Source organism: Levilactobacillus wangkuiensis (assembly GCF_016861605.1).
Lineage (GTDB): Bacteria > Bacillota > Bacilli > Lactobacillales > Lactobacillaceae > Levilactobacillus > Levilactobacillus wangkuiensis.
This window is the reverse complement of the sequence record NZ_BOLM01000018.1, coordinates 1-54,931: the sequence shown is the minus strand read 5'-3', so window position 1 is coordinate 54,931 and position 54,931 is coordinate 1. Positions and strand designations below refer to the sequence as shown.

Annotated in this window: 45 protein-coding genes and 1 pseudogene; 23 read left to right on the top strand and 23 right to left on the bottom strand. The window is 52.0% G+C overall.

The features are described from left to right. Nucleotides 1–70: 70 nt before the first annotated feature. Genes JUF13_RS11460 through JUF13_RS11450 form a run of 3 tightly spaced genes read left to right on the top strand, consistent with a single transcriptional unit; the run spans nucleotide 71 to nucleotide 2,869 of the window. On the top strand, nucleotides 71–859 hold the full coding sequence (locus tag JUF13_RS11460; RefSeq protein ID WP_268890201.1) for a TIGR03111 family XrtG-associated glycosyltransferase: 789 nt from the start codon (nucleotides 71–73) through the stop codon (nucleotides 857–859). After that, entirely contained in the window at nucleotides 856–1,287 is a 432-nt protein-coding gene (locus JUF13_RS11455) for a 6-carboxytetrahydropterin synthase (protein WP_203639784.1), read from the top strand. The genes JUF13_RS11460 and JUF13_RS11455 overlap by 4 nt, the downstream gene beginning before the upstream one ends. Then, nucleotides 1,280–2,869, top strand: a complete 1,590-nt coding sequence (locus tag JUF13_RS11450) for a TIGR03766 family XrtG-associated glycosyltransferase (RefSeq protein WP_203639783.1) — start codon at nucleotides 1,280–1,282, stop codon at nucleotides 2,867–2,869. The genes JUF13_RS11455 and JUF13_RS11450 overlap by 8 nt, the downstream gene beginning before the upstream one ends. 121 nt (nucleotides 2,870–2,990) lie before the next feature. Here the strand turns inward: JUF13_RS11450 and JUF13_RS11445 are convergent, their stop codons facing one another. Then, nucleotides 2,991–4,835 (bottom strand): DUF5776 domain-containing protein, encoded by a 1,845-nt coding sequence (locus tag JUF13_RS11445; protein WP_203639782.1) that lies wholly within the window; start codon nucleotides 4,833–4,835, stop codon nucleotides 2,991–2,993. Nucleotides 4,836–5,614: 779 nt separating this feature from the next. On the opposite strand from JUF13_RS11445, the gene JUF13_RS11440 reads away from it, so the two are divergent. Next, nucleotides 5,615–8,074 (top strand): phosphoketolase family protein, encoded by a 2,460-nt coding sequence (locus tag JUF13_RS11440; protein WP_203639781.1) that lies wholly within the window; start codon nucleotides 5,615–5,617, stop codon nucleotides 8,072–8,074. A gap of 205 nt (nucleotides 8,075–8,279) precedes the next feature. After that, nucleotides 8,280–8,705 carry a hypothetical protein gene (locus JUF13_RS11435; protein WP_203639780.1) on the top strand — a complete coding sequence of 142 codons (426 nt, stop codon included), beginning with the start codon at nucleotides 8,280–8,282 and terminating at the stop codon, nucleotides 8,703–8,705. Between the two features lie 72 nt (nucleotides 8,706–8,777). Here the strand turns inward: JUF13_RS11435 and JUF13_RS11430 are convergent, their stop codons facing one another. Next, nucleotides 8,778–9,320, bottom strand: a complete 543-nt coding sequence (locus tag JUF13_RS11430; RefSeq protein ID WP_203639779.1) for a TetR/AcrR family transcriptional regulator — start codon at nucleotides 9,318–9,320, stop codon at nucleotides 8,778–8,780. Nucleotides 9,321–9,846: 526 nt separating this feature from the next. On the opposite strand from JUF13_RS11430, the gene JUF13_RS11425 reads away from it, so the two are divergent. The 3 genes from JUF13_RS11425 to JUF13_RS11415 all read left to right on the top strand — a co-directional run bounded on the left by JUF13_RS11425 (nucleotide 9,847) and on the right by JUF13_RS11415 (nucleotide 13,337). Continuing rightward, nucleotides 9,847–10,854, top strand: coding sequence for an NADP-dependent oxidoreductase (locus JUF13_RS11425; RefSeq protein WP_203639778.1), 1,008 nt, complete (start codon nucleotides 9,847–9,849; stop codon nucleotides 10,852–10,854). A gap of 112 nt (nucleotides 10,855–10,966) precedes the next feature. After that, a complete protein-coding gene (locus JUF13_RS11420; protein ID WP_225893689.1) occupies nucleotides 10,967–11,911 on the top strand; it encodes a helix-turn-helix transcriptional regulator in 945 nt (314 codons plus the stop codon). 745 nt (nucleotides 11,912–12,656) lie between these two features. Then, the gene (locus JUF13_RS11415) at nucleotides 12,657–13,337 is read left to right on the top strand and encodes a hypothetical protein (protein WP_203639777.1); all 681 of its coding nucleotides are present in this window, start codon (nucleotides 12,657–12,659) and stop codon (nucleotides 13,335–13,337) included. A 459-nt stretch (nucleotides 13,338–13,796) separates the two neighbouring features. On the opposite strand, the pseudogene JUF13_RS14630 reads toward JUF13_RS11415, so the two are convergent. From JUF13_RS14630 to JUF13_RS11390, 5 genes and pseudogenes are all read right to left on the bottom strand, one after another. After that, nucleotides 13,797–14,216 (bottom strand): annotated as a pseudogene (locus JUF13_RS14630) (extracellular solute-binding protein); the annotation flags it as partial. 27 nt (nucleotides 14,217–14,243) lie between these two features. Then, nucleotides 14,244–15,056 (bottom strand): ABC transporter substrate-binding protein, encoded by an 813-nt coding sequence (locus tag JUF13_RS14625; protein ID WP_203639776.1) that lies wholly within the window; start codon nucleotides 15,054–15,056, stop codon nucleotides 14,244–14,246. Nucleotides 15,057–15,060: 4 nt separating this feature from the next. Next, on the bottom strand, nucleotides 15,061–15,882 hold the full coding sequence (locus JUF13_RS11400; protein WP_373300835.1) for a carbohydrate ABC transporter permease: 822 nt from the start codon (nucleotides 15,880–15,882) through the stop codon (nucleotides 15,061–15,063). A gap of 1 nt (nucleotide 15,883) precedes the next feature. Then, the gene (locus tag JUF13_RS11395) at nucleotides 15,884–16,789 is read right to left on the bottom strand and encodes a carbohydrate ABC transporter permease (protein WP_203639775.1); all 906 of its coding nucleotides are present in this window, start codon (nucleotides 16,787–16,789) and stop codon (nucleotides 15,884–15,886) included. Further along, nucleotides 16,782–17,819 (bottom strand): ABC transporter ATP-binding protein, encoded by a 1,038-nt coding sequence (locus tag JUF13_RS11390; RefSeq protein WP_203639774.1) that lies wholly within the window; start codon nucleotides 17,817–17,819, stop codon nucleotides 16,782–16,784. Before JUF13_RS11390 ends, JUF13_RS11395 begins: the two co-directional genes overlap by 8 nt. Nucleotides 17,820–18,468: 649 nt before the next feature. Here JUF13_RS11390 and JUF13_RS11385 point away from each other — a divergent pair. The 4 genes from JUF13_RS11385 (at nucleotide 18,469) to JUF13_RS11370 (ending at nucleotide 23,422) form a co-directional block, all read left to right on the top strand. Next, nucleotides 18,469–19,173, top strand: coding sequence for a response regulator transcription factor (locus JUF13_RS11385; RefSeq protein ID WP_203639773.1), 705 nt, complete (start codon nucleotides 18,469–18,471; stop codon nucleotides 19,171–19,173). Then, the gene (locus JUF13_RS11380; RefSeq protein WP_203639772.1) at nucleotides 19,154–20,539 is read left to right on the top strand and encodes a sensor histidine kinase; all 1,386 of its coding nucleotides are present in this window, start codon (nucleotides 19,154–19,156) and stop codon (nucleotides 20,537–20,539) included. The genes JUF13_RS11385 and JUF13_RS11380 overlap by 20 nt, the downstream gene beginning before the upstream one ends. Nucleotides 20,540–20,815: 276 nt before the next feature. Beyond that, nucleotides 20,816–21,484 carry a GNAT family N-acetyltransferase gene (locus JUF13_RS11375; protein ID WP_203639771.1) on the top strand — a complete coding sequence of 223 codons (669 nt, stop codon included), beginning with the start codon at nucleotides 20,816–20,818 and terminating at the stop codon, nucleotides 21,482–21,484. A gap of 807 nt (nucleotides 21,485–22,291) precedes the next feature. After that, entirely contained in the window at nucleotides 22,292–23,422 is a 1,131-nt protein-coding gene (locus JUF13_RS11370; RefSeq protein WP_203639770.1) for a GGDEF domain-containing protein, read from the top strand. Nucleotides 23,423–25,252: 1,830 nt separating this feature from the next. Here the strand turns inward: JUF13_RS11370 and JUF13_RS11365 are convergent. The 4 genes from JUF13_RS11365 to JUF13_RS11350 form a co-directional block, all read right to left on the bottom strand. Beyond that, nucleotides 25,253–26,716 (bottom strand): Ig-like domain-containing protein, encoded by a 1,464-nt coding sequence (locus JUF13_RS11365; protein ID WP_203639769.1) that lies wholly within the window; start codon nucleotides 26,714–26,716, stop codon nucleotides 25,253–25,255. A gap of 18 nt (nucleotides 26,717–26,734) precedes the next feature. After that, nucleotides 26,735–27,823 carry a WxLIP family cell surface protein gene (locus JUF13_RS11360; protein WP_203639768.1) on the bottom strand — a complete coding sequence of 363 codons (1,089 nt, stop codon included), beginning with the start codon at nucleotides 27,821–27,823 and terminating at the stop codon, nucleotides 26,735–26,737. A 305-nt stretch (nucleotides 27,824–28,128) separates the two neighbouring features. Next, nucleotides 28,129–28,854, bottom strand: coding sequence for a WxL domain-containing protein (locus JUF13_RS11355; protein WP_203639767.1), 726 nt, complete (start codon nucleotides 28,852–28,854; stop codon nucleotides 28,129–28,131). Nucleotides 28,855–29,225: 371 nt separating this feature from the next. Continuing rightward, nucleotides 29,226–29,657, bottom strand: a complete 432-nt coding sequence (locus JUF13_RS11350) for an Rrf2 family transcriptional regulator (RefSeq protein ID WP_203639766.1) — start codon at nucleotides 29,655–29,657, stop codon at nucleotides 29,226–29,228. Nucleotides 29,658–30,690: 1,033 nt separating this feature from the next. Here JUF13_RS11350 and JUF13_RS11345 point away from each other — a divergent pair. After that, nucleotides 30,691–31,266: an NADPH-dependent F420 reductase gene (locus JUF13_RS11345; RefSeq protein ID WP_203639765.1), complete on the top strand. Its 576-nt coding sequence runs from the start codon at nucleotides 30,691–30,693 to the stop codon at nucleotides 31,264–31,266. A 410-nt stretch (nucleotides 31,267–31,676) separates the two neighbouring features. Here JUF13_RS11345 and JUF13_RS11340 read toward each other — a convergent pair whose 3' ends face one another. Next, nucleotides 31,677–32,717 (bottom strand): alcohol dehydrogenase catalytic domain-containing protein, encoded by a 1,041-nt coding sequence (locus tag JUF13_RS11340; RefSeq protein ID WP_203639764.1) that lies wholly within the window; start codon nucleotides 32,715–32,717, stop codon nucleotides 31,677–31,679. A 109-nt stretch (nucleotides 32,718–32,826) separates the two neighbouring features. Continuing rightward, the gene (locus JUF13_RS11335) at nucleotides 32,827–33,702 is read right to left on the bottom strand and encodes a LysR family transcriptional regulator (RefSeq protein ID WP_203639763.1); all 876 of its coding nucleotides are present in this window, start codon (nucleotides 33,700–33,702) and stop codon (nucleotides 32,827–32,829) included. A gap of 563 nt (nucleotides 33,703–34,265) precedes the next feature. On the opposite strand from JUF13_RS11335, the gene JUF13_RS11330 reads away from it, so the two are divergent. The 4 genes from JUF13_RS11330 (at nucleotide 34,266) to JUF13_RS11315 (ending at nucleotide 37,946) form a co-directional block, all read left to right on the top strand. Then, nucleotides 34,266–35,135, top strand: a complete 870-nt coding sequence (locus JUF13_RS11330) for an aldo/keto reductase (RefSeq protein WP_203639762.1) — start codon at nucleotides 34,266–34,268, stop codon at nucleotides 35,133–35,135. 6 nt (nucleotides 35,136–35,141) lie between these two features. Next, nucleotides 35,142–36,005 (top strand): aldo/keto reductase, encoded by an 864-nt coding sequence (locus JUF13_RS11325; RefSeq protein ID WP_203639761.1) that lies wholly within the window; start codon nucleotides 35,142–35,144, stop codon nucleotides 36,003–36,005. A 151-nt stretch (nucleotides 36,006–36,156) separates the two neighbouring features. Next, a complete protein-coding gene (locus tag JUF13_RS11320; protein ID WP_203639760.1) occupies nucleotides 36,157–37,335 on the top strand; it encodes an AbrB/MazE/SpoVT family DNA-binding domain-containing protein in 1,179 nt (392 codons plus the stop codon). A gap of 122 nt (nucleotides 37,336–37,457) precedes the next feature. Then, nucleotides 37,458–37,946 carry a hypothetical protein gene (locus tag JUF13_RS11315; protein WP_203639759.1) on the top strand — a complete coding sequence of 163 codons (489 nt, stop codon included), beginning with the start codon at nucleotides 37,458–37,460 and terminating at the stop codon, nucleotides 37,944–37,946. 41 nt (nucleotides 37,947–37,987) lie between these two features. Here JUF13_RS11315 and JUF13_RS11310 read toward each other — a convergent pair whose 3' ends face one another. The 4 genes from JUF13_RS11310 to JUF13_RS11295 form a co-directional block, all read right to left on the bottom strand. Next, complete coding sequence (locus JUF13_RS11310; protein WP_203639758.1) at nucleotides 37,988–38,527, bottom strand: hypothetical protein; 540 nt, start codon at nucleotides 38,525–38,527, stop codon at nucleotides 37,988–37,990. Between the two features lie 126 nt (nucleotides 38,528–38,653). Further along, nucleotides 38,654–39,052, bottom strand: a complete 399-nt coding sequence (locus tag JUF13_RS11305) for an aggregation-promoting factor C-terminal-like domain-containing protein (RefSeq protein WP_203639757.1) — start codon at nucleotides 39,050–39,052, stop codon at nucleotides 38,654–38,656. Between the two features lie 239 nt (nucleotides 39,053–39,291). Beyond that, nucleotides 39,292–40,119, bottom strand: a complete 828-nt coding sequence (locus JUF13_RS11300; RefSeq protein ID WP_203639756.1) for an undecaprenyl-diphosphate phosphatase — start codon at nucleotides 40,117–40,119, stop codon at nucleotides 39,292–39,294. 132 nt (nucleotides 40,120–40,251) lie between these two features. Next, nucleotides 40,252–41,163 carry a hypothetical protein gene (locus tag JUF13_RS11295; protein ID WP_203639755.1) on the bottom strand — a complete coding sequence of 304 codons (912 nt, stop codon included), beginning with the start codon at nucleotides 41,161–41,163 and terminating at the stop codon, nucleotides 40,252–40,254. 376 nt (nucleotides 41,164–41,539) lie between these two features. Here JUF13_RS11295 and JUF13_RS11290 point away from each other — a divergent pair, with 376 nt between their 5' ends. Beyond that, nucleotides 41,540–43,732: a hypothetical protein gene (locus tag JUF13_RS11290; RefSeq protein WP_203639754.1), complete on the top strand. Its 2,193-nt coding sequence runs from the start codon at nucleotides 41,540–41,542 to the stop codon at nucleotides 43,730–43,732. Between the two features lie 96 nt (nucleotides 43,733–43,828). Continuing rightward, nucleotides 43,829–44,617, top strand: a complete 789-nt coding sequence (map, locus tag JUF13_RS11285) for a type I methionyl aminopeptidase (RefSeq protein ID WP_125763677.1) — start codon at nucleotides 43,829–43,831, stop codon at nucleotides 44,615–44,617. A gap of 59 nt (nucleotides 44,618–44,676) precedes the next feature. Here the strand turns inward: map and JUF13_RS11280 are convergent, their stop codons facing one another. After that, nucleotides 44,677–45,420: a glucose 1-dehydrogenase gene (locus JUF13_RS11280; protein ID WP_203639753.1), complete on the bottom strand. Its 744-nt coding sequence runs from the start codon at nucleotides 45,418–45,420 to the stop codon at nucleotides 44,677–44,679. A 131-nt stretch (nucleotides 45,421–45,551) separates the two neighbouring features. Continuing rightward, entirely contained in the window at nucleotides 45,552–48,746 is a 3,195-nt protein-coding gene (locus JUF13_RS11275; RefSeq protein ID WP_203639752.1) for a bacterial Ig-like domain-containing protein, read from the bottom strand. 458 nt (nucleotides 48,747–49,204) lie between these two features. Between JUF13_RS11275 and JUF13_RS11270 the strand changes: the two genes are divergently transcribed. Further along, nucleotides 49,205–50,089, top strand: a complete 885-nt coding sequence (locus JUF13_RS11270) for a tyrosine-protein phosphatase (protein ID WP_203639751.1) — start codon at nucleotides 49,205–49,207, stop codon at nucleotides 50,087–50,089. A 113-nt stretch (nucleotides 50,090–50,202) separates the two neighbouring features. Here JUF13_RS11270 and JUF13_RS11265 read toward each other — a convergent pair whose 3' ends face one another. From JUF13_RS11265 to JUF13_RS14525, 4 genes are all read right to left on the bottom strand, one after another. Further along, a complete protein-coding gene (locus JUF13_RS11265) occupies nucleotides 50,203–50,526 on the bottom strand; it encodes a nuclear transport factor 2 family protein (protein ID WP_203639750.1) in 324 nt (107 codons plus the stop codon). A gap of 177 nt (nucleotides 50,527–50,703) precedes the next feature. Beyond that, on the bottom strand, nucleotides 50,704–51,387 hold the full coding sequence (locus JUF13_RS11260; RefSeq protein ID WP_203639749.1) for a DUF1828 domain-containing protein: 684 nt from the start codon (nucleotides 51,385–51,387) through the stop codon (nucleotides 50,704–50,706). Beyond that, complete coding sequence (locus tag JUF13_RS14615; protein ID WP_373301409.1) at nucleotides 51,387–51,581, bottom strand: DUF6978 family protein; 195 nt, start codon at nucleotides 51,579–51,581, stop codon at nucleotides 51,387–51,389. Before JUF13_RS14615 ends, JUF13_RS11260 begins: the two co-directional genes overlap by 1 nt. Before the next feature lie 22 nt (nucleotides 51,582–51,603). Then, complete coding sequence (locus JUF13_RS14525; protein WP_263972811.1) at nucleotides 51,604–51,735, bottom strand: hypothetical protein; 132 nt, start codon at nucleotides 51,733–51,735, stop codon at nucleotides 51,604–51,606. 197 nt (nucleotides 51,736–51,932) lie between these two features. Here JUF13_RS14525 and JUF13_RS11255 point away from each other — a divergent pair, with 197 nt between their 5' ends. The 3 genes from JUF13_RS11255 to JUF13_RS11245 all read left to right on the top strand — a co-directional run bounded on the left by JUF13_RS11255 (nucleotide 51,933) and on the right by JUF13_RS11245 (nucleotide 54,814). After that, the gene (locus tag JUF13_RS11255; RefSeq protein ID WP_203639748.1) at nucleotides 51,933–52,739 is read left to right on the top strand and encodes a Cof-type HAD-IIB family hydrolase; all 807 of its coding nucleotides are present in this window, start codon (nucleotides 51,933–51,935) and stop codon (nucleotides 52,737–52,739) included. 559 nt (nucleotides 52,740–53,298) lie between these two features. Next, complete coding sequence (locus tag JUF13_RS11250; RefSeq protein ID WP_203639747.1) at nucleotides 53,299–54,495, top strand: multidrug effflux MFS transporter; 1,197 nt, start codon at nucleotides 53,299–53,301, stop codon at nucleotides 54,493–54,495. Nucleotides 54,496–54,631: 136 nt separating this feature from the next. After that, entirely contained in the window at nucleotides 54,632–54,814 is a 183-nt protein-coding gene (locus JUF13_RS11245) for a hypothetical protein (RefSeq protein ID WP_203639746.1), read from the top strand. The last annotated feature ends 117 nt before the right edge of the window (nucleotides 54,815–54,931 follow it).

Below are 54,931 nucleotides of genomic sequence, written 5' to 3'. Positions count from 1 at the left end.
AAAAGTATAGGTCTCCATGGCCTATTTGTTTACCCTTAATGTCTTAAGGGGTGTTGCACTTCAATTTTAAATCGGGCCCAAAAATGAATATTACGAGTACGCCCAGGCCTTTCTCTCTGGACGGACCATTGAGTCGTCCAAGGATCAGTTGTTTACCATGTCAGGCGCGTTCTCTGCGTTTCGGCGGGAAGTCCTGATGGAAACCTTCCTCTATGATATTGATAGCATTGGGGAGGATACCGACATGACCTTCCAGATTCGGACCCGGCTGGGCAAGAAGGTGGTCATCTGTGCCGACGCCATTTTCTACGTCGAGCCCATCTCCGGGTTTTCTGAACTTTACACCCAACGCCAGCGATGGCAGCGGGGAGAGCTCGAGGTTACCGAGAATTACATGACCCAATCTTCTAGTTTGAAACGTTTCTTTAACAACTTCTTAGTTCGGCGAATGATCATTGATCACACGTTTGTGTTTCCCCGGATGATCTGGACCTTCGCGAGTATCGTGTTGATTGCCTTTGGGTACTCCACCCTGGTCGTGGGGATGTCTTACCTACTGATTTACTCGCTGTACGTCTTTGTGGCGCTCATCAATTTTGCCAGTGTGGCGATCCTGCTACGAAAATATCCCAGCGAGCAACATTACTACCTACACCTCTGGTGGGTGACGCTGACCCTGCCAGTTTATCAGTTCGTCAACTCATGGATCCGGTTGGTCGGCATCATTAATGCCATGACCACCAAGGCCACGTGGCGGATGCGGGGGATTAATGAAGAAACGAGTCGATTAATGGCGGTCCTGCGGGATGATGGTAAAACCCTTCGCGAGCAGTACCGGCGGCGTAGGAAAGGAAAATGAGTATGAAACAACGGTCCTATAAAATTAAATCATACGTTAATGCGAGTCACGCGGTCCGGTGGAAGTCCGGGACGGGTAAGAAGCATAATCATACTTGGGAAATCGTCTGTGAGCTTCACGTGTTTGAAGGGATGGTCTCCTTCTTTGATATCGAGAAATCGCTGGGGAAGGCCATCGATGCCTTGTCCGGTCAGTATTTAAATGATTTGCCCGAATTTAAGGCCATCAATCCGACCGTAGAAAACGTCACGGAATACTTGTTTAATGAAATTGATGGCATTTTGCGGCAGAACAACGCGGTTTTACTGCGAATCGAAGTCAGTGACTCGCCAACCCGGTCATTCTGTATTGATGTGACGGAACGGAAATTCCCGACGGAAGACGAAGTAGCCGCTGAGGTGGCGAAACAGGTAAACGACGATGCGTAGGTTCTATAAGTTCAGTCAAGCAGTGATCAACCTCTTTTGGCGCGTCCTGTTTTTTCTGACACTTTTTTTTGCGGTGACGTCGCCAAACATTATCTTAGGGGATAACAATACCTTTGGGACGAGTACCACAATGTTGACGACGGGCTTGGTGATTGGGTTGGTGGCCGTGGCGGTCGGCATCTATGCCTATCCGCGGTTTCGTGCGTGGCTGTACCGCATCTTCATCACGGAACGGTTGCGGACGGGGATAATTCTCTTATTGATGGTGTTGGTGGGTCAACTGTTCTTCGTCTACTTTGTGCACCCCAATAGTGGGTTTGACTCGGGGATGTTGCTCCATACGGCGACGGACCCGACCAGTGTGACGGATCCAGACATCACGTCTTATTTCAGTTTGAACCAAAATAACATGCCCATCATGTTGTTCATGCACTGGATCTCAACGACCTTCAATCAGACCACGTGGGAGTTCTTTGATTTTGTCACGCTGTTTTTCGTTGATTTGTCTGCGGTCTTTAACCTGGTAAGTGTCTGGGTCGTTAAGAAAAAGGCCCTGGGTGCGGCCATGTACATTCACGTCGGCTGGCTCGCCGTCTTTCCCAGTATCATCATGCCCTATACGGATGCCTGGGGACTGCCACTGGTATCGTTCTACCTGCTGTGTTATTTTGTCATGCGCAAATCGTCCATTCATTCGCTGATTCGGGCGGCGGCGGCCAATGGCTTTGGGATTAGCGTCATGCTGACGTACTTCATGAAGCCATCGTCCATCATTCCCGTGATTGCGATTGTGATTATTGAGGTCTTAATGGCGATGGCCAATCATAAACATTTACACCTGGAGGCGTTGTTCATTGCCTTTGCCATGGTCCTATTCATTGGCCGGAGTGGGTACGAAACCTATCAATACGTGAATCATAAGGTTGAAAATCAAACGTACATTCAGATTGATAAGTCGCGGGGAATTCCCGCGATTCACTTCATGGCCATGGGGGTCTACGGCCAGGGTGGCTACAGTTGGTGGCAAGCCGTTGAAATGACGTTCCTCCCAACTAAGAAGCAGAAGACGGATTACTCCGTGATGATGCTGAAGAAGCGACTGAAGCAATTGGGCCCAGTCGGTTATCTGAAATTTTTGGTAATGAAACAGCGCAATAACACCGCTGACGGGACCTTTGGGTGGCTAAAGGAAGGGCACTTCTTCCTGGAAAATCAAAAGCCTAATAATAAAGGCATTACCAATAAGCTTAAGAACTTTATTTACCTGTACGGGAGGCACATCGCGGACTTCCGGTTTGCAGCCCAGTTGTGGTGGATCACGCTTCTCACAATCATCGCACTGGGCTTTGGGCCGGAGCAGCGGGTTATTCAGATTTTAAAGGTGGCCATGATTGGTGGTTTTGCGTTCCTTCTATTGTTTGAAGGTGGGCGGAGCCGGTATATCATTCAGTACCTGCCATGTCTGCTATTGCTAGCGACGATTTCCTTCGACCGAGCGGTGGCCAACGTGAACCGGTTACTGAACTGGTACAAAACGAAGCTGGCCGCGGCCATTGCGGCGGATGCAGTCGGTCATGATTAGTGTTTTATCCTATTAGAATAGTTTGCGTGGGCGCTTGGTCGATTGCGACTGAGTGCCACAATAAAAGGGATACGCCGGACGACGTATCCCTTTCGCATTATCAACTTCTAGGCGTGATCGACTACTTCACGGCCCTAACCAATCGTGGATTAGCGGTAATGTACCCACCGGCAACCCGGTAACGTAACGTTCCGGCGGTTGTCGTATCCTGGCCTTGGGAGTAATCCCAGCCGAGTACTTTGAAGGTGTGGTGTGTCTTCTGTGGGTAATGCTGTTTCCGTTGGGTGAGGTTCACGTTAGCATAGCGGTTGACGGCAGTCTTGGCACGGACTTGGGCAGGCACACGATATTTTCCGGCAACGACAAAGTGGCGATTTCCCGAAATATATTTGCCGTTGGTGAGAAGTAAGCGGGTCGTCTGCCCGTGTGTGACAACCTTTTTAACAGCTAGTTGTTTGCCTTGGGCGTAGGCAACCTGGGGTTGAGACAATGTCGCGGAATCATAGCCGTTGATGCCACCAGGGTTGATGACGGTCACCGTCTGCGGGGCGTTTTGGTAGTAGCTAGCCGTGACGTAGTCGGCCTTAGCGGTGACGTAGCCGGTCTCACCATACGTCTGGGAATGCGGGTTGGTGTCGCTAACCTGATAGCGGTGATTACCAGCCTTAGAAGTCGTGACCCCAGTTACTAAGAAGGTCGGCTGCTTCATCTGTGGCTTTTTGGTAAACCAGGCCAGTCGGTTGGCGGCACTGAAGTCCTTATCGCTATACAGACCGATTTTTTGGGTCGCTGAGATATAAAATTGTTGGAAGTCTGCTGTGTCATCTTCCGTTGGTGTGGCTGGTGAGGGTGTCGGTGTCGGTGCCGGGACATCGGGTTCCTTGATGGCCATGCCTGGTTGGGGCTCACGCACGTACGTTTGATTGCCAGTGATTCCGTGATCTTGACCATCATAGAGATTCAGTAATTGCTGGGTACTGTCATTCACCGTTGTGTCTGAATCACCCAGAACGGGGCCCTGCGGATCATAGACCTGATAGTTCTGTAGAAAGTCGTCGTAGCCCGCAAATGGCGGTTGGTGGTTTAAGTTGAAGCTGACTTTGCCGCTACCGACTTCCTGCCAACGATTAGTGACCATTGAATTACTGCTCGTTAGATTGTAGAGGCCACTGTCGTTGAGAATGAGAGCGGGACTGACGGTGAGACAGTTGAGTTGGGCGGTGGAATCAATATAGTTTTTGTAATTATCAGAGACTTTGTTGGACGAAGAGAAGTTGCCTAAATTGAGGACCTGTAATGCTGTGCAGCCCAACGCTAGCCCATTCAGGTTGGCAATGTTATCTGTCTGCATTTTGGAGAGGTCCAAGTAAACAAGCGAACTATCATTTTGAAACATATTTGCGATGGAGTGGGGATTGTTGGCTGTGAAGCTTGGCGCAGTAAAAGTTGTTAAGGATTGGTTGCCGGCAAACATGCCCATGAGACCCGAACCGCCGACAATATTTGTGCTGTCTAAGTTAGTAAGGTCTAAATTAGCTAATCCACTGTAATCGGTTACATTCGTAAAATTAGCAAATAGGTAAGCAGCGTTGTCGCCAACGTTAAGTTTCCCCGTGATGGCAATCTTCGTCACCATGTCTTGGAAATCGGTTCTGGTGAGGCTATCTTGGTTATCTTCAGCAAGATCAGTCAAAATTTGGCCACTGGGAAGCGTCATCCAGTTACCAGAAGACTTGCGCAACGTGCCACCCTGTAGCGTTAACGTACCGTTATTTAGGGTCCAGGGAATACTGGTCTCATCGGAGCCGATGGTGCCCGAATAGCTAGTTTCATCGACAGTAGCTGCCCGGGCACTTGGTAAGGAGGGTGTCACGGGCAGATTGCCCTGAGGAGGAACGGGAGCTAACGGACGCAAACCAATGAGTAATCCTAATCCTAATGCGAGTAAGCCTACTTTCCATTTCATTAGATAAACCTCCCCGAAACGAATGCGTGCTAACCGAGTCAAACCAATTAGTTGTTCTCACCGCTAGTGTACCATTGAGCAACCTTAATCATGAACGATATTGACTCGTTTAGGGACAAGTATTTAGAAACGTTAGCTGAAAATGAAATTTCGGTAGTTCTATCCTATAGAATGGGTTGCGTGGGTGCTTGGTCGATTGCGGCTGAGTGCCTTTTCGTTTGCGCTGCCGTCCAGAACCTAAAGGATTTCCTAAGCCCCACCAATTCCTAACAGATTACCGGCAATCCGGAATGGCCTTTGCTATACTCGACTCACGTTAAGCGATTGCCTTCCAGTGAGGAGGCGAGTTAACGTTTCATCGGCGACCCGTGTGGGCAGATTTAAAACGGGAGTTCGCCGATGACAAGTCGACACCGAATCCAGTCATTTTCAACAGAAATGCCAATGAAAATTGCGTTTGCTGAGCAAACCAATGCGAATTTTTTTAAAAGTCTGCTATACTTTAAGCGCAAATGTGATTTTTAGTTTCAGCGCGCGGGAAAGCTTGTTAGGTCAGCAAAGAGAAAGGGTGACCAGCAGTTGAATGCGGGTGAATCGGCGGGGCTTTTTCCAAGGATTCACGCATGAAAATCAATTTATTTTATAATTGGGACGAACCAATTTATAAAAAGGTTGACTTTTTGTGAAAGTTTAGTATGATAAGAGAATAGAAATTAACCTCGATCATTGATGTTGATTTAGATGATGTAACTCAACGACACGAAGGAGTGTATGAATTCATGGCAGTAGATTACGATTCCAAGTCATACTTGGAAAAAGTTGACGCATGGTGGCGTGCCACTACGTACCTTTCCGGTGGTATGATCTTCCTGAAGAGCAACCCATTGTTCTCAGTTACGAACACACCAATCCAAAAGGACGACGTTAAGGTTAAGCCTATCGGACACTGGGGTACTATCTCAGGACAAACTTTCCTGTACGCCCACGCCAACCGTTTAATCAACAAGTACGGCTTGAACATGTTCTATATCGGTGGTCCAGGTCACGGTGGCCAAGTTATGGTAACGAACTCTTACTTGGACGGCACCTACACGGATGCTTATCCTGAAATTACTCAGGACCTCGAAGGGATGTCACGTCTGTACAAGCGGTTCTCATTCCCTGGTGGAATTGGTTCCCACATGACTGCCCAAACGCCAGGTTCCCTTCACGAAGGTGGAGAACTTGGTTACTCACTTTCCCACGCAACTGGTGCTGTCTTAGACAACCCAGACCAAATCGCCTTCACTGTTGTTGGTGATGGGGAAGTTGAAACCGGCCCTGCTATGACTGCATGGAACTCCATCAAATTCTTGAACCCTAAGAACGATGGTGCCGTATTACCAATCCTTGACTTAAACGGGTTTAAGATCTCTAACCCAACCCTGTTCTCACGGATGAGCGATGACAAGATTGCTAAGTTCTTCGAAGGCTTAGGCTGGTCACCACGTTTCCTTGAAAACGAAGATATCCATGATTACATGACTTACCACGAAAAAGCTGCTAAGTTATTTGATCAAGCTATCGCTGATATCCAACAAATCCAAAAGGATGCCCGCGAAAACGGCAAGTACGAAGATGGGACTATCCCAGCTTGGCCAGTTGTTATCGCTCGTTTGCCTAAAGGTTGGGGCGGTCCTACGCACAACCCAGCTGGCGAACCAATCGAAGGCTCCTTCCGTGCTCACCAAGTTCCACTTGGCTTAGCACAAGGTAAGCTTGATGAATTACCAGAATTCGAAGCTTGGATGAACTCATACAAGCCTACTGAATTATTCAATGCTGATGGTTCATTGAAGGCAGAAGTCGCTGACTTCGCTCCTAAGGGCGACAAGCGGATGGCTGCTAACCCAGTTGCCAATGGTGGCCGTGCTCGCGGTGCCAAGGCCGACACGCTCGACCTGCCTAACTGGAAAGACTTCGCTAACGACATCAACGAAAATAACCGTGGGACTCAGTTGCCAGATGGTAACAAGAACATGGATATGAACGTTCTGTCAACCTTCTTCGCCGGCGTTGCTACGAAGAACCCAACGTCATTCCGGATCTTCGGACCTGACGAAACGATGTCTAACCGTCTTTGGGAAATGTTCAAGATCACGAACCGTCAATGGATGAGTAAGGTCAAGGAACCAAATGACCAATACGAAGCCCCAGAAGGCCGTATCTTGGATGCCCAATTATCAGAACACCAAGCTGAAGGTTGGCTTGAAGGTTACACCTTAACTGGTCGTACCGGTGTGTTCACGTCTTACGAATCATTCTTGCGGGTTGTCGACTCAATGACGACGCAACACTTCAAGTGGATCCGTCAGGCTGCTGCTGAACCATGGCGTAATGATTACCCATCATTGAACCTGGTTTCAACTTCAACTGTCTTCCAACAAGACCATAACGGTTACACCCACCAAGACCCTGGTATGCTGACCCACTTGGCTGAAAAGAAGTCCGACTTCATTCGCCAATACCTGCCAGCTGATGGGAACACGTTGTTGGCTGTCTTTGACCGTGCCTTCAAGGACCGTCAAAAGGTTAACCACATCGTTGCTTCCAAGCAACCTCGTCAACAATGGTTCTCCGTTGCCGAAGCCGAAGAACTGGCTAACACCGGTTTGAAGACTATCGACTGGGCTTCCACTGTTGCTGAAGGCGAAGATGCTGATATCGTCTTTGCTTCTGCTGGTGTTGAACCAACCATCGAAACGTTGGCTGCCATTGACTTGCTCAATGCTGCATTCCCAGCTGTTAAGATGCGTTACGTCAACGTGGTTGAATTAGAACGTCTGCAAAAGAAGAACGGGCCTCTTAACGACGAACGTGCTTTGAGCGATGCTGAATTCAGTTCATTCTTCGGCGAATCCGGGACTCCTGTTGTCTTTGGTTTCCACGGTTACGAAGACTTGATCGAATCATTCTTCTACGAACGTCAACACTTAGGCTTACACGTTCACGGTTACCGTGAAGACGGTGATATCACGACTGCTTACGACATGCGTGTATACTCCGAACTTGACCGTTTCCACCAAGCCAAGGATGCTGTTAACACCTTGATTGCCAAGGGTGTTATTGACGAAGCTGCCGGTAAGGCCTTCGACAAGAAGATGGATGACATCTTAGCTAAGCATTTCAAGGTTACCCGTGACGAAGGTCGCGATATTGAAGAATTCACTAAGTGGGCATGGACCCCACTGAAGAAGTAATTCTTTAGTTAAATCAAAACTTAAACGCATGACTTGCGACTTGTTCGTGAGTGGTGTGATGAAAGGTCAATCCAGTGATGGGTTGGCCTTTTTTATTTGTCTTAAAAATGGAGAATTCGCAGCCTGAATTTTGCGTTCATTGAAATAAAATGTATAAGGCTTATAATTTACTTTAAGCTAATCTTTAGGAGGAGGAACTTTTTTCATGAAAAAATGTTTATTTACTATGGCCTTAGTAGCATTGCTTCCCGTTGCAATGGTATCAACGCTATCAGAAGCTATACCTGCAAAGGCCGCAATCACGCATACGACTCCAGTAAAAATGCGTGGGACTTGGTATGGGTACAGCAGGGATTACAAGTTCTGGGAAAAAATTCATTTAACCAAGTATACGTTTACCTATCAAAGTGGTAATGACAAGGTGACCTTACATCACATAGATAACGTTCATGGTAAAACCGAGGGGAAGTATACGTATACTTTCCAGCAACACAAGCACATCGCCGCAACTGACTTTTACGCGTGGGGAAAAGCTAAGGTTAAAGGGAAATACAAGAAATGTTTAGTTCAGGATGGGACAACGGCTATGTTTAGAACGAAAATTAAGCACTATAGTTCTGTAAAGTACTAAGAAAAAGAATGCCAATAGAAAAAATCCACAGCCAATTGGTTGCGGATTTTTTGCGTAACAACTTAAACTAATTTAGAGTCCCCGGACAATCAATTGCCAGAGCGCTTCAAAGCGGGCGGCGTAGTCATCGTCGTTCCAGGTGTCCTTGAAGGTGGGGAGGGCGAAGACGGAGAAGGCTGACAGAATGGTCTCGGCCCGCTCGTGATGCGCGTCCTGGTAACTCATAATCGTGTCGATCACCACGTAAGCACTGGTCAGAACGGCGCGCAGGGCGGTCGGATTGCTGTCGATGTAGCGGGTGTTGAGGGCAAACATTTGGGGATGGTCGTTGTAGGCGTGTTTCTTCGCATTGGCAAACGCCCACAACCAGTCGTGAAGTTGTTCAGCTGGCGTGCCGGTCGTGGGCAACGGAATCTGATCAATGATCGTCCGTTGGAACCAGGCGGCGGCCACGGCCTCCCAGAGTGCCTGCTTGTTGGTAAAGTGTTTGTAGATGGCCGCGTGGGTCACGTCGAGCTGCTGAGCAATCTGGTCTAAGGTAACGGCCGGTTGTTGGTTCGCGGTGATGAGTGCTTCAGCGGTCGCCAGAATTTTTTCGCGGGTAATTTTAGCCATAGTCATAACGGACTGAACGCAAGCGTCACGAGTCCTATCTCCTTTATTGGTATTTCTTATAGTGTAACACAAAATAGCAGTAAGTTACTTTATTTGACTTTTGTTACTAAATGATTTATTCTTACTAAGAAGTTACCGATGAATGAGGTGTATCTGACTGATTAGAATTTTAATGGCCAGGCCACATCATGGTCAGAACCGAGCACGGAATACTGCTGGGATGGTGAAAATGGTCAGTGAAGTCAGTATCAGTGACCAGAGGCGGATCAACCTGGCCAGCTGTGTCGGTGGTCTTAACTGAGTGGTTTTCTCAGTTTAGAGCACGGGACGACCTTGGAAACTCGCGGACTTTGCGAGGTTTCAAGGCGAGGTGGAGGACCGCCCCACAGGCCGGAACCGTTCCCCACAGCAGGGCAGGTTGAATCCGCCGTCGGGAACGGAATCACGCGTCACCGTAGACCATTTTTACCAAATCAAAGGACAATAAGCTAAAGATACCGACCAAGGTCGGGGAGGAGCCAATAACATGCAAGCAGCCCAATTAGACAAGTATGACAAACAATTCAAACTCGTGGTGCGGGACGTCCCAACGCCCACACCCAGCGCCAACGAGGTGTTGGTCAAGGTACGCTATGCGGCCGTGAATCCCTTAGAGATGTTGATCGGTACCGGGAGCGTTAAGCTGATTCAAAACTACCAGATGCCAGTCACGATGGGGAATGAAATCTCCGGTGAAGTGATGGGGGTTGGGGCCAACGTCGATGATTATCAGGTTGGCGACGCCGTTTATGCCCGGTTACCGTTGCCACAACAGGGCGGTTTCGCCGAATACGTGGCCGTGGATCAGGCAGCATTAGCACCAATGGCCAAGACCCTCGATTTTGCCCATGCAGCAGCCGTGCCGTTGACCGGGTTGACTGCCTACCAAGGCCTTCACGAAGAACTGGGCGCCAAGTCCGGCCAATCCGTGATGATTCCAGGGGGCTCCGGCTCCTTTGGTCAAATGGCTATTCCGTTAGCCAAGCAAATGGGACTAGAAGTCAGTGTTAGCGGTAATGCTGAGGCCAGAGAGGGCGTCATGGCCTTGGGTGCGACCAACTACTTTGACTTCCGTCAGGATAATTACTGGGAAAAGTTATCGTCAGTCGATTACGTGATCGACACGCTTGGACCGAAGGAATTTGCCCATGAACTGCAGATTTTGAAGCCCGGTGGCCGGGTGCTGTCCCTACGGATGGGGCCTAACCGGCAATTTGCCAAGGATCACCAGTTATCTTGGTGGAAGACGGCGCTGTTTACCCTAGCCGGCCGCAACTTCGATAAGCAAGCGGCCAGCGTGGGTGCCGATTACCGGTTCATCTTCGTGCGCAGTGACGGGCAACAGCTGCGGGAAATCACGAAGGTAGTCGAGGAGAACCAGATTGAACCGGCCATTGACCCAACGGTCTTCCATTTGACCGACATTAACAAAGCCTTGGACTTGGTCGCCAATGGCCGTCCTAAGGGTAAAGTGCTCATTCAATTCGATAAATAAACGAAGGCGGCGACTCTGCGGGGTGGCCGCTTTTTAATTTGGTTGCGAGTTTTTTGAAGGTTGCTGGTATAATGAGGGTTAACGAGATTGGCAGAAAGCGGGGTGACGGCACGTGCAGAGTAATCAACGAATCGCAGAGCTCATGGTGCAGTTGATGTCCGGTGAAACGCTGAAGCAGAGCGATTTAGAAGCGAAATATCATATCAGTCGACGAACGTGTCAACGAGACTTTTCGTACGTGCGCAGTGCGCTATCGGAGTACGCGGCGGGCGACCTGGTGGAACATGACGGCAGTTACCGTTTGGCCCGCCAGAGTGAAGAGACCGACGTTGAAATGGTTTTGACGATGAGCAACATTCTCTTGGGGTCCCGCGCATTAGACCAAGATGAGCTGACGGCGACCTTGGATTACATCAGCAGTAGCCTGTCGCCGGTGATGCAGGCAGTGGTCCGGCAACAATTAATTTTGTCGCGGGGCAGTTACGTGCCGTTATCCCGCGCAAAGCCGCTGCTACACCGGTTGCGGGAGGTCGCGGCCAGCATCGTGCGCACGGAGAAACTGGTCTTCACCTACCGCAGTAGCAGTCACAACAATTCCCAACTACAGGTTCACCATGCCCAGCCGGTGGCCTTGTTCTTCGAGACCTACTATTTCTACGTTGCCATGCTGAGCGAAGAGCACCACGGTTACTGGCTCTACCGTCTGGACCGGATGGGGGACATCTTAGATACGCTACCGGGAGATCATCTCGACTACGCCGAACGTTTTTCCCTGCAGGAGCACCGCAACTATACTTATTTGATAGATTCAGGGGCACTGACGCAGATTCGCTTCGAGTACCATAACTATCTGCAAACGGCACTGGACCACTTTCCTGGTTCACGGGTCGTCAAGCAAAATGCGGATGGCAGTGTCGTGATCGAAGCCTTCGTTAAAGTGGATGGGGCCTTGCTGTGGCTGATGAGTCAGGGCGCGGGGCTGAAGGTGTTGTCGCCGGTGTCGCTGGTCGACCGCATCAAGTCCGAACTCCACCACACACTGAATCAATACGAGTGAAAGTCATTCGTTCCCGGCGGCGGGCTCAAGCTGGCCTGCTATGGGGGACGGTTCCGGCCTGAGAGGCGGTCCTCCACCTCGCCTGAAAGCCTGGAAAGTCACCAGTCTCTCAGGTCGCCCCGTGGTCTAAACTGAGAAAACCACTCAGTTAAGACCACCGACACAGCTGGCCAGCTTGGCCCGCCTCTGGTCACTAACATTTTCCTCGATTTATTCGTGGTAGGGTAGCTGTTGGTCATTCCTCGGGTTGGTTGCAACTCCGTGGCTCTAAATTGATTCGCGCTTGCCAAGAGTAATTGTCGTTCCCGGCAGCGGTCTCAAACCGCCCTGCTGTGGGGTCGGTTCCAGCCTGGGAAGCGGGCTTCCACCTCAACTTTGAGCCGAAGAGCGGTCTCAAAGATTGCCCCATGGCCTAAGCTGAGTGAGAAACCTCAGCTAACGCCATCGACACAGCCGGGCAGTTTGGCCCGCCTCTGGTCACTGACATCGGCCGACGACTTTTCACGTCGTGTTGATTAGATGTCGGTGGTCGGGGCTCAGGCTGTACGCATGGACTTTGATACCAAATAGACAAGTTAGTTAGTGTTTTAGATGCACAAATAGCGTTACACGTATCTGCTAACAACAGATAGTGTGTAGCGTTTTTACTTACGTTTTCCTAAACGACAAACTGTGACGCCACCATTTTGTATAATGACCTCATCATCTAATCTTGAACTGGGTGAATTCGTTTGAGGAGGAAACAATGATGAATCGGTTAACGAAAATGATTGGCGCGGCCTTGGTGGCGGCGAGCTTGGGTTTAGTGGTCAGCGGGATTGGTCAGGCACCAGAAACCGCTAGTGCTGCGGTTAAGACCCACAAATTGGCAAGCTTGCCTAAGGCATTTCGGGGAACTTGGTATACCAGCTATAAAGGTAAGGGGCGCAAAATCAAGGCGAGTGCGAAGAAGTTTGATATCTCAACTTATCGGCATGCCTTGGATCGTAATAGCTATAGTGCTGCCAGTCAACAATACTTTACGCCGTATCGATTAAGTGGCAAGAAGGTTCGTAAGCAGACCCTATATTTGTTGAATGGTACGGGAATAAGTACGGTTCGGCGGACAACGATTAAGGGCAAGCCAGTTTTAATTCAATACAATGAACAAGAACATGGGACTAGCTTAACAATCTTCACTAAAACTAAAAAATCTTCAGTCCAAAAGGTCTATTTTGGTTCTAACCCATTCGGGATGGCCGTTTATAAGCGAAAGGACGCCTTGAAGAACCGCAAGTTTTACCGGACAATTGATCCAATCGTGAAGAAGCAATTTGGTGCAGCGGTGAAAAAGAAAGTCAACAAGGGCGGTAAGACTGGACCATTTAAGCATATCAATGTGGTTTCCTATACGGCCTATGGTTTTTGGGAAGGCATTGCAAACTAAGGCAGTTTAGCTTGGACATCAATTAAGTAGTCTATCTATTATTTTGAATATGGAAAAGACGTTACGGTTATCTGTCAACAACAGACAATACGTAACGTCTTTTTAGTACAATTAGTCAGATTTCAAAGCCAGACACAAGGTCGCAAACCGTCCGCAACAACGAACCAGTAAGGGGCCAACGCCATGTCAGCCGCAGAGCTAGTGAAAATGAGCCACGGTGGTCGATGTCAGTGACCAGAGGCGGGCCAAAGTGACCAGCTGTGTCGATGGCCTTAGCTGAGTGATTTTCTCAGCTTAGCCCATGGGACAACCTTTGTGACCGCTTCTCAGGCACAAAGTTGAGGTGGAAGCCCGTCCTTCGGCTGGAACCGGCCCCACAGCAGGGCGCTTTGAGCCCGCCGCCGGGAACGACCAGCACCACGCGTCTCGGCTCAGTTTTCACTAACCCGAGGACCCAGGCTATTGTGCCCGTAGCTGTTTCGCGCGTTGTTGCCGGAGCTGTTTCAGAGCTTTTTCTGGCGTCGTGGTGCCGGCGCTCAGCTGGTCCGACGCTTGGTTCACCGCATTCCGATAGGCGGTGTAACCGTAGAAGGTCGGGTCCGGTGAAGCATGGGGCAACGACTGCACGGTTGCCTTGGCCGCCGGGTGCTTGACCAGGTAACGCCGGTAGTCGCGACTCTTCAGGGCCTGGGTGGTCAGCGGCAGGTAGCCGGTGGCCTTAGCCCATTTGAGCGTCTGCTTCTGGCCCAGCAGGTAGGTCATGAAGGCCGCGGCCCCGCGGCGTTGGGCCGGAGAAGCCGATTTGAACATGACCAGATCATTGCCTTGCAGGGCACTGACGTGGCGGTTGCCCCGATAGCTGGGTAGCGGCGCCGTTCCCCAGTGAAACCCCTTGGGCGTGCTGGTTTAGAGCACACCAATCGCGGCCGAGGAGCCACTGTAGAAGAGCGTTTTGCCCTTGAAAAATTGCACGTTGCCGTAGCCGTCCGTCCCCGCCGTGGTGGCCGTCTTGGCCTTCAACATGTCGTAGACCACGTGGGTCGCCGCGAGCATCTTGGGACTCGTCAGTTTCGGCCGGGGCGTCATCAGCGGGGTGCCCGCCTGAAAGGCCAGTGTATCCCATTCGGCGGCGAAATTCTGGTTCAGCGCCAGCCCGGTCAGTCCCTGAGCCTTGACTCGGGTGGCATCGCGTTGGAGCGCCTCCCAGGACTTGGGCACGGCCGTGTGGGTCTGCTTGAGCAGGTCGCGGTTGTAGAACAGCAGGCCGATAGACTTGGAAAACGGCATGGCGTACGTTTGCCCGCGGTAGTAGCTGACCTGCCGGAGATTCGGGTCGATACGGGCCATGGTGTGTTTTGGCAGATAAGTGTTCAGTGGCACGATAAATTGGCCATGCACGTAGTCGGGGACGTTGGTGTACGTGGTCTGAGCGATGGTCGGCAGGGTGTCGGACTTGGCCGCGGCCATGATTTTTTGTTGGACGTTGGCGAAGTCTCCCTGGCCACTCGCGACGACGGTGTATTTAGACTGTGATTGGTTAAAGCCGCGAACTAAACCATTAAGCGTTTGTTGGCTGGCGCCGGTCATGCCGTGCCAAAAGGTCAGTGTGACGCGGTTGTGCGCAGAGGGGGGCGTGGTTGGTTTGCCAGAGCAGGCGGCCAGCGACCCCAGGGCCAGAATAGCGGTGAGGCTTAGGAGCAGACGGAAGTGGTGTTTCATGTGATCAGCCTTTCAAACGGGATGCGGTCACCCCGAGAATTAAGTATTTTTGACAAGCGAGATAGAGAATGAATAACGGCAAAATGACGCAGACGGAGGCGGCCATCAGGAGCGGATAGTTGGTGCCCTGGTCGCTGGTGAAGGTCATCAGGCCCACCGGCAACGTGCGTAACGCGTCGGCGTTGGTGACGATGAGCGGCCACATGAAGGCGTTCCAGGAGCCAATGACCTGTAGGAGCGCCACGGCCGTGATGATGGGGCGATTGATGGGCACCAGGACGTGCCAGAGGTATTGCCAGTCACTGGCACCGTCCAGCCGAGCGGCCAGGTACAGCGTTTGCGGTTGGGCCTTGAAGGCCTGATGGAGGGCGACCAGCATAAAGGGACTGGCCAGCCACGGCACGATGAGCCCGGCGTAGGTGTTGACCCAGTGGAGGTGAGCCAGGGTGATGAAATTGGGAATGAGTAGGAGTTCACTCGGCACCAGCATCAGCGCCACCATGAGCGCGAACAGCCACCGCTGGCCGTAGAAACGCAGATGGGTGAAGGCAAATGCCGCCAGCAGGCTGGTAAACAGCTCACCTGCCGTGGTGGCAACGGTCACCAGCAGGGAATTCAGGCAGTAACGTGCAAAGGGTGCCGCCTGCCAGACGTGCCAGTAGTTGAGCCACTGCAGAGACTTGGGCAGCCAAGTCATCGTTGCGGTCAGCGTCGTTGCGGCCGGTTGGAGGCTCGTGAGGACCATCCAGCCAAAGGGCAGGAGCGTTAGGATGGCGCCCGCCGTTAGCAGCAGGTACCAGAGCGTGGTGCGAATGGGATGAGCCACGTTACCGTCCCCCTAACTGACGCTGTCGGTGGTGAAAGTAGCCGACAGTGATCAGGGTCAGTGCGCTCACACACAGGAAGAGCACGACGCCACAAGCCGCGGCGACGGCCATTTGATTTTCGACATAAAATTTTTGATAGAGGTAGACCATCAGGGTGAGGTCAGCGTCCCCCGGTCCCGCGGCGCCGTGAAACAGCGCGTAGACCTGGTCGAACACTTTGAAATTGGTGATGCTGGTGTTGACGATGACCAGAATGGTGATGGGCATCAGGAGTGGCCAGGTCACGTTGGTGAACCGCTGCCAATCGCTGGCGCCGTCCAGTTTGGCCGCTCGGGCAAAGCGGTGGTCGATGTGATTTAACCCAGCCAGAAACAAAATAATATTGAAACCCAGCCCCTGCCAAATGCAGACCAGGATCAGCGCGCCCAGCGAGTAGTGCGGGTCGTTGAGCCAGTCGATGGCGGGGATATGTAGGAGGCTCAGGAGGCGGTTGAGCAAGCCACCGTCTAGCCGAAAGATCCAGTTCCAGACCAGCCCAATGGCCACCGTCGACGTGACAAACGGTAGGAAGTACACCGTTTGAAAAAAGCCGGCGAGTCGCGGAATCTGGTTGATACCTAGCGCAATGGCGAGGGCCAGGGCGACAGACACGGGCATGGCAATCAGAACCAGGAGCAGCGTATTGCGCGTGGCCAGATGAAAGGCCGGGTCGTGCCAGAGGTAGCCAAAGTTGGCCCAGCCCAGGGCGCCGACGTGGCCGGTATAGTAGTTGTATTTGGTATAGAGGCTGATGAGAAACGCGTTCAGTAGCGGCCAGAGGATGAAGACCGCGGTGAGCACTAGCAACGGGGCCAGGTAGAGCAGCGCCTTGAGCGTGGATTTGGCGGTCGGCGTTTGATTAAGCATCGCGGTCACCTCCCGCGAGATTGTGGCCATCGGCGGCGAAGCCCGTGCAACCGGTCGGGTCTAGCGTGACGGCAACCGTTGCGGCGGTCGTCGTGGGGATGGCGGTGCTGATGAGCAGCCCCATTGTCGTTTGTAAATAGGTCTGCACGTCGCGGCCCAGTTGAATCTGCTGGGTCACGGTGGCGGTTAGGTGGGGCTGGTCGGTCGTTGCCAGGTGAATGGCTTCACTGCGGATGCCCAGCGTGGTGGCTGGGGTTGTGGTTGGCAACCAGGATTTGAACACGGCCGGCAGCTGGCTGAGCGGCACCACATTGATCCGGGGCCGGCCAATGAATTGGGCCACGGTCAGGTTGGCGGGATGCTGGTAAAGGTCCCGGCCGGTGCCGACCTGTTGTAGGCGGCCGTTGGCGAGGACCATAATCTGGTCGGCCACCTGGAGCGCGTCCTCCTGGTCATGGGTCACCAGGACCGTGGTCACGCCGGTCGTCCGCTGAATCTGGCGGATGACGCCGCGAAGTTCTTCTCGGAGCGTGGCGTCCAGGCTCGACAGCGGTTCGTCCAGGAGTAAGAGGCTGGGTTGTTTGGCCAGGGCCCGGGCGATGGCGACCCGTTGTTGCTGCCCGCCGGAAAGTTCTTGCGGGAACTTCGTCAGCTGGTCGGTCACCTGAACCAACTCGGCCAGTTCGGCCACGCGTTGGTAGCGGGCGGCCTTTTTGACGTGGGCCATTTTCAACGGGAAGCCAATGTTATCGCGGACGGTCAGGTGCGGGTACAGCGCGTAGTCCTGAAAGACCATGCCGATGTTGCGGTGGCGACTGTCCGTGGCGGTCACGTCGGTCTGGTCAAAGATAATCTGACCAGTGCTGGGCGTCAACAGGCCGGCAATCAGATTTAAAATGGTGGATTTCCCACTACCGCTGGGGCCCAGGAGCGCCGTCAGTTGGCCGTCCGGAATTTGGCAGTCAAAGTTGGTGAGGATGGGCGCCTGTCGGTCGTAGGCTAGGGTGATGTTTTTTAGGGTGACCCGCATAGGCCCAACCTCCTTTCTAAAAATAAACTGATTGACGTTTTCGTTCCCGGCGGCGGGCTCAAACCGCCCTGCTGTGGGGCCGGTTCCAGCCTGAGAAGCGGGCTTCCGCCTCAACTTTGAGCCGAAGAGCGGTCTCAAAGGTTGTCCCATGGCCTAAGCTGAGTGGGAAACCTCAGCTAACGCCATCGACACAGCCGGGCAGTTTGGCCCGCCTCTGGTCACTGACACGGTCGCTTATTTTTACAATGCCGTGAATCTCCGAGTCAGCCGCAATTGTTGTGGGTGATTGCTGACGACTATTTCTATTTTGCTGGCTGGTGGTCTAGTGCCCCTTGAATCTAGCCAGCACCAAATGTATACATTGTGTCGTTGTTTAGATATGTCCCATTATAGCCTATCTGGACAGGAGGTGGTATCAATAATTTTGCGGTGGAATGGTGTTGAGTCGGCGTCGTAAAGCTTAGAATTTGGTTAAGCCGTCTAAGTTAGGGGAGAAACCATGCTAAAATGAAATCACCCGCGCTTGAGGTGAATTAAAGCGGGAATATTTCAATTAGTTAATTGATGAGAAGCGTGACCTATCGTGCGAGTTGGTGATTAGATAGTAACGATTAAGAACAACTAGGGATGTTTAAGGGGGAGACCACACATGAAAGTAACCATTTTGTTAGTCGAGGATGAAGAGGGACTGCGAACGCTGCTGAGCGCCGAGCTGGCGTTTGAGGACTACACCGTGATTCCTTGTGCCAGCGGAGAAGATGCGCTGACGCAGTTTGCGGCGCACCAGGGTGAGATTTCGCTGATTATTTTGGATTGGATGTTGCCCGGCATTGACGGGCTGGGCGTGCTACGGAAGATTCGGCGGCACTACGACGTTCCGGTGATTATGATGACCGCACGGGATTACGTGGGCGACAAGGTTTCCGGCCTGGACGCCGGCGCCGATGACTACATCACCAAGCCGTTTGACACCGAGGAACTGCTCGCGCGGATTCGCGTGATTTTGCGGCGCAACGTGGTGAAAAATATCAATGATAAGAAATTTCACGTGGGGCCACTGGCGTTGGATACCAAGACGCGCCAGGTCTTTGCGGCCGACGCCGAGATTCAACTGACGCAACGCGAGTTCGATTTGCTTCTGACGTTCATGCAGCATCCGGGCCAGGTCCTGACCCGCGACGACCTACTGGACGCCGTGTGGGGCACCAATTTCGACGGGCAGGTCAACATCGTCGACGTCTACGTCCGCTACCTACGCAATAAATTAAAGGAAAGTGTTGCCAGCCAGATGATCCAAACGATTCGGGGCGTGGGCTACAAACTGGGTGCCGCTGATGAAGAAAACGCTCTTTAATACCAGCGCGGCGCGAATCACCAAGGTGTACGCGCTGCTTCTGCTGGGCATCACCGTGATTCTGAGTGGCGTCATCATTTCCGTGGTCGGATTCAAGCAGGCCGAGGTTCAGCGACAACAGGCGTTGGGCATCGTGCGTGGGCTGAAACGGACCTTCGTAGCCAACCGCGATGACTGGTACTGGTGGCGGATGAGTAGCTGGGCCGACAAGCGGACGACCTTTATCCGCATCAGCGTCACCAAGCCCGGCAAGACCACTAAGCACCTCTATTCACCCAACACCCAACGGTTCTTGCGGACCAAAGCCCACGGGACCGTACACCAGGTGACGCCCAACTTCGGTTACCTGGAGAAGTCGGGGCTGTATTATCACGTGCGCGCATCCGACGTGTCAACGGATAAACAGGACCCGACCGTGCACTACGACGTGTGGTTAAAACTCAATGATGTCACCGATTTGTTGCTGTTGCTGGTGAAACTGATCTTACTGATTTCGCTGGCATTCCTGCTGATTGGGACCTGGTTCATTTACTTGCTAGCGCGGCAACTGAACCGACCGCTGGTGGAGCTGACCGGCACGACCAAGGCCATCAACCAGGACATTTCAGAAAATTATCAGCGGCAGTTACCGGTGCCGGCGTCGCCCCAGGAAGTCCACGACTTAACGGTCGAGTTCAACCTGCTGCTGCATTCGCTGAGCGAGCAGGAACAGGCCGACCGGCGCTTCGTGGCCAACGCCTCGCACGAATTGAAGACACCCATCGCCACGATTCGCGGGTATGTATCCATGGTCAAACGGCGCGGCACAGCGCATCCCGAGGTGATTCCGACGGCGCTGCAGTTCATCGACCGGGAGTCCGAGCGGATGCAACGGTTGGTGGAGAGCCTGCTGAAGCTGTCACGGGCCAATCAACTAGAGCTGACCACGACCAGCGTGGACCTGAGCCAGTTGGTGACCGAGACGGCGGTAAATTACGGCACGTCGATGGGCCGCGAAATCATTTTAAATGTGCAACACCACGTCACGGCGCAGGTCAACGCGGACAGTCTCACGCAGATTCTCACGAGTCTATTGAACAACGCCCAGAAGTATTCGCCGACGGACTCGCCCATCACGGTCACGCTGGCGGCCGTGGGCAAACAGCTGACGGTGGCCGTGGCGGACCTGGGGATGGGCGTGCCGGACGACCAGAAGACACTCATTTTTGGCCGCTTTTACCGAACCGGCAACGTGCGCAACCGCGTGGCCGGCAACGGACTAGGACTGGCCATTGTCCATCAGCTGGTCACCCTCAGCCGCGGCGAAATCGTGGTAAAGGATAATCAGCCACGGGGGAGCGTCTTTGAAGTGACCCTGCCGCGATGAGTGCCGTTTCTGAGAAATTCTCAGGTAAGTTTCTTTTTAAATAGATAGAGCCCCTTCACTAAACTGTGTAGAATGAGTCACAGTTAATCAGGAAGGGGTTTTTGATTAACGGGGGAAAGCATCATCCCGGCACCATCTGCGGGGGAGCAACACAGTAGAGGCCAGGAGTAAGCAGAATAGAAGCAGGTTGATGGTTATTGGAGTAGCATGGAAAAATTTTAAAATGGGCGCCGGGCTGTGGGGACGGTCGCGACGCCAGAAAGGGGGCAGCCAATCATGAGGAGTCCGTTACAGATTCGTGAGTTCCATTACGCAGACGTGCCGGCGTTGGCCAAAATTGTGGGCCAGCTCTGGCAATTCGATCAAACCAATCGCGGGTTAAATGAAGCGGCGGCGCGGGTTTACTTGCGGACGTGCTTGACGCAACAAAACTACGTCCGCGTTGCCGTGTGGCAGAACCAGGTGGTGGGGGCCATCTTGGCGGATACCAAGTACCGCAAGAAGGAACGGTCGTATGATCTGTGGCAACTGACAGTGGCCAAGGCGGCTTTAGCCGTTCGGCCGGGGGGCTGGCAGCTGTTGCGGCAGTTACGCGAACGAGGGTCGATTGACGACCATCTCTTGGCTAGCCTGCAACGACGCGAGTTCTTGGGGGAAATCGTGTTGTTGATGGTCGACCCGGAGTATCAAAACCTGGGCATCGGCCACCGACTAGTTCAAACGGTTGCTGAGTATTGGGATGCAGCACCGGTTGATAAGGTGTACTTATTTACTGCGGCAGAACGTTTGGGGCGTTTCTACCGCCAGCAGGGCTTTCAGGAAAGCCAACGTGAGCAAGTTGATTGGCCAGCGGCCGACCAGCCGCACCAGTTAGCCGGGTATTTGTACACGGGCCATGTCAGTGATTTGGTGACTGCCCCCAAGCACCGGCTATGCAAGGAATAGGGCCAGACCTGGGCCGAACGGGTTGCGTTCGCTCAAGGTCAGCAACTAAATAAACCACGGAGACCGGTTGATTATGAACCGGTCTTTTTGTGTTTTAGGACAATTAGTTAATAGTTATATTAAGACGCTTAGTATAATTGTTTACATAATTCAGCACTTTTGCCATTCTGGTGATAGTTTTCCCGCAATAAATAGCCTAATATTGGACACAGTCAATTAAGTGGTAATAAATTGACTGCGTAGACGAATAATTGGGTCATTTAGAGTAGGTGTTAGGCATCAATTCCCAGCAACTAAGCGTAAATGACCCTTCAATCAGTGCTAGTTTGAAGTTAAGCTAGTTATGTGGTTGCGGTTTAAAGTCGTGTCGGTTGCTGAGTAAAGCAATCAAGACACACCGAACAGACGATGGCAGAATCATAACCAGCCACCTGTTTGTAGTTTAAACCAGTGTCAGCCGCAGGGTTGGTGAAAATGAACTGTTCAGGTCGATGTCAGTGACCAGAGGCGGGCCAAAGTGACCAGCTGTGTCGGTGGTCTTGGCTGAGGGTTTTACTCAGCCTAGCCCACGGGACGACTTTTGAGACCGGTCTTTGGCTCAAAATCGAGGTGGAAGCCCGTTTCTCAGGCTGGAACCGACCCCATAGCAGGGCACTTTGAGCCCGCCGTCGGGAACGGTCAGCAATAACCCGCGCCCCGGTTCAGTTTTCACCGGCCCGGAGGCGAAGTCAACAATTGTTAAAACCAGGGCCAAGCGTGGCGCTGGCTATTCACGTAAAAAAATTTAGAAAAGAAGAGGGTTTCGCCATGACGTGGTCTCATTGGCAAGTGCCGCCATTTATCACCAGTGTGTTCTTTGTTTTAGGGGTTTTCACGCTCTATTGGGTTTCATATAACTGGATTGCCTCCTGGGCGCGGAACCACTGCTTAAAAATTTCAGAGGAATCCATCAACATGTGGTACGGCATCGCATACATGGTGGCCTTTGCGTTTGGTATTCAGACGTTTGTGGTCGGCCAGACCAATTCCTGGGAGTTCATGAACTTTCAGCTGATTGCCGTGATATTCTGTGCTTATTTCTTAAATATCCATCTACCCTACTACTGGTTCTTCCCGATTCTGTTGGCGTACATGACGTTCAACGGGTCGCTGGGTTACTGGCAATCGTGGGGGCACGCGGCCACGATGATGACGTTCTTCATCACGTTAAATGTGATCCGGGTCCGTTATCACAATCACAAAATGGCACCGGTACTGTACATGGCGGTCGGTATCCCGTTTGGGGGCCTGCTGTGGCTGTGGATGAAACTGAAGTTTGATTTTACCTGGATGACGTTCTGGGAAGAGTGGGCCTACCTGATTATTTTTGAGGTGTTGCTCTACATTTACGTGTCCATGCTATCGCACGATGTCGAGCTAAAATTGCGGCTGGCCAAGTTTGCCAGTCACGATGCCTTGACCAAGACGGAAAATTTTGCGGCCTACACGGATGCCATCCAGTATCTGTTCGACGAGCACCAGAACAGTCGCCGGCCGCTGGCCATGATGATGTTTGACATCGATCATTTCAAACACATCAACGACACCTACGGCCATTCGGCGGGGGATGCCGTCTTGCAGCAGGTCACCGACGCGGTCCAGACCGTGCTGGCGGCCAACGATTCGACGGTCAAACTCTACCGGACCGGGGGCGAGGAATTTAACATTCTTTTCCCAGGCTATGATTTGGCTGAGACCGAGCACATCGTTAAACAAATTTTTACCGCGGTGAACCATTTGGAAATTCACTCCGCGCAGACCATCATTCACGTGACCATTTCCGTGGGGGTCTCGGCGGTTTCTGAGGATGACCAGTCGCCGATTGAGTTCTACAACCGGGTGGACAAGAACCTGTACCACTCCAAGCGCAACGGCCGGATGCAGGTTACTGTGGCTTAGCTTTTTACACTTGTTTGGTTCGTTTGGGGCGGGATTGTGGATGATTGGCCGCCTGCGGCTTCCAGGACTCCACCTGCTGTGGGGCCGGTTTCCGCCAAAGGGCGGGCTCCCACCTCGATTTGAAACCTCGCTGAAGTTCGCGAGTTTCCAAAGTCGTCCCAGGCTGTAAGCCGGCTTAAAAACGCCGACTAACACCCTCGACACAGCCGTCTCCGTCCTGGCTTCCTCCGGCTCTTGATTGCATTCTGACCGAGAGTTGGTGTTAGGGCTAAGCCCCGGTGACCTGCCTCTGGTGGCTGTTAGTGTTGATGTTGTGGGGGTGATGAGGTACTGCCGCCTGCGGCTTCCAGGACTCCGGCTCTTGGTTGTTCTCTGACCGAGAGTTGGTGTTAGGGCCAAGCCCCAGTGACCTGCTTCTGGTGGCTGTTAGTGTTGATGTTGTGGGTGTGGTGGAACGTTGCCGCCTGCGGCTTCCAGGACTCCGCCTGCTGTGGGGCCGGTTTCCGCCGAAGGGCGGGCTCCCACCTCACCTTTAAGCCTTGCTGAAAAGCGCAAGTCTCAAAGGTTGTCCCAGTCTGTAAGCCGGCTCAAAACGCCGACTAACAGACTCGACACAGCCGTCTCCGTCCTGGCTTCCTCCGGCTCTTGGTTGATTTCTGACCGAGAGTTGGTGTTAGGGCCAAGCCCCAGTGACCTGTCTCTGGTGGCGTTGGTGGCGACAGTCAGTAGTCGTACCAGAATTGGTATGGCGACATTGATGGTGGCTAATAGAATAGTTGATCCATGTCAGTGACCAGAGGCGGGCCAAACTGCCCAGCTGTGTCGGTGGTCTTGGCTGAGGTTTTTACTCAGCCTAGCCCACGGGACGACTTTTGAGACCGTCCTTTGGCTCAAAATCGAGGTGGAAGCCCGCTTCTCAGGCTGGAACCGACCCCATAGCGGGCGGTTTGAGCCCGCCGCCGGGAACGACCATTAAAAACAAATTTAACGATTTTAGATAATTTCAAAGCGAACAGCAAAAGACGCGACTAACTCCATGCGGAAGGTTAGTCGCGTCTTTTTGCGCTATTCAGAAATTTGTGTAGGGGATACAGAATGTGACAGCGCCTGAATAGCGCGGTAATTGTTGGATAAAATGGTTCAAGTTAGAGTCATTTTCGGTATTCATCTGTTTCGTAAGGCGTTTCGCCAATATTCAAAGACTACAGTCAAATAGTTTGAAGGTGGCGGCGATGTTTGAAGCGGTATCGCGATCCTTGAACCCAGCATAACCGATTGCCGCAACCGCTTCACTGGGATTTTCCTGAAGATTTCCTGAAAAATTCTCAGATAGGAATCGGCACTTAAACTCATCACTATTCACAATCGGGTTAAATGGCTGAGGACGTACAAAAATACTGAGTTCTCGGCATTGAGGACTCAGTATTTTTGGTGAGATGTGAAAGAATAACTAGTCGGTCGAATCCAAATAGACAGACCAACAACAAATCTAAGCAGGGCCAGTCCAACCAAACACACTTCGGGATAGACCAGCCCAGTTCATGTACTAGAGAGCTACTCACCTGTCAGCCAAGCGGCTAGTGAAAAGCGCGGTCGCCGTTAGTGACCAGAGGCGGGCCAAACTGCCCAGCTGTGTCGGTGGTCTTGGCTGGGGTATTTTCCCAGCCTAGCCCACGGGTCGACTTTTGAGACCGGTTTTTGGCTCAAAATCGAGGTGGAAGCCCGCTTCTCAGGCTGGAACCGACCCCATAGCAGGGCGGTTTGAGCCCGCCGGCGGGAACGACCAGTTACCGCGAACTTTTCACTAAGACAGTCAGACCGACAGGAGAGCTAGCTTGGGGCGACGGAGAGGGTCCAGGTCACGGTGCTCTGGTAATCGCCCGCCGTCACCAACGGATCTTGGCTCAGCAGCAGCTGACTGTCGGTGACGTCAAAGTCCTGGCCGTCGTAATCGCTGGAGGTGTAGATCGTGGTGGCTTCGTTATTCGCCGGCACGTTCTGGTCCAGGCGGTCGGCCGGATCGTAGACGTCGAGCGTGGTTGCGCCCAGGTGGCCACCGCCCGTTCCGGCTAACGTAAATTGGGGCAGGGTCGCCGTGAGCGTCCAGTCGCCGCCGGTCTCGCGACTGTCGGTGACGGTCAGCGAACCGTTACTGTTGCCATCGTAGGCGTTGCCGCTGTTGGCGACATCCATGTTGTCCAGGGTCACATCGCCTTGGCACAGGGTGGTGGCGTCGATGCCGCCGAAATTAAAGTTGGGTACCGCCGTCAAGGCTAGCAGGCCGCTCTTTTCCACGGTCAGCAGGGCCGAGTTGGTCGTGACCGTTTTGGTACTGCCGTTCAACGTATAATTCAGCGTTGCGTAGTACGACGTGCCATCGTCACCCCCCACGGTTGCTTTGCTGACGGTATAACTGGTGGCCGTCGAGTCCAGGGCCGTGGCGGTGCCGTCCTCGACGCGGTACCAATTGGAAACGGTCATGCCCTCTGGGAGATCTCGGAGGGTAAATGTGGCGTCACTGCCTTCCTTGACGGTGACGTTTTGCAGCGTCCCAATCATGATTTTGACGGAATCTTTTTTGCCGTTACTGGTCCCGGTAATCGTGACGATGCCGTGGTCGTTGGCCAAGCCATCGGTGTTGCTTGAGGTATCGGCCGCGACGACGTTCCCGTATTCATCGACCGAGGCCAGCGACGGATTACTGCTGGTCCAGGTGATGGGGTCGGTCGCGGTACTTGGGGTGACGGTTGCGTGAACCGTCGTGATTTCGCCGTTGTACAACGCGGTGCTGTCGGCCGTGACTTTGATACTGGTCGTTGGCACCCGGTCGGGTAAGATGATCACATCGGCGATTCGCGACCATTCGCTGTAGAACAGGCCGATACCGGTAAAATCGTATTCACATTGAAAGTACAGGTGGGTGACGCCACTGACTTGAGGCGCGGTAAACGAATAGGTCGTACTGTTGGAGCCGACCTTACTGTAGGTGTTGCCGCCGTCCGTGGATTCCCACCAGACGTATTTCCGACTGCCGAAGGGGTTGGTCAGAGCTTCCAAAATGTTCCGGGTCCCCTTGGCGGACAGCGTCACCGTGTCGCCAGAAATATGGTTGGAGTCGATGGGCTCCTGGGTGAAGCCCCCGGCGAGGTTGATGCCCAAAATTGACGTTGGGGGTGACGTCGGCGTTTGGGGCGCGCTACTGGCTGCCTGAGCGGAAACACCAATGCTGAGGGTGCTCAGGCCCACCAGAAGTCCAATCACTAACCGGGTTAATTGTCGTTGCCATCTGCGCATGTCCAACACCCCCATGTCTTACGCGTGCGTATCGTTTGTTGATTGTGAATCATCTGTATCGTCATCTTCGTCGTCATCGTCGCGTGACCGCCGTTTGCCCAGCAGGTAGGCGCCAATGATCAACAGTAAGGACAGGAACAAGAAGAGGATTAGCCAGAGCCACCAGTAGGTCGGTTGCTCATCGGATTTGATGACGGAATTGTGTTCCGCGATTTGTTTTCGGGTCAGGGTAAAGGTGCCGCTGAAATTCCACGAACGTTTGCCGCTGGTGACATGAAGCTTCAGCGTGTACTTGCCGGCCGATAGCTTTTTGTTGCCGAGGCCGACCTGGTAATCGAACCAGCTATTGGGCGCCATGGACCCGTTGTGGAGGTTCTCCGTGGCAATCTGCTTGCCCGTGCTGTTTTGCATGACGCGGGCCTCGATGTCCATCCGGCCAAATAGGGCGGGTGTCAGGTTACGAATGCGGGCGAACGCCGTTGGATGGGTGTTCGGTTGCCGCACACCGACGCCGGCTAATTTCAACTGGGTACGGAAGGCCTGACCGGGTCGACACTGAAGCGCCACGGCGGTGACCTCGGCGTAGCGGTTGTTCAGCCGGAAGTCGGAGGCGTCGCCGTTTTCCGTTTGGGCCTTGGTGGCGTGGGGGTCGGTCACGAACAGGCCACCGAGCACCTCACCGGAGAAGCCGGCCGCGGGAATCTGGGTATGAAACGTGACGGTCTTTCCCTGGCGCGGCGCCAACGTGATGCTGACGGGGCCCGACGTCATTTTGGTAAACGTGGTCTGCGCCGAGGGGTCGGTCCGCTTGGATGGGATGTAAACGGCGTTGCCGCTGTCAGCGGTGGTGGCGTTGACCGGAATGACCTGGAGCGTTCGGGCAGTGTTGCTGGGGTTGGTTACCGACAGCTTCAACACCTGAGTCGCCCCGGGCGTGATCTTGAGGTCGAAGTAGCCGGCCTTGGTCGAAATCTGATTTTTAGGTAATAGGGGAGTCGCCGCAAAGTTTGCGGGCACCTTGGCGGCTAAGGCGGGCGCGGCACCAGCCAGTCCCCCCGTCAGGAGTAGGCTGGCGGCGAGGAGGGGGTAAAGCCATTTGAGTTTCATTTCAGCACGACCTTCCTTGAGGGTAAACCGCAGCCGTTGGCGGGGAAACGTCTTAGTCAGGTGACCTTAATTGCTTGGCGGGTTAGGGAAAAGCTGCTTGAGTAACTAAGACGAAAAGTAGTCAGAAGCCGGCGCCTATCGCGACGCAGATGGTTAGTTAGATTAACCGGTTGCGGTAAGTATCGGGTTCAGCTAACGTAAACTGCTAGCCAAACCCGGACCTACGGGTATTAGACGCCACCCGACTGTGAAGTCAAACGGCGTCTAATCCCAAACTATTTAACTGACAAATGACAGCTGAGTGACTATTGCGCCGGCGTGGTGGTTGCTGGGGCATTTTGCAAAGCCCAGTACAGCGTCGCGTCGTAGGTCCCGGCAACGATGGTGGGTTGCTGATCGACCAGTAAGTTACTGCTCGTAGCGGTCGTCGCGCTGTTGTTGCCTTCACCAGTTTCAGCGGATGCGTTCCATAAGGTTTGTGGACTGCTGATCCACCCGTTGGTGACGGCGGACTGCGTTAATTTCAGACTGCTTGGGGCAGCGGTAGCACTGTTGTCGAGGGTACCCGGCGTCTGATTCAAGTTCAACGTCGCGTTGGTAATGGTCGATTTGCCCGAGGTAAAGGGACTTAACCCCACGGAAAGTGACCAGCCGGCGTTGTTGCCACGGAAGTCAGTCACGTTCAGGGTACCGGTATTGTTGCCGTCGTAAGCGGTTCCACTAGTGGGGGCCCCACTGGTGACCGGAACCGTGGTGTTGGCCGTGGCGATGTCTTTAACACTGACGGTGCCCAACATGATGTTAGGTACCTGGTTTAGGCTCAACGTCCCGGCGGTCACCGTAAATTCCGCGTTGGACGTGGCTTCGGCATTGCCGGTGCTGTCCGCAACGTAGCCACTGGAAACGTTGGTCAAGTTACTGGTTGCGGTCCCAGGACCAGCGGCGCCGGCAACTAACGGATTCAAGGCCAGCACGGCTGCAGCGACGGCTACAGTACTGCCAACGCCACTCAGTAATTTTAGAACACGCATAATTTTCTCCTCCAATCTGGGTTAAACCCAAGTTTGACTAAGCAAAGTACCGACTTGGTTGGGTGGCCAACGGCGCCGGTCGCACTGGGGTGACAGGGGGCTGTTTGCGGGGGTTGGCCGGCAATGGTTGGTCACGGGAACCAAGTTAGGGTTAAATAAGTGTCGCTCTCCTCCGGTGGCAACTGTATGGTAACAGGGATTGGGTAGTGACCGTTATGAGAAGGCTAGGCTTAGCGTAGTGACTACACCAACTGCAAAACGTGGGGTGTGTTTGCTGGTAAAATGTGGCGCAGCACTCTGCGTGATACAGGGAAGACAAAAATTGCCGGCTAATTGGCTGTTAGCGCAATTAGTCGGCAATTTGAATAAGTTTACTCGGTGGTGAGTCGTTGCATCAGCGTGACGTCATTGAGGACGTCCTGGAGGGTGATCTTCGCCATCTTGGCCTCCGCGGCGGCCTGAATCTCTTGGTAGTAGTTGGTTAAAACCTTCGGCACCGTTTGCCCGACCGGACAATTCTGCGAGGTGTGGGTGTCCACGTTGAGGAGTGGCGCTTGGTTGGGCAGCGTCGCGTAGATGTCCCGCAGTGTGATGGCCGCCGGTTCGCGGGCTAGCGCCAGTTGGGTCGGCCCGTGCGTCGGCGCTAGTAAGTCGTGGCGTTTTAAATTGGCCATGATCTTGCGGATGAGGCTGGGTGAGGTTTCTAGACTGCTGGCGATTTCTTGGCTGGTCATTTTTTTGCCTTTGAAGTAGGCGATGTAGACTAGGACGTGGATGGTGTCGCTGAACTGCGTGTTCGCCATGTTTTTGGCGCCTCCTTTATTTTTTGGTTACGTTGGTTTGGGGTCCAACAAATGTTGTTATCAGCGCCTCCGGGCTGGTGAAAATGGGCCGTGGCGCTGTGGGCGCACGTCTGGAGCCAAAGAGCGGTCTCCAGACTTACTTTGAGCCTCTGAGAAGCGAGTCTCAAAGATAGCAGTTGCCTAAGCGGGAAACCCGCTAAGGCAACTCCCACGGCTGAGCCCATTTTCACCAGCCCTGCGGCTGACACTGGTTGAACCCAGAACCAGTGGTGGCGGTGTCAAATGAGTCGGCGCCGGTTCTTGCCACTTTATTGTTCTGTTGGTTGTGAAGAATTGGTTCTTACAGTGGGCCTGGTCGCATCCGTTCTCGACGGCGCTCAGTGGGGTCGGTTCCAGCCTGAGAAGCGGTCTCAAAGGTTGCCCCGTGGGCTAGGCTGGGAAACTACCCCAGCCAAGACCACCGACACAGCCGGGCACCTTGGCGCGCCTCTGGTCACTGCCACGACCGGCCCAGTTTTCCCAGCTCTGCGGCTGACGCTGGTTGAACCCAGAACCGGTGGTGGCGTCGTTGAATGAGTCGGCGCCGGTGCTTGCTGCCTTGATTTTCTGTTGGTTGTGGGAGGCGACCCTCTACAATCCTTGACGCGCCCCTGATCACTGCCAGGATCGGTCTAGTTTCCCAGTCCTGCGGCTGATACTGGTTGAACCCAGAACCAGTGGTGGCGGCGTCGAATGAGTCGGCGCCGGTTCCTTCCGTCTTGATTCTTCCGTTGGTTGTGGGAAGGCTGTTAGCCGTTGAGCAGATTATACTTGAAAATAGATGAATGGAATTGTTGAATACGCTTGGTAGTTAAATAGAAATCCTAAACTGATTCTGTATTATATTCTATAACACTTTGGTGAAAAAATCAGGTAAAACCGTTTGATTAAATTAATTTAAGCGGATTCATTGACTTTAATCGTTAATTGACGTATCTTAAAAGTGTACTTAAAAATAATACAAAATATAAAAACACATCAGGGGGTCTGCATTATGGCAGCAATTACAATTTTTGGTAAGGGTAACATGGGTCAAGCAATCGGTGACGTCTTCACGCAAGGTGGGAACCAGGTTAGTTTTATTGACGCTGGTGACGCCGTTGAAAACTTGGGTTCAATCGTCGTTTTGGCTGTGCCATTCAACGCTGCGTTGAGCATTGCCAAGGCTAACCAGGCTGCTTTGGCTGGCAAGGTTGTCGTGGATATTACTAACCCATTAAACTTTGACACTTGGGACGAATTAGTTGTTCCCGCTGACAGTTCCGCAGCCGCACAAATCGCTGCCTTATTGCCAGATTCCAAGGTGGTTAAGGGCTTCAACACGACCTTCGCCGCAACGTTACAGAGCCGCAAGGTCAGCGACCAAGTCCAAACGACCGTGATGGCCGCTGGGGATGACGCCGCTGCTAAGCAAGAATTCGCTGACGCCTTGACTGACAGTGGTGTGGCCTTCGTTGACGCTGGTTCATTGAAGCGTGCCCGTGAACTCGAAAGTTTTGGTTTCTTACAAATGACCTTGGCTGCCAGCGAAAAGATTGGCTGGACCGGTGGCTTCGGCGTTTTGAAGTAAAGAGTAGAATAGAAGATTAGTGGAATAGTGAGGGCCCGAGAGCAGTGATGTTCTCGGGCCCTTTTTGTGAGTTATGCGGTGTGGCAAACAAAAACAAGGATTAAGCCAATGTTGCTGGCTTAATCCTTGTTTTGATATAAGATGCATCAATTTAGAATTGACTTACCAATACGAAAAACTGAAAATAGATGATCATTGTAAGTGACCAGAGGTGGGCCAAAGTGACCAGCCGTGTCGGTGGTCTTAACTGAGCGATTTTCTCAGTTTAGAGCACGGGACGACCTGAGAGACTGGCGATTTTCCAGGCTTTCAGGCGAGGTGGAAGCCCGCTTCTCCGGCTGGAACCGTTCCCCACAGCAGGGCGCTTTGAGCCCGCCGCCGGGAACGGAAAACCAACGACCAATCTATTTTTAGTCGACAACGACCAAGGACTTGATAGCTTCACGCTTCGTCATAGCTTGGTAGGCATCGTCAATGTCGTCTAACTTGAAGGACTTCGTGAAGACCTTCCCAGGATGGATGTCGCCGTCGAGGACAGCCTTCAACAAGGTTTGCTTGTCGTAGGTCGTTACGGAAGCGGGGCCACCAGCGATGATGGTGTTGCTGTAGAAGGAGCTGCTCATGTCCATCTTAGGTTCGTGTGGCAGGCCAACTCGGCCAACGATGGCGCCTGGACGGCCGACCTTCATGGCCGTGTCATTAGACTGTTCCGTCCCGACACATTCGAGCACGGCGTCGGCACCGGCGTTGTTGGTCATGGCCATTACCTTGGCAACCGCGTCGTCACCACGTTCAGCGATGATGTCGGTAGCGCCAAATTCAGTGGCCAGCTTTTGCCGGTCTTCGTGACGGCTCATGATGATGATCCGCTTGGCACCGCGCATTTGAGCGGCGATGACCCCACAGAGACCCACGGCACCGTCACCAACGACGACAACCGTGTCGCCAGTGGAAACGTTGGCGACGCGAGCGGCGTGGTAACCGGTAGCCATGACGTCGGCTAAGGTCAGCAGGGACTTCAGCATTTCTTCGCTGTAGTCGGCTGGCTTGCCAGGAATCTTGACCAGGGCCCATTCGCCGTGTTGGAAACGAATGTATTCGGCCTGAACGCCGTTACTGAAGTTGTCAGTATGGTTTTGGCAATCGCCGTCAAAGCCGGCCCGGCAAGCCGCACAGTGGCCGCAGCCATGGGTAAATGGGGCAATCACAAAGTCGCCGGGTTGGACAGTCGTGATGTCACTGCCGACTTCTTCAACGATTCCGATGGCTTCGTGGCCAGTATTTTCGGAATGCTTTTCCTTGTCTTCAAGCCCGCGGTAAGCCCACAGGTCGGAGCCACAGACGCAGGTCCGGACAACGTGAATAATCACGTCATCGGGTGCTTGCACCGTTGGCTTGTCAATATCTTCAATTTGAACTTTTCCAGGTTCCATGAACATGGTGGTTTTCATAAGTTTGTGACCTCCTAAACATATCTAAGTGAATTTTAAGCGTTTGCATTTTGAATGTAAAGTAACTGAACTTTTCAACGCTTCTTGTCAGGCGGGTCGGGCTTTCAGCTCACGTCTCTGGCCAGGACGCTCGGAGTGTCGTGATGACGGGCGTTACCCGCGAGGTCGCGGCTGTTAAATAGTTAGCGTAAATGGACATGTGCGCCGCCGCATCACTGATGGGCAGGAGTCGCCGGTTGTCGTTGACCGTGGCTTCTAGCGGCAAGGTCGGATCGAAGGGCGAGACGTTGGTAGCAAAGTAGGGGAAGTCGGAAAATTTGGTAATCTCTGCCAGGGCTTCCCGTTCCTTTTGGTAGAAAAATTTGGCGTCGGGGATGTTGTCCTGGATGATGGCGCGCCAGGGACCAATGTCGACGGGCACCACGAAACTCAGGCCAGCCAGGTCCGCGAAGGTGACTGTGGACTGATTGGCTTGGTACATGAATTTGTTGAGGTGGATGGCCAAGTTTTCCGTGCCAATCAGTTGGTTGGTGATGTCGGTGGCGGTCAGCGGGTGGTTGGTGAAAACTAACGTGTACGCGTGATTGCGGAGACTTTCCACTGGTTCGGGGAGTGAAGCGACGGGGGCAAGTTGGAGGTTAGCGGGCAACTGGTCTTTCAGTGATTGCAAGACAATCATGGGTCCAGGCAGAGTGGCTGCCACTTTGAGCACGCGTTGATTGCGGTCAAAATTTTGAATGCGGATTGCGGTATCATGATTGGCCTGTAATAGCTTGGCGGCTTCACGAGCGGCGAGTTTCCCGGTCGCGGTCAGGCGGATCCGGTTGGGCTGACGGTCAAAGAGCTGTACGCCCAGGTCGGTCTCGAGTTTTTGCATGCCCCGGGTCACGGTCGGCTGCGTCACGTTGAGCGTGGCCGCCGTCTTAGCCAGCGTTCCCGTCTGGGCAAAGGTGACGAGTTCTTGGAGTAGGTAATTGTCTAGCAAATTGGTGAACCTCCTTGAGGGGTAAACGGAATTTTACACAGGATGCGGAGGTACTTTGAAGTGCCTTCTTTTATTTGATTGGGGTGTGGCTATAATAGATTTTGTGGTTAAGGCTTGCGATTGAATAGCCTAATCAGTCACTGCTGATAGAGGTTAATTGACGATTTAAACTTGGCTGTATCGCAAGGATGGTGAAAATAGCCTGGCCTGGTGGCTGTTAGTGACCAGAGGCGGGCCAAAGTGACCAGCTGTGTCGATGGCCTTAGCTGAGTGTTCTTCTCAGCTTAGCCCATGGGGACAACCTTTGCGACCGTTTTTCAGGCGCAAAGTTGAGGTGGAAGCCCGTTCTTTGGCTGGAACCGGCCCCACAGCAGGGCACTTTGAGTCCGCTGCCGGGAACGGACTAGAGCCCACCGCGTCCCGGTCTATTTTCACCGTCCCGGAGGCGAGTCAATTTTCAGTATACACCAACCGCATACTAGCATAACTTATTGGTAATTTTCAACGGATTGGTTTGGGACTATAGTAATCTCATTAGCTAAGCGAAAGGCAGGATGAGTTAAATGGCAAATGTCCCAACAATTAAATTAAACGATGGTCATGAGATGCCACAATTAGGCTTCGGGGTCTTTCAGGTTCCTGATTTAAAGGAATGTGAGGACGCCGTGGTGGCTGCCTTACAAGCCGGGTACCGGTTACTGGATACCGCGACGGCTTACCAAAATGAAGAAGCCGTTGGCCGCGGCATCAAGCGCAGTGGCGTGCCCCGCGATGAGATCTTTGTGACCTCGAAACTGTGGGTGTCTGACTTCACCTACGACCGGGCCAAGCAGGGCATCGATGCGTCACTGAAACGTTTGGGACTGGATTATTTGGACTTATACCTGTTGCACCAACCCTATGGCGACACGATGGGGGCTTGGCGTGCACTGGAAGAGGCCCAACAAGCCGGCAAGATTCGCTCGATTGGGGTCTCTAACTTTTACGCCGATCAGTTGAAAAACCTGGAGCTGACCATGAACGTGAAGCCGGTCATTAACCAGATTGAGGTCAACCCGTGGTACCAACAACCTGCTGAGGTGGCATTTAACCAGGGCGAGGACGTTCGTGTCGAGGCCTGGGCACCCTTCGCCGAGGGCAAGCATGACATTTTCACCAACGAAACGATTGCTGCAATTGCCCAAGCGCACGGCAAGACGGTGGGGCAGGTCATCCTGCGGTGGCTACTCCAACGCGGCATTACGGTGATTCCCAAGTCCGTGCACGCAGAACGCATGGCAGAAAATATCGACGTCTTTGATTTCGACTTGACCCCAGCAGAAATGACCACGATGGCCGCACTGGACCGGCAGGAAAGCCAGTTCTTTGACCACCGCGACCCGGTCACGATTGAACAAATTTTCGGTTCTAGCTTAAAACAATTGAAGGAGTAAGATAATATGACAACGACACCAACGATTAAATTAAACGACGGTAACGAGATTCCCGCAATTGGGTTTGGCGTTTTCCAAATTCCTAGCGACGGGTCCACTTATAAGGCCGTAACGGAAGCGCTCAAGGACGGTTACCGTCACATTGATACGGCCGTGGCCTACTTTAACGAGGCCGAAGTCGGCCGGGCAATCAAGGATAGCGGTATTCCGCGCGACCAGATTTGGGTCACCAGCAAGCTTTGGCTTCAAGACTTCGGGTACGAACCAGCCAAGAAGGCCATTGATTTATCCCTGAAGAAGTTGGGCCTGGACTATTTAGACCTTTACTTGATTCACCAACCCTATGGTGACGTGGTCGGCGCTTGGCAAGCCATGGAAGAAGCCCAAAAGGCGGGCAAGATTCGCTCGATTGGGGTCTCTAACATGACACCGAAAATCTGGAACCACTTTGTGCCCGACTTTACGGTCATGCCGGCCGTTAACCAGGTTGAATTCAACCCGCTATTCCAGCAGCACGCCATCCGTGAAATCATGGCGGCCGACGATGTGAAGCTAGAAGCCTGGGCACCCCTAGGTCAAGGGAACCAAGCCTTGTTGACCAACCCAGTGATTGCCAAATTGGCTGAAAAATACCACAAGGATGCGGGGCAAGTTATCCTGCGGTTTGAAAACCAACTGGGGGTTATCGTCTTTCCGAAGTCGGTGCACGCCGACCGAATCAAGAGTAATTTGAACATCTTTGACTTCACGTTAACGGCTGATGAAATGAAACAGCTGGAAGCCCTGGATACTGGCAAGGGCAGCCATGATCCCGATGCCCCAGGTGTTGAACAGATGTTAGCGGCTTATGATGTGCACGCCGACGATTAATCACTAATTAAAGGGAACTGGCCGCGAATGGGTCGGTTCCTTTTTGGCTTTCCGGGGAAATTAATCACGCACTACACCAGAATGGCAGGGCGGGTTATCACAAAGTTTGTTATAATTGGCTTCATTGTGACGTGAATGACCTGGAGGAAAAATGACAGAGAAAGAGTTTCATTTAAAAATACCCGCAGAAATCAGCGACCAACTGCATTTGAAGGAAGATACGCCCGTCAAATTGGTGGTCAAGCGGGACCGGCTGGTGGTGCAACTCAATGAACCCCGGCAACAATTATTTCAAAATCGGGTGCTGCTGTGGCCGGTGTTGACGGCGTTAGTGGTCAGCCTGGCGTTCTATATTTTCTTACGGATTCAAAGGATTCATACGGTGAAATTAGTGGGCAACTACTCGTTAGCGACGATGATTATTCTACTGGGGGTTAGCATGGGGACCCTCTTGTTCGCTGGCTTCTTTATTCGTGACCGCAAGAATCCCCACACACATTTCAGCCAAAACATCTATTGGCGAAACTTCCCAGTCATCGTGTTGTCCTTCGCACTGATTCTGGGATTGGTGTTGACCGGAAGCATGTGGCTGCTGGGTGTCCTGTTCAAGGGGGCGAGCTTCGGGCGGGTGACGGCCAGCTTGATTCTGTTTGCCTTTGGCGTGGTGACCAACGCGGTGATGATCTACTTCGCCCTGGTGGTGGACGCTGGCGTGCTGTCAACCGTGCTGATTCTGGTGATTATTAGCGGCGTGGTCATTGCCATGGCCGTGAACAACCAGAAATACTGGTGGCAACATAACTTGAGTTTCCTAGGGACCAATGGGGCGGCGAGCGGCTGGCAGTTCAACGCGACGCTGATATTCTCAGCGCTACTGATGATTGCGTTGATCGATTACCTCTTCGTCCGGCTGCATGAGGTCTTTCCCAAGTCGCGCCAGCTGTTGGTGTTACGCACACTGCTGACGCTGACGGCGTTGGATTTGGGGATGGTCGGGGTCTTTCCGAACAATGCGAATTCGCATGAGCTTCACGACCAAGTCGCCGTGTTATTGGTGTACTTTATCATTGCGCTTATCGTGGGTGTGCGCTGGCTCTTGCCAGATATCACCAAGGATTTTCTGTACCTGTCGGACGGTGTCGGCGTGGCCCTGGTGGTTGCGGCGTTGCTATTCCAGGTATTTGGTTACTTCTCGTTGACCGCGTTTGAAATGATGGCGTTCGTCCTGGCCTTCGGGTGGCTGTTAATGCTACTGGACCGAATCGAAGCGTTGATTGACGTGGGAACCGAGGGTGTCTTAGAACGTGAAAACAACGAAAAAAATGGTTAATGCCGGTTGGGCGTTAACCATTTTTTCGTTATTTTTGATTGCTAGCCAGTTGGACATGGCTGGTTAGGGAATGCTGTTAATGCGCAATTCAAACGACTATTCTGGTAATAGGAGGGATTTTAATGATAATAAAACGAAAGGTTCTAGTCATCATTAGCGTTATTGTAGCATTTGTTTTGTTGGGAGTGCCGACTAGTGCTAGTGCATCTTCTAAGACAGTACCAGCAAAATATCGTGGTACATTCTACGAGTATGCTGGGCACAAAAAGTGGGACAAGCTGATTATCAGAAAGCATAGTGCACAGATTTCTGGACCAGGTTATGGGGAAAAACCATTTAAGGCAAAAGCTAATGCCAAGGCTAATAACCACAAGTTGGCATTTAAGACAAATGGTCGGGATAAACAGCAAATTTTCTTTACTCTGAACAGTAAGCTGAAAGATGGTGCCAGCAGCATGTTTCCAGAAAATGATTTTAGTCTAGCGACTCGTAAGATTAAACATAAGCGGTATAAAGTTGTGCGAGGATTCCAAAGCGGTTACTGGTTTGATTTCATTAAAGGACACAAGATAACTCATCGCTACTCTGGCTTAGCTAACGGCAAATATTAATGTTCGAGGGATTGGTTCGTAAAAGAATCAGTCCCTTTTGTTTACCGATGATTCAGCACCGTCATTTTCGTGGGCATCGACCGGACTTTCTTCATGGCGTGGTCGGCGTTTAGTTTTTTGATAACTTTAGCCAAGGTCGTGGTGGCCGTCTGATCCTTATGAAAGGAGTGGACAATCATACTGTCGTAGGTGACCTTGTCGCCGCTGAGAGAAAACCAGTTGGGCGCCAGGTTCTTTTCCGCGGACGTGATGTTCATGTCCGACCAGACCAGGTAGCGCGTCGGATGCTTCTTTGCGAAGTGCTCGACCTGCCAGCCGGCCTGAAAGTCGTTGACCTCTTGCCACCGCTGAAGCTTGGTGTCTTTGATGGCGTAGTAAATCAGGCAACTATAAGTGAGCTTGGGGCTGGCCTTCAACTCAGCTAAGGTGAGCGGCGGCGTGGTGTGCTTGACTGCCTTCTTAGTCGACTGAGATTTAGTTGTGGAGGTCGCTGTGCTTGAAGTGCTGTGGTGAGTCCAAACCAGGCCACCAACAAGTAACAACACGACGATGGCACCAGCGGTAATTAGCCATTTTTTCAAAATCATCATTCTTTCGTAGATTAGCGTTTAGTTCTCAGTGTACGGGAATCAGGCGTGGATGACAAATTTGGACAAGAAAAAACGACCGAACGGGTTTAGGCGTTCGGTCGCAACTTAAAATCTAGTTTAGTACCAGTGGTGATGTTGCCAGAAGGACTTCGCTTTCGTCCAAGAACCGTAACGACCAGCAACGTACTTGTTGGCAGTCTTTTCTTGGTTGACGGCGGATAAGTCACCGTGCAGGTAAGACTTCAATAATTGGTAACGACCATAACAGTTACCGTTACGTGCACGGTAGCTGTAGCGGGATTCGCGGAAGGCAATCCAGTTCTTGGCGGCCTTTTGCTTCTTGGACAGGCCGGAGTTGATTTGGGCGATTTGCTTCTTTTGGTTAGCAGACAGTGTAGCGGCTTCAGCGGTCACACTAGGTTCTGAAGTGAAGCTAGTGGCAACATTGGCGATCATGCCGAATGAGAAGCCGAAAATTAATAAGATTGAAGCTAATTTGATTTTAAATTTAGTCATATTTTTTTAAACACTCTTCCTCGTTTGTTAATCTCTACCCTGTAGGATACGCGATGAATGTTGCAATCGTGTTACTACGCAATTAAAAGGGCGTCACAAGCGAGTAAAGTTATATGACGTAAACTCCGGATACATAGGGGTTACGATAGCCCCTCAACCTAGATGGCTCTAAGCATGTAACCGAATTTATGCAAATGTTTCAATAGTGAATAGGAAGACTTATTAGCAGCCAATAAAATCTACCGGATTAATCCGAAATAGCCAATCACGATGATTCCGAGGACAATTCGGTACCAGCCGAAGGGCTTGAAATCGTTATTTTTAATGTAGCTCAGGAGGAACTTGATCGACAGGTAGGCCACGATATAGGAAACGATGACCCCGGTCAGGAGGACAATCACCTGGCTGTAGGTAAAGGTGTTGCCGTGGACGAAGTATTTGAGAACCTTCAACGAGGAGGCACCGAACATGGTGGGAATCGCCAGGAAAAAGGAAAATTCGGTGGCCACGTAACGGGAGGCCCCAATCAAGATGGCCCCCAGAATGGTGGCACCTGAGCGGGAGGTTCCGGGCACCATCGCCAGCACCTGAAAGAGGCCAATACTAATGGCCAAGGTGAGGGGCAACTGGTTCAAGTCAGTAAACCGCGGCGTCTTGGTCCGATTGTAATTTTCAATGAGGATGAACAAAATACCATACAGGATTAAGGTCGTGGCGATGACTTGCCAACTGGTCAGGTGGGCATCCATCCAATCATTTAAGGGAAGGCCAATGATGACCGAGGGCAGGACGGCGATGATGACCTTGACCCAGAGCGTCCAGGTCTGGTGACGTGCTAATTGATTTTTACTGCGGGCCCAGGGATTTAGCTTATTAAAATAGAGGACCAGGACGGCCAGGATGGCGCCTAGTTGGATGACGACCATGAACATGTTAATGAAGGCGGTGGGCTCGTCTAATTTAATAAATTCATCGGCGAGGTACAGGTGGCCGGTGGAACTGATTGGCAGGAACTCCGTGACCCCTTCGATGATACCGAGAATAATGGCTTTAATAATATCTAACACAAGAAGACTCCTTTATTGTAGAAGAATAGTAATTTCTAGTTTACGGGAGTCATGTAAAACTCTGATGATGGTTCAGTAAAAGATTGGTAAATGAAAAAGGCCCACAACCAATTAACGTTGTGAACCGCAAGTTTAATTATTCTCCGAAGCCAGGCCCCGTAGCGCCGTGACCTTGCGAAAGGCAAAGACCGACCCCAGGAAGAAGCAGGCCGCCAGCGTGGCCGCGATGGGCAGGGTGTGGAACATGTTTGCCGGTAAGACCAGCGCTAGTAGTGGGAACGCGTAGGCGGCTGGTAGCTTGATGCGTAACAGTTGCAGTAGGACAAAGACCAGTGGCAGCGCAATCAGCGTGGTTAGGAGCCAGGAGGCCAAGACCAGGTGAATCAGGACGCCCAGGGTTGCGGCGCCGGCCAGGGCAATGATCTGTTTGATGGCGAGCTTGCCAGGATAGGTTGGCATCTGGGACACCTCGAAGAAGACGACCAGTACCGGCGGAATCCCCGCCATTTGTGGAAAACCGGCTAGCCAGACCGCTGCGACCCAGACGGAAGCCACCAGCGTGAAGCCTAACATGTGGGACACGTGGAGTGGTTGGCCCGCTGGCTTGCCGCGGTAGTGGCCCTGCAACAGGACGCCCACGGTCAGCGACAACGTGAAGACCAGGATGGCTACGATAAATGACCAGTGCGTGGCGTTGATGATGACGGGCAACAGGCCGGTCGCAAAGGACGGCGCCAGGGTCGAGCGCAGAACGCTAAGTAACAGTAAGATGAGCAACAGCGTCAGATAGACCTTTTCGGCGTAGGTGATGCCCAGTTGGTTGACCAGGAAGCCAATCACGGCGGTGCCGGATGGGGCGAGGAAAATCTTAAATGGCTGTGCGATCCAACTACTATTATGGTAGATCCAGGTGCCGGCGGTTAACGCGCCAATCTCGGGTAGGATGATTTCGTAGTCGCCGAGTAGGGTGGCCGCGGTGACCATTAACAGGACAAAAGCGAATCCTATCAGGTAATCCTGGACTTCAAGTTTAGACAATGACATGGTGCAGGGGTCCTCCTTAATGGATTCCTTTATATATAAACGGAATTTTTGAATAATCGTTTTTGATTATAGCACGTTATTCGTTTATTTTCAGGTCCAAATAGGTGTGGAAACGCTGCCATTGCAGGATTCCGGCTGAGTTCATGCCGGTTTAATAGCGACTGGAGCAGTGTCTTTCAATTTGATAACAAATTCAAGAAAACTGGGTAAGTGATTTTCACCGCCCTTCAGAAATCGGTGTTCACCTGATAACCATAAAGTGAAATAGTTTGTTATTTAAAATACCTTACGATTTAGCTAATTTTAGTGTATAATAAAAACCATTGAATATGTTCGACAGGAAATGCTTCAAAGTAAATCGAAGGAGTGAGCAGACATGCGGGTAACACAATGGGGCCTAGGACTAGTAGGGTTTATTGTGGCAATGGGGATTGGTGCCAATGGGGTGGCCCACGCCGACGCGGACCTAGACAATGCGTTAAACACGGCGCCCCAAGGCATCAAGATTCAAGATGCTAACGACAGTAGTGCCAACATTTTTACGCCCGGGACGGCTTGGAGCAAACAGAACATCAATCAGTCCAAGGTGGTTGACGTTCCCGAGAGTGCCGGCGTCTCCGGGACCCAAGCGGTTGAGGTGACGAATGGCGCTGGTCAATCCGGGGCCATTTGGTCTACGGACAATAATCCGTTTCCGCTGAATTCCAAACACGTTCAGGAAACGGCGTCGATGTGGATGTACTTTGGTAATAAACAGAGTGCGGGCACTGCGGGCGAGGGAATGGCCTTCGTCTTGCAGAATGATAGCAATGGGTTAGCGGCGACGACCAAGTACCAGACGCCACTGTTAGGATTAGGTGGACCCGTTATTCAGGGGGAGAGCCTAGGTGTTTGGGGGGCGAGCTACATCGGCAATATTTCGCCTGACGCGGTAGCGAAAACAGCGATTCAGCACAGTTGGGCGATGGAGTTTGACACAGAAGCTAATAAGGCGGCTAATAATGATGGAACTTTCAGTAATTCGTTTGATAATATCGCGAGTGTTTCCGGTGCACACATTGCCTGGAACTATCCTAGTGATTCTAAGACCTATATCTCTGATTCCAGCATTTCATCTCCCAATATGTTGCACCGGGGAGCTGTGAACAATCTAAGTCTATCCGACGGCAAATGGCACCACATCACCCTGACGTGGAACGGGTACAACGCGATGACCTACACCATCGACGACAAGGATCCCCAGACTGGTGAGGCATTGAAGGGCCAGGGCGCCAACTTCAGTTTGGACCCTGGTGGTCTGGTGGGTGGAGGCAATGACCCGACCACCATCACGACGACGGACTCCGGCGAAACCCGCTGGGGCTTCACCGGGACGACGGACTCGACTAAGTGGGAAAATAACTTGGTGATTTTTGAACAGATTCCCGGGTTGGTCAACGCAACGGCGAAAAGCACCCTGAACGATGTCACGACCGGCAAAGACGTTGCCAGCGGGGACAAGGTCAAGTCGGACGATAAGGTTAAATTGACCTACGACTTGGGGTACGTCAACGGCCGGCAGGACTGGAAGAACATTGTGGCTAAGCTTAGTCTGCCGCGTGACCTGACATTTAGCCAGGCAATCGTTAGCTATGGCGACACCCAGGTAGCGACCCTGACCGGGGACAACTTAGCCAGTCAGCTGGCCAAGTACACGTTGCCGCAAGACTTGAGCAATTCGAATCAAGCAGCTAGCATTACCCTGCTGGGGACGGCCGATGATGTGACCAAGGAAACGACCGTGCCCGCCACGACCAGTAATTTTGATGGCACGAATGATATTCTGAGTACCGATACGGTGCCATTTACCCTGACGCCGAACCGCTTGATCTCAATCCACAAGCTCAGTGGCGACCCGGTCAACGTGCAGCCAGACCAGGACACTAAGGTGACTGGGACGGTGGTGATGGACAATATCCCCGACGACTACGATTACCGAAACGTCACTGTGACGGGGACCCTCAACGGTAAAACGCTGAAGACCCAACCGGATGACGAGGGGGAGTTTAACTTTACAATTCCCGCTGCCGACCTGGTGTCAGGTAGTAATTCACTAGCGGTGAAGGCAAGCGACGAGGAAGGCAGCAGCTCCGACGCCGCGACCTGGACGCTGAACATGGGGGTACTCCAATTGGCCAACGTTTCCGACCAGGCGAAATTTACCACGACGCTGACTGGTTCGGCGCAAGCAGTTGAGCCGGATACGGGGTGGACCATTAACGTGATCGACACCCGCGGCACCGGGAGTGCTTGGACCTTGCAGGCGAACGCTACGGCCCAAGCGACAACGCCGGATGGCCGGCTCTCGGGAAATCTGGTTTATAAACGCCAGAATGGCACCGAGGTCACGCTGAATCAGACGCCGCAGACCGTGATGACCCATACCAATACGGCGACGGATACGGGCACGACGGACGTGACCAGTAGTTGGGGCCAAAAAGCCGGGATGCAGGCGCAGATCAACAGTGATGCCATTGTGGGCGACTACACGATTGTCGTCGGCTGGCAGCTGATCGATGGCGTTTCCTAATTTTAAAAATAACGCAAGAGGCTGGTGAGTTTGCCAGCCTTTTTGTTCGGCTTGGGGTATACTAAAAAGAGCAATCAAACCATCAGGAGGAACAACATGATAGCATTAAAATCACAACGTGAAATTGCGGGGATGCAGGCGGCTGGCGACATTCTGGTCGGTCTCTTCCACGAGTTGGAAGACTACATCAAGCCCGGCATCACCACCTGGGACATCGACCACTTTTCCTACGAATATATCGTCGGTCACGGCGCCACCCCGGGCGAACTCAACTTTGAGGGCTACAAGTACTCGACCTGTGTCAGCGTCAACGACATGATCTGCCACGGTTGCCCCAGCAAGGATATTCTGGTTCACGAGGGCGATTTGATCAAAATGGACACGGTCATCGACTACGATGGCTACCTGAGCGATGCCTGTCACGCGTTTGTCGTGGGCAAGCCATCCGCCGAGGTTGAAAAATTAATGGACGTGACGTTGAAGGCCCTGTACAAGGGCATCGACCAAGCCGTTGTCGGCAACCGCATCGGCGACATTGGCTTTGCCATCCAGGACTACGCTGAAAACCAGTTGGGCTACGGCGTGGTGCGCGATTACATCGGCCACGGCATTGGGCCGACCATGCATGAGGACCCAGACGTGCCACACTATGGGCGTCCCGGCCACGGCACCCGGCTGAAGGCGGGGATGACCATCACCATCGAACCCATGATCAACGTGGGCAGCGAGGAATGTAGCGCGCCCGCCGATGACGGTTGGACCATCCGCACGGTCGATGGTAGCCTGAGTTGCCAGTACGAGCACACCATCGTGATCACGGATGACGGTCCGAAGATTTTGACGTCGTTTGACCATGAGCTGGATGCTAAATATTTGTTGAAGTAAGCGAAAGGACCGATTCCTTGTGGGGAGTCGGTCCTTTTTGATCGGAAATATTTTCGAGATTAAACAGCGGTATACCCGCCATCAACGGTGAATTCGGACCCGGTCACGTAGTTGGATTCGTCTGACCCCAAGTAGACACAGATTTCACCAATATCTTGAGGCTGACCGACACGTTTCATCGGGATGGCCGCGGAGACCTGCGCCACTTGGTCGCTAGGGCCACTGGTCATGGGTGTGTTGATGACGCCGGGATGAACAGAGTTGACGCGGATGTTGTAGCCCTTGGTCGTGGCATCGATGGCGGCGGCCTTGGTCAGCATGCGGGTGCCACCCTTGGAAGCGGAGTAGGACGAAATCAGGGGACTGGCGACCATGCCAGCAATGGAAGAAATGTCGATGATGGAGCCGCCGTGGGCCTTCATTGCCTTAATGGCGTGCTTCATCCCCAGAAAGTTCCCGGTCAAATTGATATCGATGACCCGTTGCCATTCGCTGAGCGTGATCTCATCAAGCGGCTTCATTTCGGGCAAAATCCCCGCACAGTTGACCAGAATATCCAGCTGGCCATACTTGGTCGTGATGTCGCCGATAATGGCCTGCCAGGTGTCCTCACTGGTGACGTCCTGCTTCACAAATGACACCTGGTCGTTGGCTTGAACCAAGTCCTTCTCGGCAACGCTTTCATTCAAATCCGTCAAAATAATCCGCGCCCCTTCACGCAGGTAGCATTTCGCAATGCCAATCCCAATGCCACCGGTCCCCCCGGTAACCAACGCGGTTTTATTCTGTAAACGATCTGTCATACCCAAGACCTCCTAAAATTTTAGAGCTTAAGTTAATGTTATCACAATGAGGAGGACGCACGTAAGCCAACCGTCAAAAAACGCGTGACCACAGCCGAATAGGGCTAGGGTCACGCGTTTAGTGTGTAAAATTAGTTACGCTTGCGCCGGAAACCCAGTGCACCGGCCAATCCCAGTAGGAGAACGCCGAGTTGGGCGGTCCAGGTAGCGGGTTGGTCATTGGTTTGCGGCAACGTGGTGGCGTTAGTGCCGTCAGTCAGCTGGTTTTGTTGGTCCTGTTGGTTGGCGTTGTTAGCGTTGGTATTGCGAGCGGCGGCCTCACGCGCAGCTGTTTGGTCAGCGGCTAACTGGTCGGCCTGGGCCTGTGATAACACGGTTGCTGGGTTAGCCTGGCCGTTCTGATGTTTCAAAGCCGCCGCAGCTTCACCACCGGAAAGGGGTGAGCTGTTGACGGTGACGCCCGTCTGAGTGCCTGGGGTGTACTGTGGTTCGCCGATGGCTCTGATTGGCGGGTCCTTGATAGCGACTCCCTTGACAGTGACTGGCTTTACAGGACGAACCGTCTTCGCTGGCTTCGTCGTATTGGCTGGATTAGTTGGTTTGACAGGCGTCGTCGGTGTGGTTGGCGTTTCACTGTTGTCCGGCGTGGTTGTGCCACCAGTGGTTGGGGCGGAGGTGATGGTCAACGTGACGGGGTCAGAGACAACATCCAGTTTTGTAGTTGGGTCGGTATAGTGGTAGACGACGGTGTAGGTGCCAGGCTTACTGGTATCGACTTCAGAACCGTCTTTGTTGGTAACGGTGATATCTGAATCGGTTGGGGTGACTGGAGTACCATTTGCCGCGGTTAATGAGGTGATAGCCTCCGCTGGTGACCACTTTACGCCAGCGGTTGTATTCGTATTTTGTGCGACAAGTTTACTCTTACTTGTTACCTCAACTGTAGCAGTTGCTTCGTGGCTTATCCCGGCTGAGTCCTTATACGTGTAGGTGACGGTGTAAATTCCTGGAACATCTGTATTGACCGTAGTACCGTTACTTTCATCAGGGTTCTTCACGGAAGTAACTTGTAGGTTATCAGCAGATGGTGTGACTGGCTGTCCGTCGGTATCTGTTAAACTGACGAGTGACTGTCCATCGATGTCTTTTAAGCTGACGGCAGTATTAGGATTCCAGTCTTGGCCCACGACTAGTTCAGCTGGCTTAGAACTGGTGCTGATGCTAGCTGAATTAGTAATCGTGAGAGTTGTTGAGATTGGTGCAGCCTCAGTTCCTGTGACATTGCCTTGAGCATCCTTGTAGCTGTAGGTGACAACATAAGTCCCCGCCTTTGAGGTGTCAACCTCAGACACCAGACTGCTAGTCGCGTCCCCTTTAGGCGTGAAATCTATTTTGACAGTCAGATTGCCTTCGCTTGTTGTAAGCTTAGATGAGTCAACGTAATCAAGTCCTGTTGGGGAACTGAAAGTAAGATGATCTGTAGAAAGTGGATCCCATGTGCCAGTAGTAGCGGGAATCGTTACTGCGGACGCTGTCGGGGATATGCTGGTTTTGATGGAATCAATGTAGTACACAAATGTTTTACCATTAACACCATTAGTAACAGCAGAATCAGGTATGATCATACTGGTAAGCGAGAAAGTTGATTTTTCTGGCAAAACAGCATCATCACTGATGGCATCTGAGGTGCCAACGTAGTGTAAACTTGGCAACCAGTACTGTTGTGGCTTCATGTCGAGTGATTTGACACTGTCGGGTGCCAAAGAGTAGGTTCTTGCGAAGAATGAAGCAGGGTCAGTTGATTTTACGTCAGAAGTCTTATCAGTAGGATTGTAACTACTGCCGACTACTCCAGTTGCAACGTGGAAAGCATAAGGATACGTCGTAGCATTAGTCGTTGTGCCAGTTGCATACACTCTATATGAATCGACTGCGTTGATATAAGCATAGGCAGGAGTTTTAATGTAGCGGTAATTCGTCATTCCAACGACAAATTTGTCAGGATATGCAATGCCTGATGATAGACCATCAGTTGAGAAAACTGTGTAGTCGGGATCGGTAGGATACGCATCTGGGTCAGCACCAATACCTGCTAGAATAACATCGTTACTTATGGTTGTGACAGGAGTGTTATCACTGTTAGTGGCACTATTGTTGGCAACGATACCTGTAATATGAGTGTCGGCGGTGGTTTTGACCATTGCGGTTAATGCGGGTTGACCATTGGTACCACCGATGAATCGCGTATCGGGTTTAATTAGATGAGCATTGGTATCTGGTTGAAAATAGAAGACTTGGCGACTATATAAAGTGGGGTTCGTTATTGGGTCAGCAGGGTCAGCCTCAGGAGCAGTGGGCGCGAGTTCAGACACAGTTAATGACTTTATAGAGATATAGCCTTCCTTATTCAAAGTTTCCACGTATTTATCGGCCCCAGCCTGCATGTCAGCAACAGTCGAGGTGACTGACACGGGCAGGATAACATAGAAGTTAAAGAGCCTCTGACCAGTAACCCAGTGTTCGGAGACGTAAGGGTATAGGTTAGCAGGAGCATTGTAATCGTATGGCAGGTAGTCTCCTTGTAAGTTCAAATAAAAGTTAGACAATTTTCCGAGGGTGAAGCTACTATCAGTGGTTGTTGCGTCAGCATTATCGGATTCGACGACAGGCGTAACATCTGTGTGCTTAAAGGAGGTTGGTGCCAAACGTAACTTCATTAATGAGTCAACGGATTTTTTCACAGTTAAGCCGCTGGAAGCCAGTACAGCAGAAGACTTACCTGTTTGTGCTGGAATCTTTAGATTATTCACATTAGTTGTTGAGCCAGCTGGCACATTATTAACCTTGCTGGTATTTAAAGATTGTGTAGTTGATTGAACGCTAGAGGTACTTGTAGCAGTAGCGTTTGCGGGAGATTCAGTTTCTGAATTCTGCGTAGTGTTTTTGGAATTAGTTGAGTCAGAACTATTTGAGGCAGAATTACTAGTTCCGTTATCAGATGAATCAGTTTCCTTACTAGCTGTGGGAGTGGCCGTTTCATCGGCGTTACTAGTCTTGGTGTCATCGGTATCGGACTTGGTAGTTGAAGAATCCGTTGATTTCGGAAGGACAACAGCCTTGCTATCGGTAGAACTCGTTTCCGATTCAACTGAGCTGTCCGTTGCGTCTGAATTAGTGGTCGCAGTCGTATCTGCCTGAGCAGAGTTGGTGACCGCCAGACCAGCCACCAAAGATACCGTGGCCAGCGTGCCAACTAGCCAGAATTTACCAGCCTTGTAAAGCTTGTAATGGACCTTGGTCGTGGTCGGTGTGTATGCTTGTTTCATAAGAGTCTGCTCCTATCCTACACAGTGGCCGTGGCAGGGGATGTCAGAAGCAGATCCGAGAAAACGGACGCGGTCGTGTGTTTCATTGATAGTTTAATAATAACATAAAACAGTTATATTAAATGGTAGTTAATTGTCGAAACAGATTATCCCCGTTGCCGGTTTAGCTGTCGTCAAAATAATGGGATTGAAATTTGCTGATAGCCGTCATGACGCGAAAACTCGCAGTTATTTACAACCTTTGTGTGACCCTTTTCACTTTAAGCAAAAATACCTGAAAAGGGGCTGAAAAGTCAATGGACTGTGACTTCTCAGATTTTAAAAAAAGTAACGGAATTGACAGTGGGATTGATTATAAAAATTGTAATCAGACGACTACAAGACCTTTACAGCATTTACATCAAAAATCTACAGTAGCTTGTTATCCTAATTTCGGAGTAAAAATTAGGAGGTAGATTATGTTGAAATCTAAGTTACGGTTAGGACTTTCGTTGGGAACCATTTTGGTCACGCTGGGGTTGGGTGCCCAGGTAGTAGCCACACCCGTTCAAGCGGCCACACATGCGGTGACGACTAGTGCCAGCACAAAGGCTGGTTCACAGATCAAGCTGAAAGGCGCCGTCAATGTTCGTGACCTGGGCGGGTACCGGACCAAGACGGGTAAGACGGTCAAGGCTCACGTGCTGTTGCGGGCAGCGGCCTTAAATAAGCTGACCAAGGCGGATGTTCAGAAGCTGAAGAAGACTTACCACGTCCGGACTGATATTGATTTGCGTTCCAAGGCCGAAGCAGCCAAGGATCCTGATGTGAAAATGTCGGGCGTGAACTACGTGTTCGACCCGGTCGTGAAGGATGTTTCCCAACAGTTCTCGCTGACTAGCAAGGATGGCAACAAGGTCATGCAAGACGGCTACAAGGCCATGGTCATGACCAAGCAGGGGCAGACGGCCTACAAGAAAATGTTCAAGGTGCTGTTGAAGAACCCTAAGGGCCAAGCGGTGCTCTGGCACTGTACTGCCGGTAAGGACCGGACGGGTGTGGGGACTGCCTTAGTCTTGAGTGCCTTAGGCGTGAACCGCAAGACGGTTATGAACGACTACCTGTTATCCAACAAGTACCTGGCCGCCAGCAATAAGGCCGCCATTCAACAATTGAAAGCTAAGGGCGCAGACGCCGCCACTATCAAGATGATGACTGACATGATGAGCGTCAAGAAGTCCTACCTGAACGCGGCCTTCTCCGCCATCGATAAGAAGTATGGGTCAGTAGACAAGTACCTACAAAAGGGCTTGGGACTGACGAAGGCAGATCAAACGAAGCTGCAGAAGCTTTACCTGAAATAACGCGGATTAGTAAAATAGTACTGACTTTTTAGAAATTTGTCGCGGACAATTTTCTAACGATTCCAAACAAAAACGCTCGTCACCTGCAAAAATAGGTGATGAGCGTTTTTGGATTAATCTGGTAAAATTTGAACACTTTGTAACTGCCCACCCACAACTGTCATTTGGAAGGGGCTGGTACCGTTAAAGCCGTTGCCGCTAACGGTTAGGTTGACCGTCCAGCTGCCGTTGTTGTTCTGGGTGGCGTCGACGAGCTCAAAGTGGGATTGCTTACCGATGTTATCGGTTTGATTCCATTTCGCAATTTCACTAGGACCGTGGTATTCGGTGCCCCAATCATTCAGGACAGCGTCGGTGGTGAAAAGGGCGACGAAGCCAGTTGAATCAGCGTTATTAGTCGTGGTGATAAAATTCGTAATCACAGTTGGAATTGTCATGTTGTGTGGTGCCTCCTCAAGTTGCGTTTAGTTAACCACTTCTCCTGGTGGGGGTCAACACTTGTGGGTTAGCTATATTAACGGGTTAAATCAGTGAGGTAGTTCTTTCGGTGCGAGTAGAGTAGTGGGACGATTTGATTTAGGCGAAACAGACTCAAAATATCTGGATTGATGGACTTACGCCTTGCTAGGCGTGTCATTCAGAAAAACGTAGAATTTAGTTGGTCCAGGAACGATTGGCCGTGTTTGCTCGATATCAGCTAACGTGGCTTTAGCTAGTAATGAATTGTTGGCACTACTCAAGACTTTGATGAGCTTGGCGGGAATTTGGTTGATACCGGGAATAGAAAAATCAAATTTATGAATCAGACCACTTTCGCCAACATACGCCATGTTCTGATTGGTCCGAATGTTATTCTCCGTCAGAAAATGGGCAACATCTTCTAGAAAAACTGGAGCGGTTTCGGTTGGTGCTAAAGTGAACATGTCATTGATGAACAAGATTGCCTGAAGTAAACGGTGTTTTGCTTCAGCAAAATGACGTCGGTCACTGTGAACGACGAGATCACCGTCACTAAGCTGGACGCCATAAGCAACTAATTGGTTGTGGAAGAGTTTTTGACGGTGGGATGGTCGCGAGAAGGTAATACCACGTGCAGCCAAATTATTGAGCGTCCAACCATCATCCGTGAGGAGAATCATGTTGTCTGACTGTTGCAGGGCATACATGACGATCTCATCATCAATTGCGTCAGTGAATGGACTGTCAATGCGAACCGTTTCTGGACCGAGCTGTTCAAAGGTGGTATTCGAGTCTAGCCAAGATAAATAATCTTGGTTCAATGAATGTGCATTAAGCATTAGGCAACACCTGCTAACTTTAGATTGATGTAGGCAACGAATTTGGTGATAGCGGTAGTTAGATTGTCATTTTCAATGAAGGGGAAAGCAGTTAGGGTGTGAGCGTAACTCTCTTGATTCTCAGGTCGGTACACGTGAACGTGACTACGACCAACGAGTGTCCCGTCTTGATTATGGTGGCGAGAACCATTGATGCAAAGTCTAAGGACCTGCTGATTAGTCGACGATAACTTCAGTTCGTGTGAACTTACCGGAGACTAGGGGATACAATTCGGGATGAGTCACAAAATATTTTGTCGCGGCAATTAGAATCGCAATATCTGCCGAGGTCAATTGGTCAGTCTCCATGTGGTTGCTTCCCCTCTGTATTGGTGGCCATTTATGCTACCCCATCATAGCATGTACGGTGGTGCGGAGGTACCGATTTGACTAACGAAGTTGTTGTAGGTGGTTATATTCAAAATACATCAAGTTGCTTGATTGGCCTATACCTATTAGCTATCCCATGGTACACTAAACCTAAACCACAGAGGGAGCGGATTACCTTGTACAAGATTATCACCAGCGATTTAGACGAAACGCTACTGCGGACGGATGGCACGATTTCTCAGGCCAACATTGATGCGATTGCGGCAGCCTCGGCCAAGGGCGTTAAATTTGTGCCCAACACCGGCCGGAGCTTTTTGACGGTGCAAAACCTGTTGAAACAACTTGACCTGTACCAAAAACCGGGCGAGTACGTCGTGTCGTACAACGGTGGCGTGGTCGTGGAAAACCAAGACAATCAGGTTATCGTCAGCAATCAAATGCCGTTTGCGGAAGCGAAAAAGGCGTTTGAAATCATGACGCAGTTCGACGTCGACATCCATGTCTATACGCTGGACCACTTGTACATCTATCGGCCCCGGGCAGATGACATGGCTTACCTCAAGACGCGCGGCGTGACCTTTGACGAAATGACCGGGTCCTTTGACCAATTTGAAAATGATCGGATCATGAAAGTCATCGTCATGAACCCCGACTTGGGCGTGCGCCAGAACGTTTTCCAAGCCATCACCGCGGCGTTTGACGAAATCAACTGTACCTATTCTTCCGGTATCTATATGGAAGTCAACCACGCCGGCGTCGACAAGGGGACTGCTATTCTGGACCTCGGGCGCAAGCTGGGCGTTGGTGCCGATGAAATCATGGCAATCGGCGACAATGCCAATGACCTGGGCATGCTGACGAAGGTGGGGATGCCCGTCTCCGTGGCTAATGGGATTGATGAGGTTAAGCGCGTTGCTAAGTTTGTGACGCCGCATGACTACGAGTCCGGCGTAGCAGACGCGATTCAGGAATTTATTCTCTAGTCTTTGAACTTGCCTCCGGGCTGGTGAAAATGGGCCGTGACGCTGTGGGCGCACGTCTGGAGCCAAAAGGCGGTCTCCAGACTTACTTTGAGCCGGAGATCACGTCTCAAAGATAGCAGTTGCCTAAGCGGGGGGACCCGCTAAGGCAACTCCCACGGCTGAGCCCATTTTCACCAGCCCTGCGGCTGACACTAGCTTAATTCCTTCGTCAGCTGTTTAGTGGTGATGGCGCGCTTCTGGTCACTCCCACGACTGGCTCGGTTTTCACCAGCCCTGCGGCTGACACTGGCTTAATGCCTTCGTCAGTCGTTGATGGTGAGTAACGTTGTGTACTTAAATTTAAAATTATTGATGAGGTTGTGGCCGATGCTGCAATCTCTTTTTATTTGGCGACGCGAGCCGTTTACGCGCCTTGACAGAACCCCCGGAATCCCGTAAAGTAAGGAAACATTCAAGAGAGAGGGGTGACAACCCATGAGTATTGACAAATTAATGGCGTGTGTCCCCGCAAACGGACAAGGACGTTTTTCCCTAGATTAACTTTAAAAGGAGAAAAATCTTGAAAAACGTCCGTCAAACAGTCCCTTCCTTGGGATTGATCATTGCGCTGGTGGGTTTTCCCCAGATCAGCGAATCTATTTTCACCCCGGTGTTACCGCAGCTTCAGCGCGCCTTTAGCGTGAGCGCCAACCGGGCGCAGTTAACCATGAGCACGTACTTCGTCGCTTTTGCCGTTGGTGTTCTAATTTGGGGCCAGCTGGCTGATAAATGGGGGCGGCGTCCGGCCATGCTGGCGGGGATTGTCGTCTACCTGGCTGGAAACTTGGGGCTGATGTTGAGTCCGACTTTTGGGTGGCTGATTGACAGCCGGCTAGTTCAGGCGTTTGGCGCCAGCGCCGGTTCCGTCGTGACTCAGACCATCATGCGAGAGAGCTTCAGTGGGCTGACCGGGGCCAAAGTCTTTGCCCGTACCAGTGCCGCCATGGCCTTAGCCCCAGCCCTGGGGCCCCTAATTGGGGGAGTCATGCAGACCTACTTCGGCTACCACAGCGTCTTTGGCACGCTGGTTGCGATGGCCGTGGCCGTTGGGTTGTATGCCGGGGCCTGTTTGCCCGAAACGCAACCAGTGACGACAACGGTCAAACGGGTCAATCAAATGGCCCTGTTGCACCGTTTACTGACAGACCCGGTCGTTTGGGGTTATGGTTTATTAATCGGCGGTATCAATGGTGTATTGTTTAGTTACTATGCCGAAGCACCGTTCATCTTTATCAGCCATTTTGGCTATTCCGTCGTGCAATACGGTTGGCTGGGGTTGATTCTAGCTGGTGCCAGTCTACTTGGCGCCGTGCTGGTCAACTGGCTACTGAACTGGGCAACGCCGGAGCAGGTAGCCCTGGGCGGCTTGCTGTTTAGTGTCATTGTCAGTGCGGGTCTAGTGGGTGCCGCTTACTTGGACCACGCGAACTTATTGTTGGCGTTCGTCTTTCTCACTTTTCTCGGCCTCAACGTGACCCTCCCCAATGCCTTAAACCGCGCGCTGGTCGGTTACGAGGCCGTGATGGGCAGTGCCAGTGGCTGGTTCAGTCTCGGCTACTATTTAGTGGTCAGCGCCTTGACCTATGGCATGAGCTGGCTCCACAACGGGGCCGTTGAAACGCTGCCGTGGTACGTGTTGGTACTATGTAGTGGCATGCTGGTCGGGTTCGTTTGCTTGGTCCAGCGGTCGTCACAAGTCTCTATGCAAGAAGAATAAATGGGGTGCCCCGCAGTTGGTCTGTCATGGACCAGTGCGGGGCTTTTTTATAAATAAATTTGTAAGACGTCCGCCCAGAAACCGCGGTATGCCGGTGATATACTGGTGCCGAAGTTTAGGGAGGGGGCGTAGCAACTTGCAGAAAAGATTGGCAACGGTAGCGTTCACTGGTCCGTTAAAGCTCAAACGGGAGAGCGTCGCGCCAAAGACGGTTGACGTGGTGGCCGACGTTGATTTGGCTACCGGGGAGGTCAAGCTGCGGGTTAGTGATCGGGATTTACAGAAACTGCGACAGGACGCAGAACATAGCGTGCGGTGACGGTGTAGATGGGGCTAGCAATCAGGACGATTGTTAGCCTTTTTTTCTACGTCTTGTCAAGAAGAATGTTGATGTGCTGGTCTTTTAAATGGTTAAGATGGTTTTGAATTCACTATC

Coding starts and splice junctions, on each gene's coding strand:
- JUF13_RS11340 (WP_203639764.1), bottom strand. CDS start 32,717: ATGAAAACCACCATGTTCATGGAACCTGGAAAAGTTCAAATTGAAGAT.
- JUF13_RS11330 (WP_203639762.1), top strand. CDS start 34,266: ATGGCAAATGTCCCAACAATTAAATTAAACGATGGTCATGAGATGCCA.
- JUF13_RS11435 (WP_203639780.1), top strand. CDS start 8,280: ATGAAAAAATGTTTATTTACTATGGCCTTAGTAGCATTGCTTCCCGTT.
- JUF13_RS14525 (WP_263972811.1), bottom strand. CDS start 51,735: ATGGAGACTGACCAATTGACCTCGGCAGATATTGCGATTCTAATTGCC.
- JUF13_RS11425 (WP_203639778.1), top strand. CDS start 9,847: ATGCAAGCAGCCCAATTAGACAAGTATGACAAACAATTCAAACTCGTG.
- JUF13_RS11295 (WP_203639755.1), bottom strand. CDS start 41,163: ATGTCATTGTCTAAACTTGAAGTCCAGGATTACCTGATAGGATTCGCT.
- JUF13_RS11320 (WP_203639760.1), top strand. CDS start 36,157: ATGACAGAGAAAGAGTTTCATTTAAAAATACCCGCAGAAATCAGCGAC.
- JUF13_RS11350 (WP_203639766.1), bottom strand. CDS start 29,657: ATGGCGAACACGCAGTTCAGCGACACCATCCACGTCCTAGTCTACATC.
- JUF13_RS11455 (WP_203639784.1), top strand. CDS start 856: ATGAGTATGAAACAACGGTCCTATAAAATTAAATCATACGTTAATGCG.
- JUF13_RS14625 (WP_203639776.1), bottom strand. CDS start 15,056: ATGAAACACCACTTCCGTCTGCTCCTAAGCCTCACCGCTATTCTGGCC.
- JUF13_RS11395 (WP_203639775.1), bottom strand. CDS start 16,789: ATGCTTAATCAAACGCCGACCGCCAAATCCACGCTCAAGGCGCTGCTC.
- JUF13_RS11430 (WP_203639779.1), bottom strand. CDS start 9,320: ATGGCTAAAATTACCCGCGAAAAAATTCTGGCGACCGCTGAAGCACTC.
- JUF13_RS11345 (WP_203639765.1), top strand. CDS start 30,691: ATGGCAGCAATTACAATTTTTGGTAAGGGTAACATGGGTCAAGCAATC.
- JUF13_RS11375 (WP_203639771.1), top strand. CDS start 20,816: ATGAGGAGTCCGTTACAGATTCGTGAGTTCCATTACGCAGACGTGCCG.
- JUF13_RS11260 (WP_203639749.1), bottom strand. CDS start 51,387: ATGCTTAATGCACATTCATTGAACCAAGATTATTTATCTTGGCTAGAC.
- JUF13_RS11275 (WP_203639752.1), bottom strand. CDS start 48,746: ATGAAACAAGCATACACACCGACCACGACCAAGGTCCATTACAAGCTT.
- JUF13_RS11270 (WP_203639751.1), top strand. CDS start 49,205: ATGTTGAAATCTAAGTTACGGTTAGGACTTTCGTTGGGAACCATTTTG.
- JUF13_RS11280 (WP_203639753.1), bottom strand. CDS start 45,420: ATGACAGATCGTTTACAGAATAAAACCGCGTTGGTTACCGGGGGGACC.
- JUF13_RS11325 (WP_203639761.1), top strand. CDS start 35,142: ATGACAACGACACCAACGATTAAATTAAACGACGGTAACGAGATTCCC.
- JUF13_RS11450 (WP_203639783.1), top strand. CDS start 1,280: ATGCGTAGGTTCTATAAGTTCAGTCAAGCAGTGATCAACCTCTTTTGG.
- JUF13_RS11290 (WP_203639754.1), top strand. CDS start 41,540: ATGCGGGTAACACAATGGGGCCTAGGACTAGTAGGGTTTATTGTGGCA.
- map (WP_125763677.1), top strand. CDS start 43,829: ATGATAGCATTAAAATCACAACGTGAAATTGCGGGGATGCAGGCGGCT.
- JUF13_RS11440 (WP_203639781.1), top strand. CDS start 5,615: ATGGCAGTAGATTACGATTCCAAGTCATACTTGGAAAAAGTTGACGCA.
- JUF13_RS11365 (WP_203639769.1), bottom strand. CDS start 26,716: ATGCGCAGATGGCAACGACAATTAACCCGGTTAGTGATTGGACTTCTG.
- JUF13_RS11370 (WP_203639770.1), top strand. CDS start 22,292: ATGACGTGGTCTCATTGGCAAGTGCCGCCATTTATCACCAGTGTGTTC.
- JUF13_RS11315 (WP_203639759.1), top strand. CDS start 37,458: ATGATAATAAAACGAAAGGTTCTAGTCATCATTAGCGTTATTGTAGCA.
- JUF13_RS11305 (WP_203639757.1), bottom strand. CDS start 39,052: ATGACTAAATTTAAAATCAAATTAGCTTCAATCTTATTAATTTTCGGC.
- JUF13_RS11445 (WP_203639782.1), bottom strand. CDS start 4,835: ATGAAATGGAAAGTAGGCTTACTCGCATTAGGATTAGGATTACTCATT.
- JUF13_RS11265 (WP_203639750.1), bottom strand. CDS start 50,526: ATGACAATTCCAACTGTGATTACGAATTTTATCACCACGACTAATAAC.
- JUF13_RS11390 (WP_203639774.1), bottom strand. CDS start 17,819: ATGCGGGTCACCCTAAAAAACATCACCCTAGCCTACGACCGACAGGCG.
- JUF13_RS11360 (WP_203639768.1), bottom strand. CDS start 27,823: ATGAAACTCAAATGGCTTTACCCCCTCCTCGCCGCCAGCCTACTCCTG.
- JUF13_RS11385 (WP_203639773.1), top strand. CDS start 18,469: ATGAAAGTAACCATTTTGTTAGTCGAGGATGAAGAGGGACTGCGAACG.
- JUF13_RS11380 (WP_203639772.1), top strand. CDS start 19,154: ATGAAGAAAACGCTCTTTAATACCAGCGCGGCGCGAATCACCAAGGTG.
- JUF13_RS11355 (WP_203639767.1), bottom strand. CDS start 28,854: ATGCGTGTTCTAAAATTACTGAGTGGCGTTGGCAGTACTGTAGCCGTC.
- JUF13_RS11415 (WP_203639777.1), top strand. CDS start 12,657: ATGATGAATCGGTTAACGAAAATGATTGGCGCGGCCTTGGTGGCGGCG.